At 39.6% G+C, this 57286-nt stretch carries 66 protein-coding genes (2 of these 66 only partly in view); 22 read left to right on the top strand and 44 right to left on the bottom strand.

From position 1 onward, the window contains the following. A protein-coding gene (locus tag MHB40_RS09900) for an MFS transporter (protein ID WP_205442951.1) crosses the window boundary here: on the top strand, positions 1–380 show its 3' end. The gene continues 826 nt to the left of window position 1, outside the view; 380 of the gene's 1206 nt are visible here — the last part of the coding sequence; the start codon falls outside the window, past its left edge; it ends in the stop codon at positions 378–380. A gap of 256 nt (positions 381–636) precedes the next feature. On the opposite strand, the gene MHB40_RS09895 is transcribed toward MHB40_RS09900, so the two are convergent. The 4 genes from MHB40_RS09895 to nagZ form a co-directional block, all read right to left on the bottom strand. Beyond that, positions 637–1818, bottom strand: a complete 1182-nt coding sequence (locus tag MHB40_RS09895) for a NupC/NupG family nucleoside CNT transporter (protein ID WP_342534450.1) — start codon at positions 1816–1818, stop codon at positions 637–639. A gap of 52 nt (positions 1819–1870) precedes the next feature. Then, the gene (gene deoD, locus MHB40_RS09890) at positions 1871–2578 is read right to left on the bottom strand and encodes a purine-nucleoside phosphorylase (RefSeq protein ID WP_342443337.1); all 708 of its coding nucleotides are present in this window, start codon (positions 2576–2578) and stop codon (positions 1871–1873) included. 203 nt (positions 2579–2781) lie between these two features. Beyond that, the gene (locus MHB40_RS09885) at positions 2782–4218 is read right to left on the bottom strand and encodes a helix-turn-helix domain-containing protein (RefSeq protein ID WP_342534449.1); all 1437 of its coding nucleotides are present in this window, start codon (positions 4216–4218) and stop codon (positions 2782–2784) included. A 67-nt stretch (positions 4219–4285) separates the two neighbouring features. Next, entirely contained in the window at positions 4286–5974 is a 1689-nt protein-coding gene (gene nagZ / locus MHB40_RS09880; RefSeq protein WP_342534448.1) for a beta-N-acetylhexosaminidase, read from the bottom strand. 191 nt (positions 5975–6165) lie between these two features. Between nagZ and MHB40_RS09875 the strand changes: the two genes are divergently transcribed. Both MHB40_RS09875 and MHB40_RS09870 read left to right on the top strand, forming a co-directional pair. Next, positions 6166–6561 carry a glucosamine 6-phosphate synthetase gene (locus MHB40_RS09875; RefSeq protein ID WP_342443334.1) on the top strand — a complete coding sequence of 132 codons (396 nt, stop codon included), beginning with the start codon at positions 6166–6168 and terminating at the stop codon, positions 6559–6561. Between the two features lie 136 nt (positions 6562–6697). Continuing rightward, positions 6698–7240: a hypothetical protein gene (locus MHB40_RS09870; protein WP_342534447.1), complete on the top strand. Its 543-nt coding sequence runs from the start codon at positions 6698–6700 to the stop codon at positions 7238–7240. 72 nt (positions 7241–7312) lie between these two features. Here MHB40_RS09870 and MHB40_RS09865 read toward each other — a convergent pair whose 3' ends face one another. The 3 genes from MHB40_RS09865 to MHB40_RS09855 all read right to left on the bottom strand — a co-directional run bounded on the left by MHB40_RS09865 (position 7313) and on the right by MHB40_RS09855 (position 9164). Further along, a complete protein-coding gene (locus MHB40_RS09865; RefSeq protein ID WP_205442941.1) occupies positions 7313–7528 on the bottom strand; it encodes a hypothetical protein in 216 nt (71 codons plus the stop codon). Between the two features lie 160 nt (positions 7529–7688). Beyond that, positions 7689–8222, bottom strand: a complete 534-nt coding sequence (locus MHB40_RS09860; protein WP_342443332.1) for a GNAT family protein — start codon at positions 8220–8222, stop codon at positions 7689–7691. Positions 8223–8312: 90 nt separating this feature from the next. Then, entirely contained in the window at positions 8313–9164 is an 852-nt protein-coding gene (locus MHB40_RS09855) for a GNAT family N-acetyltransferase (RefSeq protein ID WP_342443331.1), read from the bottom strand. Positions 9165–9462: 298 nt separating this feature from the next. Between MHB40_RS09855 and MHB40_RS09850 the strand changes: the two genes are divergently transcribed. Continuing rightward, a complete protein-coding gene (locus MHB40_RS09850) occupies positions 9463–10635 on the top strand; it encodes a multidrug effflux MFS transporter (RefSeq protein ID WP_342534762.1) in 1173 nt (390 codons plus the stop codon). Positions 10636–10702: 67 nt separating this feature from the next. Here the strand turns inward: MHB40_RS09850 and MHB40_RS09845 are convergent, their stop codons facing one another. Then, complete coding sequence (locus MHB40_RS09845) at positions 10703–11203, bottom strand: hypothetical protein (protein ID WP_243456428.1); 501 nt, start codon at positions 11201–11203, stop codon at positions 10703–10705. A gap of 95 nt (positions 11204–11298) precedes the next feature. Here MHB40_RS09845 and MHB40_RS09840 point away from each other — a divergent pair, with 95 nt between their 5' ends. After that, positions 11299–11751 (top strand): NUDIX domain-containing protein, encoded by a 453-nt coding sequence (locus MHB40_RS09840; RefSeq protein WP_205442934.1) that lies wholly within the window; start codon positions 11299–11301, stop codon positions 11749–11751. A 33-nt stretch (positions 11752–11784) separates the two neighbouring features. On the opposite strand, the gene MHB40_RS09835 is transcribed toward MHB40_RS09840, so the two are convergent. Together MHB40_RS09835 and MHB40_RS09830 are read right to left on the bottom strand one after the other, a co-directional pair. Further along, positions 11785–12228: a GNAT family N-acetyltransferase gene (locus MHB40_RS09835; RefSeq protein WP_342534446.1), complete on the bottom strand. Its 444-nt coding sequence runs from the start codon at positions 12226–12228 to the stop codon at positions 11785–11787. 10 nt (positions 12229–12238) lie between these two features. Beyond that, complete coding sequence (locus MHB40_RS09830; protein ID WP_205447417.1) at positions 12239–12556, bottom strand: MazG-like family protein; 318 nt, start codon at positions 12554–12556, stop codon at positions 12239–12241. Positions 12557–12635: 79 nt separating this feature from the next. On the opposite strand from MHB40_RS09830, the gene MHB40_RS09825 reads away from it, so the two are divergent. After that, positions 12636–13211 (top strand): TIGR00730 family Rossman fold protein, encoded by a 576-nt coding sequence (locus MHB40_RS09825; RefSeq protein WP_205442932.1) that lies wholly within the window; start codon positions 12636–12638, stop codon positions 13209–13211. Between the two features lie 85 nt (positions 13212–13296). Further along, complete coding sequence (locus MHB40_RS09820) at positions 13297–13659, top strand: hypothetical protein (protein WP_342443328.1); 363 nt, start codon at positions 13297–13299, stop codon at positions 13657–13659. 129 nt (positions 13660–13788) lie between these two features. Here the strand turns inward: MHB40_RS09820 and MHB40_RS09815 are convergent, their stop codons facing one another. After that, on the bottom strand, positions 13789–13986 hold the full coding sequence (locus MHB40_RS09815; protein WP_342534445.1) for a transmembrane Fragile-X-F protein: 198 nt from the start codon (positions 13984–13986) through the stop codon (positions 13789–13791). Between the two features lie 118 nt (positions 13987–14104). Here MHB40_RS09815 and MHB40_RS09810 point away from each other — a divergent pair, with 118 nt between their 5' ends. The 4 genes from MHB40_RS09810 (at position 14105) to MHB40_RS09795 (ending at position 17161) form a co-directional block, all read left to right on the top strand. Then, the gene (locus MHB40_RS09810) at positions 14105–15082 is read left to right on the top strand and encodes an arginine deiminase family protein (protein ID WP_342534444.1); all 978 of its coding nucleotides are present in this window, start codon (positions 14105–14107) and stop codon (positions 15080–15082) included. An 82-nt stretch (positions 15083–15164) separates the two neighbouring features. Beyond that, positions 15165–15410, top strand: a complete 246-nt coding sequence (locus MHB40_RS09805) for a YkuS family protein (RefSeq protein ID WP_342534443.1) — start codon at positions 15165–15167, stop codon at positions 15408–15410. Between the two features lie 132 nt (positions 15411–15542). Next, positions 15543–16709 carry a Ger(x)C family spore germination protein gene (locus MHB40_RS09800; RefSeq protein WP_342534442.1) on the top strand — a complete coding sequence of 389 codons (1167 nt, stop codon included), beginning with the start codon at positions 15543–15545 and terminating at the stop codon, positions 16707–16709. 104 nt (positions 16710–16813) lie between these two features. Beyond that, positions 16814–17161: a VOC family protein gene (locus MHB40_RS09795; protein WP_205442917.1), complete on the top strand. Its 348-nt coding sequence runs from the start codon at positions 16814–16816 to the stop codon at positions 17159–17161. A gap of 95 nt (positions 17162–17256) precedes the next feature. Here MHB40_RS09795 and MHB40_RS09790 read toward each other — a convergent pair whose 3' ends face one another. The 4 genes from MHB40_RS09790 to MHB40_RS09775 form a co-directional block, all read right to left on the bottom strand. Beyond that, a complete protein-coding gene (locus tag MHB40_RS09790) occupies positions 17257–18024 on the bottom strand; it encodes a hypothetical protein (RefSeq protein ID WP_342534441.1) in 768 nt (255 codons plus the stop codon). Positions 18025–18278: 254 nt separating this feature from the next. Continuing rightward, positions 18279–19439, bottom strand: coding sequence for an MFS transporter (locus MHB40_RS09785; RefSeq protein WP_342534440.1), 1161 nt, complete (start codon positions 19437–19439; stop codon positions 18279–18281). A 181-nt stretch (positions 19440–19620) separates the two neighbouring features. Further along, positions 19621–19773, bottom strand: coding sequence for a hypothetical protein (locus MHB40_RS09780; protein WP_205442913.1), 153 nt, complete (start codon positions 19771–19773; stop codon positions 19621–19623). 126 nt (positions 19774–19899) lie between these two features. After that, complete coding sequence (locus MHB40_RS09775) at positions 19900–20553, bottom strand: hypothetical protein (protein WP_342534439.1); 654 nt, start codon at positions 20551–20553, stop codon at positions 19900–19902. Positions 20554–20772: 219 nt separating this feature from the next. On the opposite strand from MHB40_RS09775, the gene MHB40_RS09770 reads away from it, so the two are divergent. Next, positions 20773–20994 (top strand): DUF3923 family protein, encoded by a 222-nt coding sequence (locus tag MHB40_RS09770; RefSeq protein WP_342534438.1) that lies wholly within the window; start codon positions 20773–20775, stop codon positions 20992–20994. A gap of 52 nt (positions 20995–21046) precedes the next feature. Here the strand turns inward: MHB40_RS09770 and MHB40_RS09765 are convergent, their stop codons facing one another. Together MHB40_RS09765 and MHB40_RS09760 are read right to left on the bottom strand one after the other, a co-directional pair. Further along, positions 21047–21991: a PD-(D/E)XK nuclease family protein gene (locus tag MHB40_RS09765; protein WP_342534437.1), complete on the bottom strand. Its 945-nt coding sequence runs from the start codon at positions 21989–21991 to the stop codon at positions 21047–21049. Between the two features lie 3 nt (positions 21992–21994). Continuing rightward, positions 21995–22735 (bottom strand): sulfite exporter TauE/SafE family protein, encoded by a 741-nt coding sequence (locus tag MHB40_RS09760; protein WP_342534436.1) that lies wholly within the window; start codon positions 22733–22735, stop codon positions 21995–21997. 93 nt (positions 22736–22828) lie between these two features. On the opposite strand from MHB40_RS09760, the gene MHB40_RS09755 reads away from it, so the two are divergent. Next, entirely contained in the window at positions 22829–23326 is a 498-nt protein-coding gene (locus MHB40_RS09755) for a DUF1648 domain-containing protein (RefSeq protein WP_342534435.1), read from the top strand. Positions 23327–23380: 54 nt separating this feature from the next. Here MHB40_RS09755 and MHB40_RS09750 read toward each other — a convergent pair whose 3' ends face one another. From MHB40_RS09750 to MHB40_RS09725, 6 genes are all read right to left on the bottom strand, one after another. Then, positions 23381–24010 (bottom strand): type 1 glutamine amidotransferase family protein, encoded by a 630-nt coding sequence (locus tag MHB40_RS09750; protein WP_342534434.1) that lies wholly within the window; start codon positions 24008–24010, stop codon positions 23381–23383. A 605-nt stretch (positions 24011–24615) separates the two neighbouring features. Then, positions 24616–25590 (bottom strand): YafY family protein, encoded by a 975-nt coding sequence (locus MHB40_RS09745; RefSeq protein WP_342534433.1) that lies wholly within the window; start codon positions 25588–25590, stop codon positions 24616–24618. Between the two features lie 88 nt (positions 25591–25678). Further along, a complete protein-coding gene (locus MHB40_RS09740) occupies positions 25679–26311 on the bottom strand; it encodes a hypothetical protein (protein WP_342534432.1) in 633 nt (210 codons plus the stop codon). 8 nt (positions 26312–26319) lie between these two features. Continuing rightward, a complete protein-coding gene (locus MHB40_RS09735; protein WP_342443317.1) occupies positions 26320–26487 on the bottom strand; it encodes a hypothetical protein in 168 nt (55 codons plus the stop codon). Continuing rightward, a complete protein-coding gene (locus MHB40_RS09730) occupies positions 26480–26665 on the bottom strand; it encodes a hypothetical protein (RefSeq protein WP_342443316.1) in 186 nt (61 codons plus the stop codon). The genes MHB40_RS09735 and MHB40_RS09730 overlap by 8 nt, the downstream gene beginning before the upstream one ends. A 72-nt stretch (positions 26666–26737) precedes the next feature. Continuing rightward, positions 26738–27340, bottom strand: coding sequence for a CPBP family intramembrane glutamic endopeptidase (locus MHB40_RS09725; protein ID WP_342443315.1), 603 nt, complete (start codon positions 27338–27340; stop codon positions 26738–26740). A 231-nt stretch (positions 27341–27571) separates the two neighbouring features. Here MHB40_RS09725 and MHB40_RS09720 point away from each other — a divergent pair, with 231 nt between their 5' ends. After that, on the top strand, positions 27572–28264 hold the full coding sequence (locus MHB40_RS09720; RefSeq protein WP_342534431.1) for a class I SAM-dependent methyltransferase: 693 nt from the start codon (positions 27572–27574) through the stop codon (positions 28262–28264). A gap of 453 nt (positions 28265–28717) precedes the next feature. On the opposite strand, the gene MHB40_RS09715 is transcribed toward MHB40_RS09720, so the two are convergent. After that, positions 28718–29158: a GNAT family N-acetyltransferase gene (locus tag MHB40_RS09715; protein ID WP_342443313.1), complete on the bottom strand. Its 441-nt coding sequence runs from the start codon at positions 29156–29158 to the stop codon at positions 28718–28720. 111 nt (positions 29159–29269) lie between these two features. Between MHB40_RS09715 and MHB40_RS09710 the strand changes: the two genes are divergently transcribed. Continuing rightward, the gene (locus tag MHB40_RS09710) at positions 29270–30652 is read left to right on the top strand and encodes a PLP-dependent aminotransferase family protein (RefSeq protein WP_342443312.1); all 1383 of its coding nucleotides are present in this window, start codon (positions 29270–29272) and stop codon (positions 30650–30652) included. 28 nt (positions 30653–30680) lie between these two features. On the opposite strand, the gene MHB40_RS09705 is transcribed toward MHB40_RS09710, so the two are convergent. From MHB40_RS09705 to MHB40_RS09690, 4 genes are all read right to left on the bottom strand, one after another. Continuing rightward, positions 30681–31904, bottom strand: coding sequence for a GNAT family N-acetyltransferase (locus MHB40_RS09705; protein ID WP_342534430.1), 1224 nt, complete (start codon positions 31902–31904; stop codon positions 30681–30683). Beyond that, positions 31901–32632, bottom strand: coding sequence for an AAA family ATPase (locus tag MHB40_RS09700; RefSeq protein ID WP_342443310.1), 732 nt, complete (start codon positions 32630–32632; stop codon positions 31901–31903). Before MHB40_RS09700 ends, MHB40_RS09705 begins: the two co-directional genes overlap by 4 nt. 344 nt (positions 32633–32976) lie before the next feature. After that, on the bottom strand, positions 32977–33129 hold the full coding sequence (locus tag MHB40_RS09695) for a hypothetical protein (RefSeq protein WP_342534429.1): 153 nt from the start codon (positions 33127–33129) through the stop codon (positions 32977–32979). A 332-nt stretch (positions 33130–33461) separates the two neighbouring features. After that, positions 33462–34019, bottom strand: a complete 558-nt coding sequence (locus tag MHB40_RS09690) for a hypothetical protein (protein ID WP_342443309.1) — start codon at positions 34017–34019, stop codon at positions 33462–33464. A gap of 666 nt (positions 34020–34685) precedes the next feature. Here MHB40_RS09690 and MHB40_RS09685 point away from each other — a divergent pair. Further along, positions 34686–34901, top strand: coding sequence for a hypothetical protein (locus tag MHB40_RS09685; RefSeq protein WP_205442891.1), 216 nt, complete (start codon positions 34686–34688; stop codon positions 34899–34901). Positions 34902–35182: 281 nt separating this feature from the next. Continuing rightward, complete coding sequence (gene fumC, locus MHB40_RS09680; RefSeq protein ID WP_342534428.1) at positions 35183–36574, top strand: class II fumarate hydratase; 1392 nt, start codon at positions 35183–35185, stop codon at positions 36572–36574. A gap of 290 nt (positions 36575–36864) precedes the next feature. Here the strand turns inward: fumC and MHB40_RS09675 are convergent, their stop codons facing one another. Continuing rightward, positions 36865–37848, bottom strand: a complete 984-nt coding sequence (locus MHB40_RS09675) for a hypothetical protein (protein WP_342534427.1) — start codon at positions 37846–37848, stop codon at positions 36865–36867. Positions 37849–37908: 60 nt separating this feature from the next. Further along, complete coding sequence (locus MHB40_RS09670; protein WP_342443305.1) at positions 37909–38466, bottom strand: GNAT family protein; 558 nt, start codon at positions 38464–38466, stop codon at positions 37909–37911. 237 nt (positions 38467–38703) lie between these two features. Here MHB40_RS09670 and MHB40_RS09665 point away from each other — a divergent pair, with 237 nt between their 5' ends. Beyond that, positions 38704–39186, top strand: coding sequence for a sigma-70 family RNA polymerase sigma factor (locus MHB40_RS09665; RefSeq protein ID WP_342443718.1), 483 nt, complete (start codon positions 38704–38706; stop codon positions 39184–39186). Continuing rightward, on the top strand, positions 39179–40285 hold the full coding sequence (locus MHB40_RS09660; protein WP_342443304.1) for a hypothetical protein: 1107 nt from the start codon (positions 39179–39181) through the stop codon (positions 40283–40285). Before MHB40_RS09665 ends, MHB40_RS09660 begins: the two co-directional genes overlap by 8 nt. A gap of 130 nt (positions 40286–40415) precedes the next feature. On the opposite strand, the gene MHB40_RS09655 is transcribed toward MHB40_RS09660, so the two are convergent. Beyond that, positions 40416–41989, bottom strand: a protein-coding gene (locus MHB40_RS09655; RefSeq protein ID WP_342443303.1) for an IS3 family transposase whose coding sequence is annotated in 2 segments (ribosomal slippage) — positions 40416–41347 and positions 41347–41989 — 1575 coding nt in all. Because the reading frame shifts where the segments join, the coding sequence is not laid out codon by codon here. Between the two features lie 90 nt (positions 41990–42079). On the opposite strand from MHB40_RS09655, the gene MHB40_RS09650 reads away from it, so the two are divergent. Together MHB40_RS09650 and MHB40_RS09645 are read left to right on the top strand one after the other, a co-directional pair. Further along, positions 42080–42586 (top strand): helix-turn-helix domain-containing protein, encoded by a 507-nt coding sequence (locus MHB40_RS09650; RefSeq protein WP_342443302.1) that lies wholly within the window; start codon positions 42080–42082, stop codon positions 42584–42586. Further along, a complete protein-coding gene (locus tag MHB40_RS09645) occupies positions 42583–43425 on the top strand; it encodes an IS3 family transposase (protein WP_342534426.1) in 843 nt (280 codons plus the stop codon). The genes MHB40_RS09650 and MHB40_RS09645 overlap by 4 nt, the downstream gene beginning before the upstream one ends. A gap of 450 nt (positions 43426–43875) precedes the next feature. On the opposite strand, the gene MHB40_RS09640 is transcribed toward MHB40_RS09645, so the two are convergent. The 6 genes from MHB40_RS09640 to MHB40_RS09615 form a co-directional block, all read right to left on the bottom strand. Then, positions 43876–44298 carry a hypothetical protein gene (locus tag MHB40_RS09640; RefSeq protein WP_342443300.1) on the bottom strand — a complete coding sequence of 141 codons (423 nt, stop codon included), beginning with the start codon at positions 44296–44298 and terminating at the stop codon, positions 43876–43878. Positions 44299–44935: 637 nt separating this feature from the next. Then, a complete protein-coding gene (locus tag MHB40_RS09635) occupies positions 44936–45805 on the bottom strand; it encodes a DMT family transporter (protein WP_342443299.1) in 870 nt (289 codons plus the stop codon). Between the two features lie 25 nt (positions 45806–45830). Further along, on the bottom strand, positions 45831–46376 hold the full coding sequence (locus MHB40_RS09630; protein ID WP_342443298.1) for a GNAT family N-acetyltransferase: 546 nt from the start codon (positions 46374–46376) through the stop codon (positions 45831–45833). Then, positions 46366–46899: a cysteine hydrolase family protein gene (locus MHB40_RS09625; protein WP_342443297.1), complete on the bottom strand. Its 534-nt coding sequence runs from the start codon at positions 46897–46899 to the stop codon at positions 46366–46368. The genes MHB40_RS09630 and MHB40_RS09625 overlap by 11 nt, the downstream gene beginning before the upstream one ends. A 107-nt stretch (positions 46900–47006) precedes the next feature. Further along, a complete protein-coding gene (locus tag MHB40_RS09620; RefSeq protein ID WP_342443296.1) occupies positions 47007–47957 on the bottom strand; it encodes a stalk domain-containing protein in 951 nt (316 codons plus the stop codon). Between the two features lie 269 nt (positions 47958–48226). Then, entirely contained in the window at positions 48227–49996 is a 1770-nt protein-coding gene (locus MHB40_RS09615) for a glycerophosphodiester phosphodiesterase (RefSeq protein WP_342534425.1), read from the bottom strand. Positions 49997–50208: 212 nt separating this feature from the next. Here MHB40_RS09615 and MHB40_RS09610 point away from each other — a divergent pair, with 212 nt between their 5' ends. After that, positions 50209–50418: a hypothetical protein gene (locus MHB40_RS09610; protein ID WP_342534424.1), complete on the top strand. Its 210-nt coding sequence runs from the start codon at positions 50209–50211 to the stop codon at positions 50416–50418. Positions 50419–50453: 35 nt separating this feature from the next. Here the strand turns inward: MHB40_RS09610 and MHB40_RS09605 are convergent, their stop codons facing one another. From MHB40_RS09605 to MHB40_RS09575, 7 genes are all read right to left on the bottom strand, one after another. Beyond that, complete coding sequence (locus MHB40_RS09605) at positions 50454–52019, bottom strand: amidohydrolase (protein ID WP_342534423.1); 1566 nt, start codon at positions 52017–52019, stop codon at positions 50454–50456. A gap of 18 nt (positions 52020–52037) precedes the next feature. Further along, positions 52038–52589, bottom strand: coding sequence for a biotin transporter BioY (locus MHB40_RS09600; RefSeq protein ID WP_205442841.1), 552 nt, complete (start codon positions 52587–52589; stop codon positions 52038–52040). A 141-nt stretch (positions 52590–52730) separates the two neighbouring features. Beyond that, positions 52731–53393: a TIGR04104 family putative zinc finger protein gene (locus MHB40_RS09595; RefSeq protein ID WP_342534422.1), complete on the bottom strand. Its 663-nt coding sequence runs from the start codon at positions 53391–53393 to the stop codon at positions 52731–52733. Continuing rightward, entirely contained in the window at positions 53380–53898 is a 519-nt protein-coding gene (locus tag MHB40_RS09590) for a sigma-70 family RNA polymerase sigma factor (protein WP_342534421.1), read from the bottom strand. Before MHB40_RS09590 ends, MHB40_RS09595 begins: the two co-directional genes overlap by 14 nt. 104 nt (positions 53899–54002) lie before the next feature. After that, positions 54003–54758, bottom strand: coding sequence for an ABC transporter ATP-binding protein (locus MHB40_RS09585; protein WP_342534420.1), 756 nt, complete (start codon positions 54756–54758; stop codon positions 54003–54005). Between the two features lie 5 nt (positions 54759–54763). After that, on the bottom strand, positions 54764–57082 hold the full coding sequence (locus tag MHB40_RS09580) for an ABC transporter permease (protein WP_342534419.1): 2319 nt from the start codon (positions 57080–57082) through the stop codon (positions 54764–54766). Positions 57083–57138: 56 nt separating this feature from the next. After that, positions 57139–57286, bottom strand: the end of a protein-coding gene (locus tag MHB40_RS09575; RefSeq protein ID WP_342534418.1) for a TetR/AcrR family transcriptional regulator. Its footprint extends 503 nt past the window's final position; only the last 148 of its 651 coding nucleotides appear in the window; its start codon lies beyond the right edge, outside the window; it ends in the stop codon at positions 57139–57141.

The following is a 57286-nucleotide window of genomic DNA, read 5'->3' as shown; positions in this document are numbered from 1 at the left end:
TCATTGAGCGTAGACTACGTACTTTAGTTTTAATGAGTCTGGTCGGATTTGGATTAGCATCATTCGCATTAGGTATCGGAATTAGTCATCCTATTATCATTTATAGTGCTGTAACTGTATGGGGCTTAACCTTTGGTGGAGCAGCAACACTGACGCAAACAGCCATAGCAGATAATGCTAAAAAAGGTGCGGATATTGCCCAATCTATGTTAGTTACTGTTTGGAATCTCGCTATTGGTGGCGGGAGTGCAATTGGAGCAGTTCTGATCGAATCATTTGATGTGAGTTCTTTTCCATGGGTAATGTTTATCCTCATTCTTCTTGGATTCCTAGTAGCATTTCGTGCAAATGTTTATGGGTTTCCTCAAAAAAATCAATAATTAATTTCTTGTAAAGAATGTAGTCATCCTCCTTTAAAAAGAATATCTAAAAGGGTACTTGATATTCCTATACCATGTCACTGTAGGTAGAAGTTGATCTTTATCGGATTATTTCTAAAACATGGCCCGATTGCGCTGTAGATTAAACTAATACCGTTCTCCAAAAATCGTAAGCTACTTACTTTCCATAAAATAAAAGAGGCTACCAAAATAATATGGTAGTCTCTTTCTTTTTTTAATCACGTGTCGGTTCTATTTAAAACACAATCCCAATAATAATCGCTGATAGAACACTTACAAGGGAGGCACCGTATAGCAGTTTTAATCCAAAGCGTGCTACCACATTGCCTTGCTTTTCATTTAACCCTTTTACTGCACCTACGATGGTACCAATCGAGCCAAAGTTAGCAAAGGATATGAGGAAAACAGAGACAATGGCTGCTGTACGCTCACTGAAGCTATCTTGGATTTTAACGAAGTCCAGCATGGCAACGAATTCATTTGCCACAAGCTTTGTTGCCATGATACTACCAGCATTCACAGCTTCATGCCAAGGTACATCCATGACAAAGGCAATTGGGGCAAAGACATACCCTAGGAAGCCTTGGAACGAGATGCCGAAAATGCCATTAAACACACCATTAATGAGGGCAATTAACCCAACAAAGCCTACTAACATTACCCCGACAATGATGGCTACTTTAAAACCATCCATAATGTATTCGCCTAGCATTTCAAAAAATGTTTGCTTTTCGCCTTCCTGCACTTCAATTATATCTTCCTCCGCTTTCACTTCATACGGATTAATGATCGAGGCTACGATAAAACCACCAAACAAGTTTAATATTAAGGCTGCCACTACATACTTAGGCTCTAGCATCGTCATATAGGAGCCCACAATGGACATAGATACCGTTGACATCGCAGAAGCACATAAGGTATAGAGTCGATGCTTTGGTAAAAAGCCAATTTGGTTTTTCACTGAAATAAATACTTCATTTTGCCCCACTATTGCCGCTGCAACCGCATTATAGGATTCTAATTTACCCATCCCATTGATTTTACTTAATACTAAACCTATATATTTAATAATAAACGGCAGAATTTTATAATGTTGCAATATGCCGATGATGGCTGACATAAAAACGATTGGCATTAAAACATACAGGAAAAATGTATGTGCGCCCTCATTCGCCATCCCACCAAATACAAAATTCGTACCCTCGTTGGCATATTCAAGTAGTTTTGCAAAGCTATCAGCAAAACCTTTAATTAAAAATTCCCCGATACCTGTTTTCAGTAGAAGAAACCCTAAAACAAGCTGGATAACAATCATCACAATGATTGGGCGGTATTTAATTTTTTTCTTATTATTGCTTGCAAGCCATGCTAAAAATAGCACGAGTAGTAGACCTACTATCGAAATAATATAATGCATTTTGTCCCCTCCGTAACGAACAATGTTTTCAAATGCTTTCTCTTTCCATCCCTTACTCCTCGATAATTGTGTGAAGAGCAATGTCCACCATATCAAAAAAGGACTTTTCACTTTCCTCGTGCGTTAAGCTTTCATTTGTTAATAATTGACTACCTACCGTCAAAATAGATAATGCCTTTACCCCGTATTTTGCGGCTAACGTATAGAGGGCTGTGCTTTCCATTTCTACCCCTAGCACACCGAATTCCATAAACTTATGAAGCCTGTCTAATGTTTCACGATAAAATTCATCTGAATTATAAATATTGCCAACAAAAACATTTCCCTTTTTCCCTTGCGCTAGTTGAAACGCTTTCATTAATAAGGAAAAATCCGCAATTGGTGCGTAATTATTGCCGTAGAAAATTTTCTCCGTCAAATTGCTGTCTGAAGACACGGCTTGGGCTAGAATGATATCGCGGATTTGAATGTCCTTTTGCATCGCGCCACATGTGCCAATACGAATCAATTTTTTCACGCCATAATCGTTGACCAATTCAGTCCCGTATATACTCATCGATGGATTCCCCATGCCTGTCCCCTGCACTGAAATCGGTACACCTTTGAACGTTCCTGTGTAACCATACATTCCTCTTACTTCGTTATAGCAATAGACATTCTCTAAAAAATGCTCTGCTACAAATCTTGCACGTAAAGGGTCTCCAGGTAATAAAACACGCTCAGCTATTTCTCCCTTTTTTGCTCCTAAATGTCTACTCATTTTCATTCCTCCAAAAACTTGTTATTTATCTCAAATTCATTAGGTAACCGTTTTCATTTACCAATAAAAAAATACTCACAGCCATTTCCAAACCCATTTCTTCTACAAGAAATCCGTTCAGAAACTACTATGAGTATAAGATTTAATGATCATGACAAACTAGACCAGATTGTTACGTAGTGTACGGGAAATAATTGACCAAATTACCGAAGCAATTCTTGACGAATATTATCTAAATCTCTTTTGGAGGGAATCGTGGATATAATAACAACCGGCACTGTCGTTAAAGCAACTGGAAAATTACTTATAACAAAATCAATGTCATGCTGCTGCACCATTTCATCCGTTAGCCCCTTCATAATAGAGGTATTAATAATCAACTGGTCCCCTATTTCATTTTTGATCAAATTGGCTATATAATGGCGGATTGAAAACTCCTCACCAATGACCAAGAAGGCTCGTTTACTTTTATAACGTAGCCCTGAACGAACAAGCAAGGTAAGCTTGGTTAAATGAAAGTCATTATACAGGACAGAAGGGTACGCATTTTGCCACGTTTGCATACAGGTCTGCATATCTTGGTAAATTTGCTGACATTCGATTTGAACATAGTTTGTTAAATTACTTTGTGAAATCATCAGCCATTCAGGGATGGCATTATCGATGAAAAGCTTGTCCAGGAACTCATATACCTCCAAGCTAAACCGCTCATTCATATCTAGATTGGGGTAAGCCTTTGCTAATAAGATAAACAGCTGCTGCGCCATTTGATCGATTTCTTTATTCTTATATAATTCGATTTCCTTCATTGGCGTCATGTCTGACCCTTCATAATAATGATATTGGCTTAGACTAAATAGAGATTGCATAAAAAACCGTTCACTCTTTGGTAATTCAATCGAGAATCTTTCTTCCAGTGCCTGTGCAAAGTCTTTTACTGGCAAATAGAACAGCCCACTTTCCCAAGCGTAATCACCCTCCGTAATTTTGACATAGTTGCCCTTTCTTACTCTTTCCAAGACAATGGCCACTAAAAAGGATAATTTCCTTTTGGAATTGATAAAATAAACAATGCTTTGCTCATGCTCTATATGCGTGATGTATTGATTGATAAAATCAAAGTCACTATTGGTAAATGGCCATCCTGTAAACTCATAGGCATCACCATATAATTTCCAATAAAAGTAACGGATATTCAATTCATTTCCCTTTACGGCTGGCGTCGAGTATGTGATGCGTAGCTTATACGGCTTCAAATCATGATTATTTAGTTGCATAATCAGCTTCTTCATCGAGGAGGTGCTCATAAACATGGCTTCTGCCAGCTCCTCCATTGACAATTGTTTCCTATTTGTAAACAATACATGCATTAGTCGATAGAAGATGGTTTGCCTGAACATGCTAGAAAGCACTTCACTAACGGTTGTACTTCGCCCATCGCGTTGTAGAAAAATTCCCTTTCCTCTAGATACTTCAATAGTCATCGCTGCTGGTAATTGCTGATTAATCTCCTCAACGAGCTTACGTATGGTCTTATCTGAAATATGTAAACTTTTTTCAACCTCTGCTAAGGTAAACCATCTTTGTTCAGAATCTAGCAGCGTTAATAATTGACTAGCTAATTTGAATTCCTTATCCACGTTCTCACCCTTATCCATCATTCACAAAAAGGAACATACATCACTTGCTGTATGTCCCTTTTCGCCTTTATTTCATATACGTATTCAATACTTTTGCGATGTCTGTATTAAGCTTGTTGATATCGACCGCTGTCACGGGTTGATTGACAAGCTGATATTTTTCTTTTAGTTTTATTATTCTTCGGACGCTATCATTTATGCGCTCCTCTGTTATTTCCCCATTGCTGACGGCTGTTTTCACCGCTTCTATAGCTGCTGTGATATTGGCAAACTCATGGGCAATTAAAATAATATCACTACCAGCCTTGATCGAATCGACAGCTGCTTGCCCGATCGCATAATGATTCGTGATGGCTTTCATCGTCATATCATCTGTCATGATAACGCCATCAAAGCCTAGTTGCTTTCTTAGCATACCCGTAATAATTTCCTTCGACATCGAGGAAGGATACTGTGGGTCAATCTTTGGCAATAAAATATGAGCGACCATAACGACATCTGCACCATTGTTAATGGCGTCTTTAAATGGGTCAAGCTCTAGCTGATTCAAGTCGTTCAAGCTTTTTGCCACCTTTGGCAATTCTAAATGGGAATCCACTGACGTGTCACCATGCCCAGGGAAATGCTTGACGACAGGAATAACCTGCTCGGACTCCAGACCCTTCATTGTCTGAATGCCTAATTTGCTGACGATAGCAGGATCATTGGAAAACGAGCGATCCCCGATAATCGGATTATTCGGATTGCTATTGACATCTAATACAGGCGCAAAGTCCAAATTGAAGCCAAATGCCTTTAATTGCTCCCCTAATAATTGGCCTACTTCAAATGAAAACTTGGATTGGTTAATATCTCCAATTTTTTTATTCGTTGGGAAATTTTTTAAAGCGCCTGGTAATCTGACCACTTTGCCACCCTCTTGGTCAGTGCCAAGGAAAAGGGGTAGCTGATTATTCGCATTGGCAGCCATTAAGTCATTCATCAATGTGACCGTTTGCTGGGGTGTTTCAAGATTATTGCCATAAAGAATCAAACCACCTACTTTAGCCTTTTGAATGAGGCTTGCTGTCTCCTGCTGGAGCGTCGTACCTGACACACCAGCAAACATCATTTGACCGATTTTCTCGTCCAATGTCATCTGTTCCACCGTATCAGGTGCTTGTGATTTAAGTTCCGTATAAACCGAAATATGATGAACGGCAGGATTGGCATCGCTGTCAGTCGGCTTCGGTAAGATCCACTTTAATTGATAGCTGGCATTTACTTGGTAGACAAGAATAATTTGATTGGTCGTCGGATCCTGATAGTAACGAACTTCATCAGGTTCACCCAACTTATTTTTAATATCTGCTAAACGAATGCTTTTAATATTTTCTTTCGATGAACGGATATCGAAGGCCTGTGAACCTCGATAACCAATCGTCACATCCTCATAATCTTCAAATTGTCCATTGACTGATTCAGTGACTTGCTGAGGTTCTCCCCATTGCTCATGAACCATTTGTTGTTCAGTATCTCCTACTGTAAATGGCACATCTGGTATTTTTCCTTCTTGCGCGAATTGAGCAATGTCCTGTATGAGGACCTCCATATTTTCTGAATCACTTTCCTGTTCGGACGCATCCTCTTGAACGGGCGTTGTCTCAGGATTTCTAGTCGGTTGTGTGACTGGCCTCATTTTCATGCCGAGAAAAAAGACCAGACCCATTAACATCAGCACTAGAACTAGCAGCAAACCCCGTCTTTTTTTATGCATGCAAAAACCTCCTTCACCAAGCAATATGGCGACTTCGAACAAATCTATCAACTAACGTTATCATAACTGCCACCTGAATTCAAAGCTCACGCTATGAACAGAATCACGGCCTTCTATAGAAAATATTATCGTAAGCTAGCAAAAATGCAAAAGAAGATGTTAAAATATTCACATAAAGGGGGATGTAACGCATGGGGAAATTAAGTAAAAGAAATATATTGTGGATTGTGCCAATCGGTATCTTAGGGGTATTTTGGTACTTTTATGGCCCACAAAAGGATATTACGGACAACGAATACATTACATATGTAAAAAACTATTCCTATGAAAATAGTACAAAAACATTAGAGAGTGCCTTTGCCTCTACCTGCGAAAATCCATATTGGGTTTATTTTGAAACACAAAAGGGACAGGACGTAGTAGAGTTCGAGGGCGATTGTACAGTTAACAATGAAGTAGCCAAGATCAATGTACAATTTCTTGTAGACAACGACATCACAAGTGTCCAATCAGGTGCAATGCTTGTCGATAGTAAAATGCAGGAAGAAGCAGACCGCGATCAATTTTTACTAGCACTTGCTCAATAATGAATGGTATGTAGACCCTTATAGTGATGCTATGAGGGTTTTTTTGTGGAAGAAGGATGGAAGCGGATAGCATGAGGAATGTGGTGGATAGGAATTCTAAAGTGATGGATAGAACGCGGCATTGAAGGATAGCCCTTTGAAAGTGGATAAATCAAGCTATGTGGTGGATAGGAATTCTAAAGTAGCGGATAGCCCTTTGAATGTAGCTGATAGATCGTGGAGATTGATGGATAGCCTTGTGAAAGCGGATAAATCAAGCTATGTGGTGGATAGGAATTCTAAAGTAGCGGATAGCCCTTTGAATGTAGCTGATAGATCGTGGAGATTGATGGATAGCCTTGTGAAAGCGGATAAATCAAGCTATGTGGTGGATAAGACTCCTAAAGTAGCGGATAGCCCTTTGAATGTAGCGGATAGATCACGTAAATTGAAGGATAGCCCTGTGAAAGTGGATAAATCAAGCAAAATGGTGGATTGCAATCCTAAAGTAGCGGATAGCCCTTTGAATGTAGCGGATAGATCGCGGAGATTGAAGGATAGCCCTGTGAAAGTGGATAAAGCAAGCTATGTGGTGGATAGCAATCCTAAAGCAGCGGATAGCACTTTGAATGTAGCGGATAGATCGAGTAAATTGAAGGATAGCTCTGTGTTGCTAACGTATCCTCCTATCTATTTTTAGTGTAAAGGAAGCTTTAAGTTTTACTAATCAATATAAAAACCCATGCATATCTCCGCATGGGTTTAGCTACTATTAACCATTTCTAGTAGAATGGGAGGACTTTAGTATGGTCCGTTCAATGATTCTAATTTCGTTATTTAGTTTTGTAATCGCCGCTTCAATTTGTTGATAGCGCTCCATTCGCTTGACCTTCTCTGTTGGAATGGAACCCTTTAGAGCAGCCTGTCCCGCGTATAAGCTTGACAGTAAATCTAGCTTTTGAAAATAAGCTGTGCTATATTGCTCCATAACACCCAGCCCCTCATCTGTTACTTTTTTGCACGAACTTATGAATTGTTGTTCATATAAGAACTATAACCGAAAAAAGTAACCTCAAAACTCCATCTAAATTATTATTTATTATCCATTTCCAAGTAAATTATTATTCTATAAAAGCGCTAAAGCTACGTTATTCATCTTTTTTTAATAAAGAATAGATAAATGTATCATGTGCTTGTCCCTTTTGATACATATAGTCCCTCAATATGCCTTCCTGTTGGAACCCAAGTTTAATCAATAGCTGAGTGGATGACTCATTTTCTAAAAAAACTACGGCTCCGATACGATTTAACTTCATATCCTCAAAACCATAGGCAATCACTTTCTGCACAGCTTCTTTTGTAAAACCTTGTCGCCAGTAATCGGGATGAATTTCATAGCCAATTTCTGCTCGCTGATGTGCAGCCGACCATAAATGAAAGCCAACTGTACCAATCACTTCATTCGAATCTTTTCGTTCGATTCCCCAACGAATCCCACGCTTTTCCTCAAAGTTTTTGGCAAATTGCTTAATTAATTGTTCGGCCTGCTGTGTGTCGACAAAGGGTTCCTGCCCATAATAGCGTGTTAAAGCCTCATTGGAAAAACAACGAAAAATCGCAGGAACATCCTCCTCTGTGAGTTCTCTTAACCTAAGTCTTGCTGTTTCTAACACTGGAAACATCCTGTTCCCCTCCTCTACCATCCATAACATTCTCTACTCTTCCTTCAAAATCCTTTTTTTGACAACATAAAAGTAGGCTCGCACGTTTGCTTAGCCGAAAGCTTGTGCTGCTAGAGCAAATAATGTTTGATTTCGAGTAGGCATTTTTTTGGCATTGCGGATCATGACAGGCGGTGTGGCAGCCAGCGTAAAACCACTTTGTTGTAAAATTGGACTCAGCTCCTTGTGGACAGACGGACAATCGATACGTAATTTCCCCTGATAGCCCTTAGCCAATTCATTGATAATATAATGCGCTATTTCCTTATCTGGCGCTACGATTGGTCCTAAAAGAAGATAAATTGGCCCTGCGATTGTTAAGCCATAGCCAATCATTTGGTTGTGTTGATTTTTCACGACAACACAGCGCTGTGACTGCTGAATTCTTTTACGCAAAAAGACGCTTCTACTATCCCCAAAGGCTACTGCATCCAGTTTAACAAGCTGTTCAAAATCCTGTTCTTGCAATTCATTGATGGTGCCAAAACAATTTGCTTCCCTTGTCGTCTCTACAAATTTGTCCGCCAAATATTTATGTACATGCTCAACAGTCGTGAAGCCCATTTTTTGATATAATGGTTCTCCTTCTTTCGTAGCTACGAGCATAATGGTTGTGTCCTCTGAAACACTATCGATACAGGCTTGTGTAACGATTCTACCTAAGCCAAAACCTCTGCATTGTTCATGCACAATCACCATGCCAATGGAAGCTACATTTGTATCATAGGGAATAATGGCTGCACTGGAAACAATTTTTCCTTCCCTATTTTTATGTCCAACTATTCGACCTGCTGCCATGATCGTTTCAATTTCATGGGCATCGTAATCCCATCCAACTGAAGCTGATAGCTCAACTAATCCCTGAATATCGGTAGAAGTAAATAATGTTAGCTCAAAATTCAATTAGGTTCACCCTCTATCATTCAAATTAAAAAGAACGTTTGTTCCATTTTACAAAATTCACCTTCTATGTACAAGCAATTTCTCTTAATAATTGATAGGTTTAGCAATTATTACTATATAAATATTGTAAAATAGCCTATAATAGCTACTAGACTATGCACTCCTACTTCAAGCATATAAAGGTGATTTCAACATGACTTCTTATGAACGTATTCTTATAATGGTCCCGCCGTTTCCCTAGCTACGCAATCTACTTGTAACTGACAAAGTAGAATTTTGCTTGTAGGAGGGCAATATGTTGAAAAAACAGGCAGTACCATCTCTATTATTAATGATTGTTCTTGTGGCTTTTCCACAAATTAGTGAAACGATATACACACCATCTCTACCGGATATTGCAGCTGCACTTGATGTAGACTTTAGCTCAGTCCAATTAACCTTGAGCATCTATTTTATTGGCTTTGCATTCGGCGTTTTCTGCTGGGGATGGATTTCTGATTTTATTGGCCGTCGACCTGCCATGCTAGCCGGTTTAATTTTTTATGGAATAGGTAGCCTACTCTGTTTTTACGCAGAGACAATCCCTTTTCTGCTAGCTAGTCGGTTGATCCAAGCGTTCGGTGCCGCAACTGGCTCCATTATTACGCAGACCATTTTGCGTGAAAGCATGACGGGGAATCAACGCCACGCCATGTTTGCTCAAATTTCAGCCGTCATTGCCTTTACCCCAGCGGTAGGGCCGTTGATTGGTGGTTGGGTGGATCAAGCGTTTGGCTTTCGAGCTGTGTTTTTTGTCCTTGTCATCATGAGTCTCTTGTTGTTTATTTATGCTTATTGCAGACTTCCAGAAACAACCGATCCTGCAACAAGACAAAGAACGGCGATTTGGCCTGTCGTCAAACGCATTTTTGCTTCACCCATCGTGCTTGTCTATGGATTGCTAATTGGAGGCATCAATGGTATCCTATTTAGCTACTATGCCGAAGCACCCTTTATTTTCATCGAGCATTTTCAGCTGTCACCAGGTCTGTACGGCTTTCTTGGTATCATTGTTGCCCTTGCTTCCATTATAGGGGCCATGATTTCAAAACGGCTCGTCATCATCCAGCCACCACAAAAAATCATTCATGTTGGTTGTTTAGTGATGCTTGGTGGCACACTACTTTTGACCATCGTCTGTACGCTGCCATTGCACGCGAACATGATGGCCATCGGTATGATGATTACTGTTTTTATCATGCTGTTAGGCTCAGGGATTGCACTTCCGAACTGTCTAAGTCTAGCATTAGTAGACTTTCAGGATGTCATTGGTACAGCAGGCGCTATCTTTAGTCTCGGCTATTACTTACTTGTCAGTGCCATCACATCTGGTATGAGCTTGCTACACAACGGTTCTTTACTAACAATGCCACTTTATTTCTTAGGTCTATCCTTCATGATGTGGCTTTTTGGGAGAAAGTTTATTCGATAATGGAAGAAAGCGGGCTTCCAGTCCTATAAAATAGATGAGCCACCCAAAAATTTCAGGGTGGCTTCTCCTATCCTTGAAAATAATAATCCAAAACTTCCTGAGCGGAATGGAAAACTTTATTGCTTTGTGTTTTATAAAGAAATTTGGGATTCGTACAAGCTTTCTCCAGACTTTTTGCTTGCTTAAGCTTATCCGTCATTTGCTCGATAATATCTGTATAGCCATCAAGCTGATTTGAAATTTTCGGTAGCATCGTTGGTGAGATATCGAGTACAATAGAGACTTGATCCTCAGCATAACTATTTAAATTGATAAAAAAGCATTCTTCCAAATGCTTTGAATGTTTATCTACATTAATGACAGCCTCTTGATAATTGGCGATTAACCCCGTTGAGGTATTCGTAATCGTAAAGCCTTGTTGTGTCAAATGCTGTTCAACTAGCTTTAAAAACTGCTCCACCTCTGCATCTAGTTTCGGTGTAACATTGGATTGAATTAAATCATTACAATTCTGATAAATGGTATCAATTTCAGTCTGTTTGTCTACAAGTAATTTAAAATTGGACATTGAATACACGCTTCATCTCCCCTTTTTACTAAGGTAGACATTCATGAAGCGTTTTAGTCATGATCACAAAAAATAACAATTAAAAGGAGAAGTCGATGATTAGAAATTCTGTCAAAGCAATTATCATCACGGATGGGAAGCTATTGTTAACAAAAAATCAAGATGACGAGGGCTACTTTTATCTTTGCCCAGGTGGCGGACAGGAGCATGGAGAGACCTTCCACAAAACGCTACAAAGAGAATGCCTTGAAGAAATTGGCTCCTCCGTTCAGATTGGAGAGCTACAATTTATCCGAGAATACATCGGACAAAATCATGAGCATGCCGCCTTTGACGCAGATGTACATCAAGTAGAATATTATTTCCTATGTCAGGTACAGGAGCAAACCAGTCAGCCAACAAATCCAGATAGTCATCAAGTTGGGACACAATGGATTCCCATTGAAAAGCTTCATACTTATAGACTTTACCCTAAAGCCCTTATCCAACCACTACAACAATTTATTCAAGGACAACAAACAGCTATTTATTTGGGCGATGTCAATTAAAACAGGCTGTCTATCTCCATAGACAGCCAATTCTTAAGCTAACACTTTCACCATCGTATAGTAGCTACTGCCTGGTGGGTAATCTTTAATTTCTCCCACTACTTGATAGCCATGTGCCTCGTAAAATGTACGCGCTTGAAACGCGTAGGTTGTCAGCAAGGCTTTTGTTGCCCCCATGTCCTTCGCTACCAACTCTGCTTGTGCTAAGAGCTTTTTGCCAATACCCTTTCCACGATATTCTTCACTGAACCAAAATTTATGTATTTCCACCCATCCCCAGTAGATCTCAGCCGTTATACCACCTATCCATTGCTGCTGTTGATCTGTGACAATCAACTGTAAAGGACGAACCGCCCCCTTCTGTCTACTTTCACGATGATAAGAGGAATGCTCATTATTGTAGGCACGAATTTTTTCGCTTAAAAAATTCGTAAAATCCTCATGCTGTTCACGTACAACCTCTACTTGATACTCCATCTTGCTCCTCCTACTCCTGGTAGCGTTTTATAAGCTTGTCTTGATGAGCCGCAAATATCTCCTCTAGTGGAATATCATATTGATTGGCAATGACAATAAGATTCCCTAGGACATCCCCTAGCTCTTCAATCAGCTCCTGTTTATTTTCCTCAAAGGATTGTGTTTTTTCATCTGGTCGATCTCTACCAATCTCGATTGCTCGAATCGCCCTCGCTACCTCACCTGTTTCTTCTGCCAAAAAGCCAATACGTGTAAAAATATTGAGCTCTGACCAGCCACGTGCTTCATAATAATCCTTTACCCAGCGTTGAAATTCATTTAGTTGCAATTCCGTTTCCTCCATTTCCTTCCTCTTCAAAATAAATTATACTATAAAAGAATTTGATCAGATATGGAGGAAATCAACTATGAAAAGTATTGCCGTATTTTGCGGTTCCAGTCTAGGCGCTTCTGACGCTTATCGTCAAGGAGCCATTTTACTAGGAAAAGAATTAGCCAAAAGACAAATTACCCTTATTTATGGTGGTGCTTCTGTAGGCATCATGGCAACAGTAGCGAATACAGTGCTAGAAGAAGGCGGCAAGGTCATTGGGGTGATTCCGACATTATTAGAAGAACGTGAAATTGCGCATCAACAGCTGACAGAGCTAATCGTTGTGAACACGATGCATGAACGTAAAAGTAAAATGATGGAATTAGCAGATGGCTTTATCGCCCTTCCTGGTGGACCTGGAACATTAGAGGAATTTTTTGAAGTATTTACGTGGAATCAAATCGGTCTGCTTCAAAAACCTTGTGCTATTTTCAATATGGAACGCTATTTTGATTTATTAATTTCATTCTTTGATCATATGCAAAATGAACAATTTTTAAAAGCCCAATATCGTGAGGCACTTATTGTCGATGAGGACGCAGCAGCCCTATTAGATAAATGCGAAAGCTTTGTTCCTCCAGCTGTGAAAACCTATGAATTAAGCAAATAATCAAGTGGTGAGGTTGGACCTAGTTGGACTAACCTCACCTTTTTCAATATCCAAAATTTGGTTGAAGAGCTAGGAGGCGATGACTATGCGAAACAAAAGATGGATCTGGTCGTTCGGATTACTAGCGATCATTTTGCTACTCGTGTTTTTTCGCAAACCGCTCATTTCCTTTCATGATGCTGTACCTGAATTAAATACAGCTAATATCCAACTTGTTTTGATTTCAGATACGAGAGAAAAATCGTATTATCTGGACGCTGAGGAAACAGAGCAACTGATCTCGATACTAGATAATCTAGTGATGAAAAAGAAATTCATACCGAATATATCCGCATTTAATACGGATGCTTATATGATTTTCAATTCTGCCAATGCAGAAGAATCGTATACAATTCAAGTGGATTATGACAGAAATATCATCGGTATTAACGTGCATCCTAAAATATGAAGCAATACATTCTTGCGGACAATGCTGATTTATTTTTATTTGTTCAAAGTTTCTTAAACTAATCAGGAGGGATTTGAATTTGCTCGATCCTCTCCTGATTTTTATGTAGGAAATCATACACTTCATTTTTCAATCGATTTCATCATCCCGCCTCCTTTTCACCGCTACCACAGCAATCAATACCAGCCCGAGCTTCACCAGCCCAATCATGGCATACAGACTAAAGGAAAGAATCGCTGGTAATAATACCAGCCACCACGACCATGTAATGACATCTGTTAGCTTTAATACGACAAAGAAAATGGTCAACACTTCTGCAATGCCCATCTTTTCACCACCTTACAACCCATTCTTGACTATATAGTAACTATATACCTTACGATAAGGAACATCGATGGAAAAATTTTCACTATTTTTTCTAAATCATACAACAGGAGGAAGTACGATGACGAATATTTTTGTAAAAAGTGAGTTTGCTCCTTTAAAACGAGTTGTCATGGCGCAATCGGAATTTGCTTTTCCAGCGAAGGATGATCTAACAGATGATGCATTTTTAACAGAAGAAACATTAGCACTTTACGCAAACGCAGATACACTCGGTAAAAATTTCAAAGACGTCTTTCCAGAAAGACAGCAGCAATGGGAATTGGAAAGAGCCAATTTAAAGAAGGTATTAGAAAAATACGATGTAGAAGTACAAGTACCAAGACGTTTAACAGACTATGAAAAAGAGGCAGGAAAAGAAGATGGCTATAGCAATTTCTTCGTTCGCGATCCCTTTTTCACCATCGGCCATTTCTTAATCGAGGGTTCCCTTCGATTCCCACATAGACGCAACGAAGTTTTGCCCGTGCGCAATCTTTTAGCACAGGAAGCAAACGAAAATCAATGTTTCTATGTCTCCATTCCAAAGCCTGATATGGCAGATGGTCTGGATTCTGAGGCTGGCCCATTTTTAGAGGGTGGCGATGTATTAGTGTTGGATAAAACGATTTTCGTCGGAAATTCAGGATTAGCCTCCAATAAAAACGGAGTGCAATGGCTGCGTAATCTGGCAAGTAACGTTGATTATAAGGTGGTCGAAGTGCCGCTTCATCCAACTATTCTCCACCTCGACTGTGCGCTAAGCTTGGTTAGAGAGGGTCTGATGATTGTTTGTGAGGAAGCGCTCGTAAATGGCATTCCCGAACAGCTACAGGATTGGGATAAAATTCACGTTTCTCTAGAGGATGCCGCAAGACTGGCTACTAACGGTTTACCAATTAATGAAGAAGTCTATATTACAGATAAAGAATTTACATGGATCGGCGAGCAACTAGCACAGAGAGGTATCACAGTAGAATATGTTGATTTTACAATCTCTCGAAGCTTTGGCGGTTCTTTTAGATGTAGTACACAACCACTATTACGGACAGATTTCTAAAAATTATCCATCTCCTCTAAAAAAATAATATGAATAATGAGCTACCTGAAATGGCACATTATTTGTAGGAGGTGGACAAGAAATGTCTAGAATTATTGGTGTTGAACAATCATTATCAAATATCGAGGATGCTTTAAAGGCACAAGGCTATGAAGTCATCCAGCTTCGCAATGAAGAGGATGCGAAAAAATGTGATGCTTGTATCATTACAGGTCAGGACCGCGATGTTATGGGAATTAGTGATCCAAACATGGCAGGTCCTGTCATTGATGCAGATGGACTTTCGGCAAACGAGGTCGTTCAACGCGTCCAAAAATATTTCCACTAAAACCACTAGTGCTGTCTCCATGTCATTTTTGACAAGAGCAGCACTTTTCTACATACTAAATGGTCTCTACTTATAATACCTTGCGTTCTTGTACAAACTAATATACACGAACTTTAAAAAGTAGGGAGACATATGAGCCAAAAAAAGATTACGATTATTATTGTCATGCTTACGACTACACTACTGATGTCAGGCTGTTGGGATGTCACAGAGCCACAACGAGTGTATTACGTACAAGGTGTAGGGGTTGACTATAAGGATAATGAATATACAGCATACTTACAAATTATCAACTTTGCTAATGTAGCGAAAACAGAATCCGCTAATCCAGAAGCGGCACCTACCGAAATTGGCCAAGCGAAGGGAAAAACAATAGAAGAAGCCATTTACAAATTGTATCGTTCAATGGACCAAGAAGTATTTTGGGGACATATGACCTTTCTTCTCTTCTCCGAGAGTGCTATGAAAGATGAACGTGCTATTGCGGTTATTGATACTTTTTTACGCTTTCGCGAGACCAGATATCATATTTGGGTTTACTGTACCCAGGATCCTATTAAGGATGTTTTATTAGTTTCTCCATTGTTAGAAAAATCACCAACTGCCGCCAAATTAAGTAATCCTAAAAATACAGCTAAGCAGGAGTCATTTGTAGAGCCTGTTAATTTAAGACAGCTAGTCATTGGCTTAAATGAACCAAACCACGAAATGAAAATTCCTTACGTAACCGTCAACGAAAACTGGGAAACAACAGATGGATCCAAAACAGAAACCGTTTTTGCTGGTGTTGGTATTCTGTCAAAGGATAGTTTTAAAGGCTATATTAAAGGCAAAACGGCTCGTGGAATCGAGTGGATGAATGATGAAACAAAGCAAGGTGAAATCACCGTTGAATTAGAAAATAATGAAAAAAGTGATTACTTAACCGTTGATATTAAAAAGCTAGATGTTAAGGTCAAACCAATTGTCAAAGGGAATGATGTAACATTTGAGGTCTATTTAAAATTCGATACGATTTTAAATGGATTTAAAGGGAAGCTCACACCCAATCAGGTAAGAAAAAAAGTAGAAAAAGCAGGCAGAGAAGAAATCATGACTACCTTTGAGGAAGGGTTGAAGCTGGATGCAGATGTCTTCCGCCTATCCGAATATCTTTATCGTGGTAATGTAAAAACGTGGAAAAAATTAGAGAAGGATGGCAAAATTCCATTAAGCAAAGACTCCATTAGTAAAATCGATATTCATATTAATAAAGTAAGCCCTGGCCGTAAAACATTTGCAGAGACGGTTACCGAATAATAGGTAGAGACCATTCAAATTGGCATGGTCTCTTTCTTATGCCCAACTTGTCATGCTATATTGGTAAAGATGAGGAAACTTTAAATAGACAGGAGTTCGAGACGATGATAAAAGGTTTTGGCGGCATTTTTTGGCGAACAAAGAATCTAGATGCTATAAAAAAATGGTACAGCGAAGTCTTGATGTTGGAAATAGACGATTGGAATGGGACAATCATGAAACCCCAAGAAGGCAATGAAACGATCTTTTCTTTCTTCACTGAACAGGACAGTTATTTTCCCATCGAACAACAAGTAATGTTGAATTTCCAAGTACATGATTTAAACGAGATGATAAAGCATCTTGAACATCTTGCTGTTCCCCTTGCAAAGCCTCTAGAGAGTAGCGAATTCGGAAAGTTTATTTGGATTAAAGATCCAGAAGGTCGACTGATCGAGCTTTGGGAGAAATAGTTTTTAATCTTTACTAAATACGCCCACAATAAGTAAGGGCATGTTTTGAAAACATATAATCAAAACATGCTCTTTAGGTTTTAAAAGCTGCACGGCTAAACCCTTTGCTTTTTCTCTTGGAGCGAGGGGAATCCAGCTCGAGACCACAACCATAATGGCGTATGGATATCGATTGGGGCTATTCCTGTGCCTTTGAGTGCTTGCTCCCAGGCATTCGCTACAACTTTACGATCATTCGCTCCCCCATCTAACACCTCTTCCATACATAACCCCAATTTAACAGTTGCTTTCATTATATGTGTATCTGGAGCGATTGTTATAAGCTCGCGAGAACGCCACTTAATAGATGCGTAGCTCTCCAAAACATATAGCCAGTAATTGAAAATTTTAGGTCCAGATAAATAGGGGAATTCCGCTTTGCGAGTATGTTGCATCAGCTCTTTTAAGATAGCAATATCAAAGTGAGTAGATGCTATCAGCCCCTGTACATCTCCATTTGCAGAGGAATTTACAATACCTTTCGCTACCCGTTGCCAAATCTCAGGATGTCGATTAGGTTGTAAAGCAACACGATGAAGCAATAATGCCTCGCGTAAATCATGAATATCACAATTTGAGACGATTTCAGGCTGAAAAATCCATGCTGTTTTTTCATCTTGATAAGCCTTGACAACAGATTCCCACAACGCATAAGAATTTCGTTGATAATTCAAAGCCATTGCTAGCGTTAGCACCTGAAGTAAATCTGCATCTTCTACAACACCCTTTAACACATCTTCAGCCATTACTTCCCCACCAAGGTCTCCTTCTTCATACATCTCCAATAAGGTTCTAACATGCTTTAATAATTGTTCATTTCCCATTTAAAATCCTCCAAAGCTTGCCTACTCCCTATCATACCTCAAACCTAAATAGTTTGGATTGAATTTTCCAACTATTTGTTATCACGCAAGTGGCTGCCAATCCTATCTAAGTGCTATTGATGGTACTTTCTTGGTTGTACTGAGTGAAGAAGTCTAATGATGTTGTTCATATAAAAATCCCCTTTAAATAAGACGTGTAAAATTAAGGTCCTTCTTTAAGGGGCAATTAACGGAGACTGGTCCTTCTTACTGGATTAATGGTTCGTTTTCTTATTAACAATATAGTCTCGGTAAACTAACAAGGTGACAAGAAGAAAGCTTAGGCTAACAAGTCGGAAAATCATTTCTATACTTATCCATTCAGCTAACATCCCCAAGATGAATGCGCTCATACCGACCCCAACGTCAAAACTGGAAAGGAAAGTAGCATTGGCTGCACCACTTTTGGCTTCACTTACTTTTTGAACAGCCCATGTTTGTAAGCACGGCATAACGGTGTCATAGCCTGCACCGAATAAAATCGCTGCGATAATCAGTGTGAGACTATTTGTCGTATAGGACAACACGATTAATGATAGGAAACCGAAGATGGCTGACACAATGATGATCGACCATGGTCCATGCTGATCAAACCATTTCCCTGTAAATGGACGTATTAAAGTGGAAACAATTGCGTTGATCAGAAAGAATAGAAAAATATGTGCTAATCCCTTTTGTTCACCAAAAAGAACTAAGAATGTAATGATGGCGCCAAAACCAAGCGTCGTCACGACTGTCAATAATGCCTGAAATCTTACCTCTTTTTCAAATAACGCTTCCATAAATCGAAATGGCTGCTTGTCATTTTGAGTAGGTGCCGTAGAATGCACAAATGAAAGCATTAGGATCGCAAATAAACTGAGTAAGGCAGATGACCAAATCAAAGTATGAAAAGAAAAGGAACTATAAATAAGGATCCCGAGACTTGGTGCAACAATCGCTCCGACTGTTGTTGACACCGAGAAATAGCCCATTCCCTCTCCTAATCGAGCTTTAGGAATACTATCTACAGCCATTGTACTATTGGCTGTCGTCGATACCCCCCACGCTGTTCCATGGAAAAGTCGCAACAACAGGAAAATCCAAATCGTATTAAGCAATGGATACAGCATTGTAATGATTAGTAACATGATACTTGCAACAATGGCTAGTTTTTTTCGCTTATGATCGATTAAATAGTATCCTATAAAAGGTCTTATCGTAATGGCACCTAGTGTAAATACCGTCGTCACCAAGCCTACTTGCATCGGATTGGCGTTTATGCTTAATAAATAGGCTGGTAAAATAGGCAGTAGCATTTCAAATCCTATAAAAATAAAAAAATTACTTATAAATAGAAAAAGAAATGATGAAGTAAAAATTGGTTGTTTTTTCATCGTATAATTCCTCGCTTCTAATTGTTTTTTTAAATTAGAAGCGCTAGGAACACTGCAACATTCCTTAATTGTCTTAGTTTTTTTAGCAATTAGCTCACCCTCTCTCAGTTGAATCACAACAAAAAAAGACGCCATAAAACCGGCGTCTAGAAATTACTTTGTATCGTTAAAAAGTCATTTTTCACACATGACTGACAAAGGCAAAAAGCTTCCGGTTACTAATCTCAATATGCTGTTTTCTTAAAAAACCACAGACTGGTCCCTTTGAGCATAAATCATCTAATTGTAAAAATGTCTTTACCTCAATCGCCGTTCTTCTGAAAATCGTTTCCATAACTTTTTGCCTCCTCTCTCAAAATCAATTCATAGCTTATTATAATTTAATACAAGTCTCCCATAAAAGCAAATCCAACGTTGAAACGATGTAGGAGACGCAAAATGTTTTCCCCTCATCGCCTATCTATAAGGTTCTTTCATTGTCTCCGTCCCTTAATTGAACATGCACCTTGGAGGAGCCCCCACTATATATATGATTAGGAACATTTGTTACATCGAGTAATTCCTTTAGATGAATAGATTTTTCACGATTGGCCTCGATTGTCACATGATATGGCCCTGCAATATTCATAAGCGAATTCATACGCTCATCATCTTTAAAAAAACTCGTATCGATAAATTGTAAATCAAAGGACACTGCTTCATTGCTTCGATTATGTAATACAAGGGTACATTCCCCATTCATTAAGTCTTTTCTCACCATATCAAAATGACAGTTACCGTCTCCTTTATATGAAATGGCCATAATGCCACTAGCAAAGGTTTCTTGATATGCCATAATGAGCAAATGGGGTAAAAATGAATAGAGTAATACTACGATGACAAATGTTCGAAAAAGATATTTGTTTATGCTCCTAAGTAGTATAATCATGGCGATTATAAATAAAATCGAGCAAAAAATGCCGAGTAACACGTATCCATCCTGTGTTTCGATGGGAATTGACATGAATGTAGTATGTGCAATCATCGCTTCATTGTAGGGATACGGAAAAAATAGACACATACATATACCCAAAATAACGATTGACCCAATAAACGCCTTTTTATTGTTAATCATATGCTGCCTCCTTTCTAGAAAATGGCTAGGTGACATACAAAAATATGTACATACCAAATTTACCATATATCCCCTGAAGAAGGAATGAAGCCTGTGAAAAACATCTATTTTATCGTCAATCCGTCTGAAGGATGTGGAAAATTTCCGAAATTAAGGTAAATTGATATAATAAAGAAATAAGAGGGAATTACAAGAAGAAAGAGGATGTTTATGTTGGGTATGAAAATAATTTGGTGGGCTGTAAATATTGTATGGTTATTGATTTTTTCTGGCATCGCCGTATTTATTGGGGCAATAAATGTTGATGGTGCAGGGATTGCGCAAACACCTGAAAGTAAAATGGTTTCATTCGTTATTTTGGGCCTCATGTTTCTAATAGTTGTACTTGTGCAATTAATTTTTCTTTACTTTATTAAAAAAGCACAAAGCTCATTTAACTAAAATCACTTAAAAAGAAGCGAGTGGCTATTTTAGCAATCGCTTCTTTTCTCACTCACGTTGGCGCGCATAACTCCCTGAAATTACAGCCGCGACAATGCCATTTTTCCTGTGTTTGTTCAAAATCCTCGATGTCTACGGGCTCGTTGGAGAAAATATCAGCCTGATACTTTTTCATTTCTAAGACACTGCGCTGAAATGTATACAAAATATTCTCCATATCGAAGTCAGTAAAACTATATTTCTTGCGTTTTCCTGTTAATAAATATTCATTATAAACCTCGATTTGTGCAAGGGACACACGGTATTTCTGCTGAACATAGTAAGCGTAGAGCGCTAATTGCTGACGGTCATCATCAGACTCCCCGCCCGTTTTCCAGTCAACAATAATCCATTTATCCGCAACTTCATCATAATAATGAAAGTCCATAACGACAAATACCTGGACATCATCCACTTTCATGGAGCGGAATTGCTCTGGTTCCCCTATACGGAGAGAGCCTTTTTGTGAGGTGATTTGCTGGAATGTTTCGCTCATCAAAAAATGGCTAAAAACAAGTCGTAAACGTTCTTTATAGTCTTGCACAAGCTCAGGAGAAAGTGTGCCTTGATAATAAATTTCCTGCATCATATAGTATTTATTCGGTTTTTGTCTCCAAAATTCAAGACGACGAGTGGAGTCGATAAAGGCTGCATTAAGCTGCCCGCGTGCCAATTGAATCAACTCCTCTACAGTAGGGGCTTTACCTGTTTGTAGATAATCATTAATGGCCTGCTCAATGTATCGATGGACAATTTGCCCAAATAAAATAGGCATCGATTGCAGCTTTTTTAAGCGATACACCTGTTGATGATAGGGCTCCACATTGTAGCTGAGCCATCCGTTATGTGAAAAGTAATATTCAAAGCCATATTTGCGGGCGCAGCTTGTCAATGTTTTATGACGCGAGAGCGACCACGAAAAGGTTGGATAGGGTGAAATTTCAAACAGGACAATCACCTCCTAAAGCTGATGGATGAAATCATAAACCAGCTGTACGATCAGCACAATCGTTACAATACGCAGTAAAAGCTTTACCTGATTTGCTTTCACTTTTCTCGCGAGCACGAGCCCAATTTGTGCGCCAATCGTCGAGCCAATCATTAAAATAAGCGTTAATGGCCATTCGATTTTCCCCGTAGCAATATAGGTAATCGCTGCTCCTGAGCACATTGCAAATACCCCTACCCGTGATAGCCCCACTGCTTTAATATAGGAAATCTTCTCATGTGCATATGTATAAAGCGCCAATGTACTACTGCCAGGGCCAAACATGCCGTCATAAAAGCCTACCCCAAGAAGGATAGGACCGTTTTTTCGATTCATTGTAAAGCGTTCCTGGTCGCCAAAATCAGCCCCACCCATAAAGGACATGACAAGCGCAAAGCCAAGTAAAATAATCGCAATGAACGTCAATGTTTGACTGCTCATGAATGAAGCGAAAAGTCCCCCCAATGTACCACCAATCAAAGAGACAAGTAACACCGAACGCATTTCGGTCCAGGCTAATTCCTTACGTTGATAAATCGTATAAAAGCTTGAAAAAGCACTTACCATATTGGACACTTTATTCGCGCCAATAGCCGAATGGACGGGTACACCCATAAGCATCATCGTTGGCAAGGTAATTAAACCACCGCCCCCAACTAACGTGCCAATGACATTCCCTATGATGCCAATTAGTAAAAACAACAAGTATTCCATAATATCCTTCTTTCTCTAACACAAAAAGCAATCATTCTATGATACAGTATAACAGATTGTTATTATCAATGATGATGGAAATGAGGAGCAAGGATGCATATACAACAAAAAACACCCACACCACGCTTTTGTCACCAGCTAACTGTTATCGTGTCTACTATTTTTCTAGCTGGTATTACAGCAACACTCATTCAATATGGCAAGCTCCCTGCCACGATTCCTGTCTTACAAAGCTTCACGAGTGACCAAGCCCAGTTCGGACCAAAAATCGCTATTTTTTATTTACCCTTTGTCGCACTCATGCTCTTTTTACTTTTACACTATTTAGAGATAAAAGCCGCTTATCCTGTGATGCGCAAAAATAAAGCCCAACTGTCCCATAGACAACGACAAAATGGCATCCTTACCTTTTGTCTCATCAAAAATAGTATTCTATTGTATTTTACCTACTCCCTATTCAATGATCTTACGGTAGCTCTAGGACGTGAACGTATTTTACAGCAATGGCATGCTTACCTATTTTTGCTGCTGTTATGTGGCATCTTCATGATGGGGATTGTGCGAGGCATTTTGTTGAATAAAAAAAGTTAATGTAAAAAAAGAGAGCATGTTTTAACAATGAACATGCTCTTCTTAGACTAATTATTATTCAATAGATGACATTAATTCATAAAAGTATTTTTTCTCCTGCGTTTCATAAAGCTTAAACCAAGCATGTAATGTTTCTGGTGTAAAAACATCGAGTAGCCTCAAAACATGGTAGGCAAATCCCAACGGTGCAATGCCAGATGCCGTTACTAAATTCCTTTCAGTTACGGCTGGCTTCTGTTTAAAATGTTCATCCCCAATATAATGTGGACAAAGCATCTTCAAGTATTCGAGATCGTTGCTCGTATGTTGTCTTGTATCAAGCAAACCAACCTTTGCGAGACCAAACGTTGCACCACAAATTGCAGCTACGAAAACTTCTTCGTTCAACGCTTTTGAGACTTTATTCAATACAGGCTCATGAATAGACTCTAGCCATGTGTTGCCTCCAGGAAGAATCAAGACATCCATGCTATTCAAGTGACATTCAGCAACGGCCATCGTCGGAAGTATGGTGATGCCGCCCATTGTCGTAACAGGACTTCTATCAATCCCTACAGTCATCACCTCTAAAGGCTCTAACCCCTTTTTAAAATATCTACCTGTATTTAATTCGGCCATTAAATACCCTATCTCCCAATCTGCCATCGTATCAAATACATAAAGATATACTTTTCTTGTCTGCATAATAAACACTCCTTTAAATGAAACTATCCTTAGTATAAAAAAACTTTACTGACATTCTCCGTCAGTAAAGTTTTCATGTTGTTGAAAAAAGATGATGTCAACGGCAGAAAAAGCAACTTTGCAAGGTGAGGGGTTGATTTCCGTTCCGCCAGCGTCCTTTCCAGGGGGCGTCCGATGAGCCGCTTCACTCACTTACGTTCGCTCCAGGGTCTCCTCTGTGACGCTCAATCCCCTAGGAGTGACGCTGGCTCCACTCCAATCAACCATTCTGCAAAGTGTCTTTACTTTTTCATAGCAGCATAGCGATTAAATCACCCATTATCTGTATTCTTAGAGGGGATAAGCTCTTATTTTCAATGTGGAGAAGTGATGCGTGACAACACTTCTTCATAAAAAGTAGTGAACACCTTCACTTTATTTGAAAACCTTTGCTAAAAAGGTAACACTTTTGTGGATTGGAGTGGAAGGCTACTTGACTCCCGTGGGATAGCGAGACAGGCGAAACCCTGCACGGAGCGGTAGCGGAGGAAGCGGCTCGGCGCTCGCCCACAGGAAAGCAAGTAGCCTGCAACGGAAATTCATTTTCACTTTTCACAAAAATTCTATTAATTGTTTTGTTTTTCAACACTATAAAAATGTATGAGCTCATATAGAACATCAATTATTTTTTGCTTTAGACTTATGGGTTCTACTACTTGGATTGCTTTTCCATAGGGAAAAAGTAAATAAGGTACATATGTATGTAATGCTTCCTCATCTAATAAAAATATTGCGTTCTTATTGGTGCGTTCTTTGAGGTGATACTTTAAAAACCAATGCTGACTGATCGCCTCCACAGCACTTGTCTTTCCACAAATGATGAAGGGCACAAGGTTCTGTTTATCTTCGGCTTGGGGAAAAAGGCTTTTCATAAAAAAATCACTGGCAGAGAAAGTTTGTGGTCGTTGGAAGGGAATGACTGTTTGATGCAGACTGCTAATTCGGCCTACTTTAAAAGTACGGATTTCATTTCTTACATGACAAAATGCAACGACATACCAGTTTTGATTCCAATAAACCAAACCATATGGATTAATCACCCTAGACTTAGCTTGCTCTTCATTATTAGTATGGTATTCCATTTCTATAGATGTTTCCTTTACTATACTCTCTTCTAATTTTTTTAATAGTGGCTCCAATGAGGATTCAACAGGTCCGATTATCTCGAAACCTTGTAAATGCTGTTGAATCATTTTTTCTTGCTCTTGATTTGAATACATTGTAAGCTTTGCTGTTGCACTGTTTAATGCCTCATCTAAAAAATAACCAGCTTCTTTTGCAAAAATAGAAGCATGGAGTAATGCCGCTTTCTCGTCAACATCAAAAATAAGAGGACTTTTAATAAAATTATTCAACAGGGTATATCCTCCATGATGACCGGTTTCAGCTATAATTGGCACACCACTGGCAGAAAGGGAGTTAATATAGCGGTAAACGGATCTGATATTAATCTCTAATTTTTCAGCAATTTCTTTCGCAGTAATTTTCCTACCTGAATTCAACATCCATAAAATCTGCATCATATGATCCATTTTAGACAAACATTTTCACCTCATCGAATTAATTTACAATTTATGGTTTCTGACACAAAATCAGGCTACCTGATACTGTTATCAAGTAGCCCTTCGATTATGCCTTTTCCAATTCATCTTCCATTTGCTTAAAATTATGTATTAAACCGTACTTCTGTATGCCACGTGCTTGTTGGATACTGGCATCTGCGAATTGGCGGAACTTTGCTTGATCCTTTATTGTACAGGCATGGACCGCTTCGATTGCAGGTTGCATCCACGGCTGTGTTAGTTTATCACTTCTCATATCGGCGGATCGACCTTCAAGCGCAGCAATATAGCATCGTGCATAGCTAGTTAAAGGCTCCTTTTCGATTTGTCTTGCAGCTACTTTAGCAGCACCAAGATTCTCCTCCATAATCGCCTTAATAAAGAGATAATTGTACTTAATGGCTGGTTGCTTGTAGTGATGAATGATGACATCGATTGCCCGAATCTGTTCCTCTTTTGTCCCGTAAGCTGATGCATAAAGAGCAGCAAATATAGGCTCTTTTCGATGATTTTTCACCCATTTATCTACCTGCTCCATATTGTTTGTGCGATATAAAATATGTATATGGCGATAAATCATCGCAATCGCAATCAATGCAAATATCCCGAGTGAAATGGATAGACGAACACCCGCTAAGGACAGCGTCAGTGCCAATGAAATAATAGCTAAATAAAAGAATGTTAATTTAACAATTTTCATATTACCTCCTACTGTAATTTTCTACGCATTTTACGCGAAAAAATATAACCTGCCCCTATAAAAAAGATCAGCGCCATCACTTTCATAATGGGAATAATAAACAGCTTGCTAATAACGACTACAACGAGGATATAATAGACAATCATTGCCAGTAAAAATAATGTCAGCTTATTCACGAGGTTCCCTACTTTCCTTCAGTGCCGCCTCAATCGCTGCTAAAGCTTTTGGCCCCATTCCATGAAGATGAGCTAATGTAGAAAGCTCCACTTTGTCTAGCTGCTTCAATTCTGTATAGCCCACTGCATGTAATGCGCGAATTGCTGGTTTTGCTACTCCCTTAGGCCACTCTGTCATGCTTGCACGTCCCTTCACGAAAAAATCTTCTCTGCCCTATTATGCAAGTGACAGCAAAGAAATGCAAATAAGTCAAAATTTAAACATATACATGCACGCCGCTATGAAATTCACAATACTATGGATACACCAGCTAGTGACAATGGAAACCCCTGCAACTCGTTCATTCATCCACCCCATCAAATAGCCAGCAAGCGCTGTAGTAAGCACGACTAACAAGATCACGTGAAGCGAAAGCACCGACCATAGCATGGCCCCATGAACACAGCCAAAAACAATACTTTGCACGAGATTACCTACTTGAAAACCAAAAGATTTCGCCAACCTCTTCAATAAAAAGCCGCGAAACAATAGTTCCTCTGCTAAACCTGTTTGAATAATGGCGTACATAAGTGCTGGAATGATCGCCGTGGCACCAAGGCCCGCAAATTGATTCGCCGCTAGTAAGGAGCGATCAATATAGAAAAAGATTAGCGCAAAGCTCGGTACTACAAGCACAACAATGGAAAGCACAAAGAACATGGCATACCTTCCCTTATGCACAATAATGGGCTTTTGCAAGCCTATCCACGTTAAAAAGGGCTGTTTTTTTCTCGCTGTGCAAAGCCACCAAATAAACGGAATCACTGAAAATAATATCACTTGCAAAACGGCACTGATTAAACTATTCATCATTCTATTTCCCCTCCTGTTTACTACAAGCATAGAAGAAAGTGCCATTTTTTTCAACAGTTATTTAATGATAATCATTAAATTATTTATCTTTATTATTAATTTTTTAATGCTTTACAATGAAATGCGCTGACTACAGCCTTCTTCTTTGTCTTTTCAGTTATTTTCATTTATACTCTATTACAGACATTAAAGGTCTGTAATAGAGACAATAAAACACTGGAGGCTATCACAATGGGGAAATTATCTACACATTTATTAGAAAAGGCACGAACTTATGAGCAAAGCACGCGGATTTCAGTGCCTGCCTATGACACATTATTTGCTGTGACACAAGCCTATTTCCGTATGCATTTAGGGGAACAAGAAGCATCCTTACTTGTAGTAGGAGCTGGCGGGGGCAATGAACTTTCTGCATGGGGACCAACAAACCCTAAATGGACGTTCACTGGGGTTGATCCAGCTGAAGAAATGCTCCAAATCTCTCAACATAAAGCCGTACAACTCGGTATTGAAAGTCGTGTTCAGCTATTACAAGGAACGATTGAGCATTTGCCACAAACGACACCGAAATTCGATGCGGCAAGCTGTATCCTCGTTCTTCATTTTATTGAAGATCGACAGGAGAAACGCCGTCTACTACAAAACATTCGCAAGCAATTAAAACCCGGAAAGCCTTTTGTCCTCGCCTGTGCCTACGGAGAACGAGAAAGTGACGAACTACAAGATCGCATCAAAATATGGCAAAGCTACTTTTTAGATGCTGGCTACACAAAAGAAAAGGTAGAAAACATGGGCAAAGTCATCATGAATATTTCTTTCCTATCCGATCAAGAAATCCAACAGCTTTTAAGTGAAGCTGGCTTCCAAAACATTACCCGCTTTTTCTCCTCGGGCCTCTTCGCAGGATGGATGAGCCACGCCTAAACACAAAGCCCCCACCAGTTATAGTGACAATGGCGGGGGCTAGTGTTTATTTTTGAAGGGTTAATTGATCGAGTTCTACACTTGGTGGAGCGAATTCAACTCAGTTGGAGCGCTTTCGTTCCTTTTATGAGCGGGGTTTCCTTCTGTTTGAGCACTTTTGCCTTATTTAGGAGCGGCGTCTCCCTCAGTTGGATCACTTTCTACTCATTTAGGAGCGGGCTCTCCTTCAGATGGATCACTTTCTACTCATTTAGGAGCGGGCTCCTCCTCAGTTGGATCACTTTCACCTCATTTACGAGCGGGCTCCCCTTCAGTTGGATCACTCTCTCCTCATTTATGAGCGGTTACCCCTTCAGATGGATCACTCTCTCCTCATTTAGGAGCGGATTCCCCTCGAATGTAAGCACCTCAGACACTTTATCAGTAGCTCCCCACCCACCACATAGAAAAAATTCACCAATAAATACTATAATAATAAACCTTTTCATCAATCGTCATGCCCATTTTTTCATAGAGTTTCTGTGCTTGGACATTATCGGTGGCGGTTTCGAGCATCATGTAACGAGCCTCCTCCTGCTGACAATAGGTGTAGCATTGCTCCATTAAAGCCTGTGCCACGCCTTGTTTTCTGGCTTGTTTCGCCACAAATAAATCATTTAAGAGAAATGCTCTTTTCATAGCTACGGATGAAAAGACTGGAAACAATTGTGCAAATCCGACTGGCTCCTCCTCCAGATACGCGAGAAAAATAATAGACTCTGCTCTCTCCACTCGCTCCCGTATAAACTGTTCAGCTTGCTGTAAATCAGACGGTTGACCATAAAATTCACGATAGGCATCAAATAATGGGACTACTTCCCCTATCGTTGCCTGTGTCACTGTAGATATTTTCATGCTATGACTCTCCATTTCTTTTTTATTGTCTTTCTAGTATGATGATAGTAAGTAATCTGACATTTCAAAAGAAACAATTTCAAACATTTTAACATGTCAAGGTGGTGCCCTATGGACGATTTTATCTTTCTATTAACAGAAAAAGAGGCAAAATATAAGCAAGTGTACCAGCAAATTAAAGTACTGATTACGCAAGGTACACTGCAAACGGATGATTCCCTGCCCTCCATTCGAAAACTAGCAGAAACTTTACAGGTCAGTCGTAATACTACATTAACTGCCTACGAACAGCTTGTGGCAGAAGGATACATACGTGGTGAAGGTCGAAAAGGCTATTTCGTTAATGCACTGGAGCAGGTTTTCCTACAGGAGCAGGAACAGCCTCTTATGTCACAGTCAAAAAGTAACGCTACATCATACCTCGTCGATTTTCGCGCAGGGGCTGTGGATCAGCAGCATTTTCCTATGAAAGCATGGCGCCAAATCGCCAATCAAGTATTACAGGAATCCAGCTGTTACGAATACGGAGAACTGTTTGGAGAATCAATGCTAAAGGAGCAGCTTGTGCCGTATTTATTGCAAGCAAGAGGGGTTTGTACAACGAGCGAAAATATCATCATTGGCAGTAGCACACAGCAAATGCTACTGTATCTTGGCTTTTTATTAAAAGACCATTTCCCAAGCATTCTTTTGGAAGACCCTGGCTATAACGGTGCACGTGAAGCCTTCCAGTTACACCATTTCGAAATAGAGGCATTGCCCGTAATGGAAACAGGAGCACAACTTGATGTACTCCAACACTGTCAATCTCGCTTGTTGTATGTCACCCCATCACATCATTTCCCATACGGTGTGTCCATGACCATTCAGCAAAGACAAACTTTAATACAATGGGCTCAACAAGTCGGCGGGTATATTCTGGAGGATGATTATGATGGAGAATTTCGCTATGCACAACAGCCATTTCCTGCCCTTGCCTCCATCGACCCTTCACGAGTAATCTATCTTGGCACCTTCTCCAAATCGTTTTTACCAGGTGTACGTTTGAGCTATATGGTGCTACCCAATGCACTGGTTCAGCCATTTAAAGAGCGATTTGCTCAATTTGAACAAAATGCTTCGTCCCTCCATCAACGCACAATGGCCCAATTTATGGCTCAGGGGGAATGGACACGCCATATTAAACGAATGCGTTTGGCATATAAACAAAAAATGCAGCACCTTGTGCAGGAGCTACAACGCCAATTTGGTCAGCAAATTTTTGTTTTGGGCGAGCAATCAGGACTGTATGTACTAGTGAAGATGAAGTCTCTACTTTCAGAGCAGCAGCTCATTCAACGTGCGGCGTCTTACGGCGTGAAGGTTTATCCGACAAGCCCGTTTTTTATCCATCAAACAAGAGATGAACCTATGCTGCAATTAGGTTTTAGCAAATTAACGATGGAAGAAATCAAGCGAGGCATCGAGCTGTTAAAAGAGGCGTGGCAGCCATAACCGTCAACGTTATGGCTCTCCCCCTCGCTCAAAAATAATCAATAAATGTTGGGATACCTACTGGTAAAACCGCCTCCAGCAATGCAATTTCCTCTGCACGTCCCTGTAATCGTTCAATTCTTTCTAAATAGGTTGGACGTTTATAGCCTAACAGCATAGTAGCCAATGTTTGCACCGTTAAATGCACAGCATTCGCATTCAACGTCTCACTCACCTTTTGCACTGAAAGGTTGCCATCTTTCATTTTGATGATGTAGGTGCCATTATTCCACGCCACAGTACGATCACTGACAGCTAGCTGAAGCTCGAAATCCTGGCCGATAAATGGATAGCACAGTAAAAATTCTTTGACATCGACAATTCTTGCCATGAAATAAGGCGATACCTTTTGAATGATCTCACTGTCCTCTAATAGAAAGGCTACCGCTTCATTGCCCGTTGTTTTCCCGTAGACATTATAAACCATCGAGCTGTGAGCCGAGACGAAATTCCATAAACCTTTACGAGCCTCTTCCTGCAAATAAACGATTTCATCAATGTAATAATTTTCCTCCATAATGCGATAGAACATGTAGCCCTGTGCCACATCCTCTTCATCATAATAGACCGCCGCCTGAAGATTGACATCACTATCAATGAATTTCTCTTCCCAGAAATCCTCCTGAAATTTCTCGTTCCAGGCAATACTATTGCGCACCATTACCCCATGCGTTTTTTGTGCATAGCGTGCGTAGATTTCCACAACGTCCTCATGTTTCGGATCAACACGACGAATTTTCCCGTTTAGCCCAGCATAATGAGGCAGCTGTGTATCCTTCACTTGAAACTCCACAATATCACTCATAATTTCCCATCCCTTTTTGCGGTAATAAGGAATAGAATATGGAAATAAATAGGATATAAACTGTCCTTCATTTCGCATACTTTGCAGGCTTTCAATGATCAAGCTCTCCATTAAGCCATGTCCCGAATACTCAGGGTATGTCCCAACTGCTGTGATGCCACCCATTTCATAAATCTTGCCATGTACATTAACCTCAAAAGGCAAACTTAAAATTTGCGATACAAGCTGTGAACCATCAAACCACCCGATAGCATGCCCTTCATTAAATTGCCGGCTCTTAGCATTCACAAAACGACGATCCTTGTGAATGGACATTGACATTTGAAAGACATAATTCAGTAAATCAATGGACTGTGCCATTTCATCTAATCGAATTTCTCGCATGATTAAGCCTTTTCGTTGATTCATGATTCCCTCTCCTCATCAAATAACTCTCTTAATATGGTCTGTGGCGCATCTAAAAAACGTTTCGTAACGATGTAATGAATCGTATCCTCATAGCGAATGGATTCAATTTCTCCTTGATCAAAACTATAAATCGTTGCATTCGGATAGCCAAGCAAAATGGGTGAGTGTGTGGCAATAATAAATTGTGCCTCATGCTCTAGGTCCTTGATAATTTTCAGCAAGCTCAGCTGCCTCGTTGGAGACAATGCCGCCTCAGGCTCATCCAATAAATAAATGGCTTTACCCTTAAAGCGATTCATAAATAACGCCAGAAAGGATTCACCATGGGATTGATGGTGCAGAGATTTTCCTCCAAAAGCAGCATATTTGTTTGGATGGCGATCTAACAAATCAATATGACTGGCAAATTGATAAAATGTTTCCGATCGAAGAAAAAAACCATTCGATATTTTCGGTAGCCACGACAAACGAATATATTCCCCCAACGAAGATTCCGCCTTATGTACTTCATATAAATTTTGACGACCACCACCCGCCGTATTGAAATCGCAGCGATCTGCAATCGCCTCCAGTAATGTTGATTTCCCCGAACCATTCTCCCCAACAAAGAACGTCACATTCGTCGGGAACTCCAGCTCTTGCAAATCCTGCAAACTTGGAATATTAAAAGGATACACCTGCTTATTCGGAATTGTATCCTGTAACACCTTACATGATTTTAAATACATTTCATTTCCTCCTTACTCTTATTATAGCGAACATCCCCCTAGCTGAAACGTAATCCACCCATCTGTTTGATTGAAATTACATTTTATTTGTATCCACCCGAACCAACCACCACATATATTGCCTAAACTAGCTGACGAAGTCCCTACCATTTTCACAAATTGCTATGAGATATTTCCCGAGAAATAAATAAAAAACATGTCGAAAGTTGCAATTTCCACACGTAAAATCATGTCATATTTTTGATTTTCTTATAAAACAAACGGAGGCAAACCTCATTCTGGAGAATTCCTTCCGAATAAGTAACCGCGATTTCCCTGCCATTCTGAGTGGTATTTTCTATTATTTAGCAGTGATTTGCTGATTGATCATCTTGAATAAGAGCGGGGGGCCTCGCTTTATGATCATTTGGTGTTCCTTTTTGAGCGGGGTGCATCGCTTTAGGATCACTTGGTGTTCCTTTTTGAGCGGGGGGCATCGTTTTATGATCACCTTCCATCCCTTTCTGAGCGGGGGGCCTTGCTTTAGGATCACCTCGCGTCCCTTTCTGAGCGGAGTGCATTGCTTTATGATCACTTTGCGTTCCTTTCTGAGCGGGTTATCTCGTTTTATGATCACTTTGCGTCCCTTTTTGAGCGGGGGCCTTGCTTTAGGATCATCTGGCGTTCCTTTCTGAGCGGAGTCCTCACTTTAGGATCACCTTGCGTTCCTTTTTGAGCGGGGGGCCTTGCTTTAGGATCACTTTGCGTCCCTTTCTGAGCGGGGTTCCTCACTTTAGGATCACCTAGAGTTCGTTTCTGGGCAAATCCATTCACCTTTAGATCACTTTAACTACCTAAATTGATCCGATTCAAAAAAAGGCTCAATACCTATTTCTTTTAATAAGAATTTCCGATGACTTCTTTTATCTATCAAATGTTGTTTAGGGATTAAAATTTCCTCCCTTAATCGCTTAAACAAATTCGGGTTATGTTCAGGAAACCATTCCTCATAACTGATCCCTTGATTCAGTTCAATCTTTATTAAAAATAAAACAATATCTTCAAACATAAAGGGAAATTCTTTCTCTATCTGCTCATGATGTGCTAACAGTGCATAAAGATAATCTTTAAAACGATAAAATCGCTTCTGGTCTAATGGATTCGAGCTCCATTTTTTATTTTCCTCCCTTTCCTGTATTGGCTGAAATACCTGAAGAGAACCTGTTTCCCAGGTACCTAGCATACAAGTAAATGCAGCGATAGCGTATTTTCTTGTTTCATAATCTGGATCTCCAAAATATTTATAGTATTCCTCTCGATACTTACTAAAATTTCCGCTAGTATGATAACCCCCAATAGCAAAACCTTCCAATCCCCGTTTTGCTTGTTCGATGATATTATTTGCCATCCTACTTTTTAGCCTCCTTTTCTTTACTATCTAGTCATGTTAATCTAACGTGATATTAACATAATTAACCAATAGGAAATGTAATTTACTTTCGAAATTTTATTTTCATTTATTAAATCTATTACATTCACCTACAATATGACTATTAAGCGTTGTATGGTATTCTACTCCTCTTTTTCCCTCACTAAGTTATAAACTTCTATAAGAAACTAATTACTAGTTTTCCTCTGTGCCTGGCTCTCTTAGTTTATGATCACTTTGCGTTCCTTTCTGAGCGGAGTGCCTCTCTTTATGATCACTTTGCGTTCCTTTCTGAGCGGGTTATCTCGTTTTATGATCACCTTGCGTTCCTTTCTGAGCGGTTTCCCTCCATTTATGATCACCTCGCGTTCCTTTTTGAGCGGGGGGCTTCACTTTATGATCACCTCGCGTTCCTTTGTGAGCGGTTTTCCTCGTTTTATGATCACTTTGAGCTACTTTCTAAGCGGGTTCCCTCGCTTTATGATCACCTTCAGCAACTTTCTGAGCGGTTTCCCTCCATTTATGATCACCTCTAACATCTTTTGGAGCGGTTCCACTCATTCTTTGATCACCACCTTCAAAGTTCTAACTACTATCTCCAGCTCATAAATTGAGTAACAATCAAAAGTTAGAAGGAGAATCGCGATGTTTGTGACTCATTATTATGAAAACAAGACGTCTGTTTTAAGTCAATTGCTCGTCAAACTGCCTGCTGTGGAAGAGGATATTCGCATTAAAGGGCGGAAAGCAAAGGTGTTGGAGGTACTTCAAGTGGATGACAACAATTTTCATGTGAAGATTTTGTTTGAAAAAATCCCTAAAAAGCAGCCTCTTAAAGAGCTTGGGAAGAAAAAGAGATAGTCGACTAAAACAGGTTTATTCCATTAAATTTCGGGAATAAAATAGGCAAGGATTGCGAAATATTCTCACCATTAAATTTCTTCAAGCAAAACCGTTGACTTTTTAATTGATAACAATTATCATTATCAATAGATTATTTCTTTTCTCCAAATTGCTTAATTCAGAATCCCCCTCTTTTTTGAATAAGCATGTATCAAACGGATATTCTTACATCAGACTAAGAGTATCCGTTTTTATCTGTACATGAGGAGAACTTTACATACTAAAGGAGCTGTTTTGACATGGATTATCGTATTGAAAAAGACACTATGGGTGAAATTAAAGTACCTGCTAATAAAATTTGGGGCGCACAAACACAGCGCAGTAAAGAAAATTTCCAAATTGGTACGGAACAAATGCCAATCGAGCTTGTGCAAGCTATGACGATCTTAAAGAAAAGTGCTGCGATTGCAAACAACAAACTAGGCAAACTTTCTGATATTAAAGCAAATGCCATCGTGCAGGCTGCAGATGAAATTTTAAATGGTCAATGGGACGATCAATTCCCTCTTGTGGTTTGGCAAACTGGTAGTGGTACACAATCCAATATGAATGTGAACGAAGTCATTGCTCACCGTGCGAATCAACTATTAAAGGATGCTGGCGAAGCTGACCGCATTCATCCAAATGATGATGTCAATAAATCACAAAGCTCAAATGATACATTCCCAACAGCATTGCATATTGCGGCTGTCTTAAAAGTAGAAGATTATTTACTTCCAAGATTACGTCTATTAAAAGCAACATTGGAAGATAAAGCAGCTCAATTCAAAGACATTATTAAAATTGGCCGTACACATTTACAGGACGCAACACCTCTTACATTAGGTCAAGAAATTAGCGGCTGGGCAGCGATGCTGGCAAAATCGGAACACATGATTATTCAAAATATTGACTATATGAAGGAGCTTGCAATTGGCGGAACAGCGGTTGGTACAGGGATCAATGCGCACCCTGAATTTGGTGACCGTGTAGCTGTAGAAATTAGTGAGCTTACAGGCAAACAATTTACATCGGCTGCAAATAAATTCCATGCTCTAACAAGTCATGATGAAGCGGTTGTGGCGCATGGTGCATTAAAAGCTTTAGCGGCTGATTTAATGAAAATTGCCAATGATGTTCGCTGGCTTGCAAGTGGCCCTCGCTCAGGTATCGGTGAAATTACGATTCCAGAAAACGAGCCAGGCTCTTCGATTATGCCAGGTAAAGTAAACCCTACACAAAGTGAAGCAATGACAATGGTTGTCACACAAGTAGTTGGGAATGACGCGACGATTGCCTTCGCCGCTTCTCAAGGTAACTTTGAACTAAACGTCTTTAAACCAGTCATCATTTACAACTTCTTACAATCAACGCGCCTATTAGCGGATACAATGAAATCATTTAACGACCATTGTGCAGTAGGCATTGAGCCAAACAAAGAAGTACTTGATCACAATTTACAAAATTCCTTAATGCTTGTAACAGCATTAAACCCATATATCGGTTATGAAAACGCAGCAAAAATCGCGAAACAGGCCCACAAAGAAGGCACGACTTTAAAAGCAGCAGCCATTGCAAGTGGCCTACTAACAGAAGAACAGTTCGATGAGTATGTAGACCCAGCAACAATGATTTATCCGAACGTCAAATAATAAAAGCGAAAATAAAAAGATTGAGGCTAATATGCTTCAATCTTTTTTGTTTATAGAAAATATCTTGAGAAAAGCAAAATTAAAAGCATGAATCCCAATAGAAACCGAATTCATGCCAAACCACATCCTTGTATCTACTCTATTTAGTCACTCTATTAAGGAGTTGTTTATTCTTCCTCCTGCTTAACATCTTCATAGCCTTTATGTATTGTTGAAGGGCTCCCATTAGGTATAAGACTCCTATGTAATCCATCCTCCATTACAAATGCTTTTAACAAGTTAAAATTCTCTCAGCTTATCTTATCCAGCTTTAAATTAAACGACAATTCATCGTCAATTAGACTAAATGAATCCGTTTTTTCTTGTTTAAATAATTTTACAATATAATGATAGTAGCTTGTTTCTACTTCAAGTTCATAATTTAAATGATCTCGTATGAATTGGTCATCTTGACATCTTGAAACATCCCCTATTAACAAATCATGTTTTATTAACTCTTTCGTGTTGTTAGTAAAATCAGAGACTACGTATGAAAGAACATTGTTCTCATATCGTAAGTTTTCAGAAGCACCTGAGTAATTTAATAAAGATAGTAATGTCGCATTATTAAAATTTTGTTGGTCAATTAAAGTTGAAACCTCCATTAAGTAAATCGATTCAAGGTGGTCATGATAAGGATTTTCAATATCTACTCTTTTATACATTGCTTGTTTCTCAAAGGGTCTAATTCTCCCCGTTTTTACTAGTAAAAAATGATGATGATTGCTTAGATAGATGTTTTTGGACGTATCTAATCTAAGTAAATTATCTCCGTTTGGAAGGAAAGGATTTAATTGTTTTATCTCTCCTGTTGACGTGTTTACTAAAAAAATACATTGATAAAAAGGATGTCCATAGTTAATTGCTCTTTTCGTAATCCAATACAACAAATATTGATGATTAAGGTAGATTAACTTGGAATAATAGCTTTCATCCTTAAGTTCTTCAGAAGAAAAATAATTGTTTAAATGTAACGTGATAGCATTTATTTGACTAAATGTTTGAAGATTCATTCTATAAAAGTTTATGTTATTTTTATCTTTTAGACTAAAACAGAATTCATTATTCACCGTATCTAAAGCAAACTCGTCATAGCTGGTGTCTAATTGATGTATGTTTTTGATAGTCCCGTTTTTTAAATTAATCTCACAATGCGCAATACTATCATGTTCTAATAAAATAGCCTCAAACTCTTCTTTAATTTCATTTGTAGGAATTAGTTGATTGTTGTTCAAAAAATACTCCTCCCAACATTTTGTCTGTTAAAAGCCACTACTCATTATAAGCGTGACTTCCTAGTAATCACTTTTCAATAATGAAAAAATAGCGAGATCGATGTACTTCCCTTTTTCAAATTCATGTTGCCTTAAAAGACCTTCTTGAGAAAAATTTAATTTTTCCAATAGTTTGATCGATGCTGTATTCTCTGGTTCTATTTTTGCCTCGATTTTATTTATCCCCATTGATGTAAAGGCAAAATGGATGATCGCGCTTAAAGCCTCTTGCATCACACCCTTCCCCCAATAGTCAGGGTTTAAATCATAGCCAATTTCTATACGATTATGCTCTTTTTCATAATTCAAATAGCCACATGTGCCAATCACTTTGTTGGTCTGAATTTCTTCGATTACCCATCTTAAGCCTGTCTGTTCTTTGAAAATTTTCTCATACCAATTGATTTCATCGATAGCATCTTCCACTGAAGCGAACAATGGTAATGGCAGATACTTCACTACAATTTCATTAGAATAAAGTCTCAAAATATCTTGGCCATCATCCATTCTTCCTTTTCGTAGGATGAAGCGTTTTGTTTCTAATTGAGGAAAAACCGTAAATTCGAATTGTGTATTCATACTAACTCCCCTTTTTCACCATCTATTGGCACTTTACTATTGAATAATAACACAAGAATCTCTCATTCCTCTCTTTTACCTCTATTACAAATCCTTCGTTATTATAGTAAATTAATTACAACCAAATAGCACCAACTCCGTCTAATAATTGAAAGGGTGTGGATGATGCTTGAACATGTGAGAACATCAATAGAAGTTAGCAGGGATTGTAGTAAGGAGGAGAGGCTTGAATGGTTGATGAAGGCGTATGGAGATGATATAACACGTCTAGCCTATACGTATATGAAGCACAAGCAGCTTTCGGAAGATATTGCGCAGGAAGTGTTTATAAAGTGCTATGAGCATTTAGATAATTTCAGGAATGAATCTTCCTATAAAACATGGTTATATCGAATTACTGTCAATCTATGTAAAGATAAATTAAAAAGCTGGTCTTATCGAAATATCGTTCTGACAGAATTTTTCTCAAAAATTAAGAGTACTAGTCAATCCCCTGAGTTGGAATTAGTTGGACAGGAGGATAAACGATTGCTTTCTGAGAAGATTCTTGCTCTACCTGTACGGTATCGAGAACTCATTATTTTATATTATTATGAAGAGCTGTCCTATAACCAAATAGCTGATTTGTTAGATTTACGTTTACAAACCATTAAGTCTCGTCTTCATAGGGCTCGCCTTTTGCTAAAAAAGTCAATGGAAGGGTGCAAGATGAATGAATGATATATTTAAAAATATCGGGAAAGCGTTGGATGACACGGCATTAAAGGACATTCATTTTAATGAGAAACATAAAGAAAAAGTGCGACAGAGGCTTCAAAAAGGCCATAAGAAACCGTACCCATTTCAATCCATTTTCAAACAATTGTTACCTATAGCTGTCATTGGTTTTTTTCTTATAGGCGTTAGCTATTTTGTGGCCTCGGAGCTGACAGAACAACCAGTTGCTAAGGGAGACCGTTCACAAGAACCTACATTGGAAACGAATCTTTATATCCCCCCGATCCAAGAAGAATTTTATGGTGAGATGACAAAAGAGGATGTCGTGAGTAAATTATTAAATTCAATTGATTATTTTCACTCAGCAGCTGGAAAATTTGAAGAACATAAAATTTTTCAAGACGGTTCCACTAGAACATTGGGTGTTACTTATAAAGTAAGTACCAAAAACGAAATTGGTGGCTATGAAAAACTGATCGCTTTAGATGATAACACGACGGGGATTAAGAACGATACACAGGAGTACTTTTATAACAACAAAAAGAGCTGGTTAAAATATACAGCGCTTAATGGTCAAAAAATTTATACAGTTAGTGAATCGAAACAGAAACCAAAACGAGACATAGTTACGCCCGAGCAAGCTTTTAGTATTGACTTGCAATATCCGCCTATTTCATTTAATAAATTGAGGGAAAGACCTTCATTTGGAAGTTCAAGTATGTCGTTGTTCGCTTATGAGAAAGCTGCTAGTTATTTAAGACATATAGAGCATTGGGAGATTGAAAAACAAAATGAAGCGTTATTAGGTCATAACACAATCGTATTAGCAGGGAAAATGGATGAAGAGGTGACAAATAGTGCTAACTTAAAAGGCACGACAGAAGCGTTTCGTTTTTGGGTGGATAAAGATACTGGCATTCTCGTTAAAAGTGAAACATATGACCAAAACGGTGAGCTGACAAGCTATGTTCATCCAGAAAGGCTTGAAGTGAATGTGCCGATTGACCCACAAGAATTTATTCCAGACTTAGATGGCTATCAGCTTCCTAGCAAACATAAAAAAGATGATGTCAACGGCAGAAAAAGCAATTTTGCAAGGTGAGGGGTTGATTTCCGTTCCGCCAGCGTCCTTTCCAGGGGGCGTCCGATGAGTGAACTGCACCCAAAATATTGGACTTGAAAAATTTTGAAGTGCTCCCCGTCAAGTAGACAGTGGAAATAATAAAAATACTTTATGCGGCTTGATCCCTGAATTCCAAGGGGCTCAAGCCGTTTAATTTTTCTTGATAGCGCTCTGAATTATAAAACGAAATGTATCCTACAATTGCTTTTTTAAGCGCTTCATATGTATCATATTTATTTAAATAGTATTTTTCGCATTTGAGCGTACCCCAAAAAGCCTCAATTGGTCCATTATCGATACAACGTCCCACTCTAGACATACTATGTACCATCTCGGCATCATCTATCATCCGTTTGAAAAATTTTGAAGTATATTGATAACCACGATCGCTATGAATAAGTGGATGCTCATCCTCTTTTAATTTTTGTATAGCTGGTATCATCGTTTGAAAAACAAGTTTGTTGTTATTCGAATGTCCTAATACATAACTTACAATCGAATTATCGTATAAATCAATAATGGCGCTTAAATAAGCCTTTTTGCCATTTCCATATTTAAGCTCCGTGACATCTGTACACCATTTTTGATTAGGTTGATCTGCTTTGAACTCGCGACTGAGTATGTTTTCTGCTACATAATCTAGATTCGATTTACGATATTTTTTCCGTTTTCTACGGATCACCGATTTTAATCGACACATTTTCATTAAACGATAAATACGTTTTTTATTTACCATCGGTAAATCTACTTTTTCCCGATGGCGATTGATTGTAAGTGTGATGCGTCGATATCCATAAATCCCATCTACTTGTGCATAAAGGTACTGAATTGATTCTAGAAGCTGTTCATTCTCGATTTCTCGTGCTGATGGATGACGGTTCAACCACTTATAATAAGCAGCACGTGTAACACCGGCAATTTCACATAATAAAATGATTGGCAATGCTTCCTTCGCCGCTAGTTCTTTAATGACAATATAACGGTTATGTATACGACTTTTACTTAACGTCGCCTCCTTTCGATTTCCTCTAACTTTTTTAAGAAGAGATTTTCTGCACGTAATCGTTCATTTTCGCGTTCCATACGTTGGATTTCTAAACGAAACTTGTCTTCAGTGCTTAACTCTTCTTCTAACTTTGTACGGCCACGGCGATCTTGTAAACCTAATTCCCCGGATTTTTCGAATTTTTTTACCCATTGATATACTTGTTGGTAAGAAATCGCATATTGTTCAGCTGTTACTTGATAATTCTTTTCGTTGGCAATACAAGCTTGTACTATTTCAATGCGCTCCTGTACTGTTGTTTTTCTTCCTTTAGTCATAGTTTGGCTCATTCCTTTACTCGAATCTTTTAATTCACTATGACTAGTATACTTTTTAATCCAATTTCGCAAAACGGATGTGCCAGAAAGTCTATATTTTCTAACAGTTTCTCTTAATGAATAACTTCCTGAAATATAGTCTTGAACAGCTGCTAGCTTTATTTCTTTCGGATATGTATTATGATTTTCACTTCTATTAAGACTTTCCTCACCAAAAAACAAGTAATTATTTTGCCAATCTTTGATTGTTCTAGAATCAACTTTATACAACTCGGCCACCTCATTAAGAGTGAAATGGCTATTTTCATAGAAATTTAGAATTTCTAATTTTTCTTCTTTTGAAAAGCTGTATTTTCTCATAAAAAAATCTCCCCAATAGGCAAACAGATTTTATTTTTTAATCTGTCTACTTATTGGGGAGCATATCATTTAATATAGGGGGTGCAGTTAGTGATTTCTGATGAACAAAAGTTAGCCGCAGTTCTAGCTTACATTGAAGAAAAGGAAAGTACGTATCAGATTGCCAATAGATTAAAGAGGGATCGACAGTACATTCGATTATGGATTGAATTATATCGATATCATGGCATTGAAGGAATTATTCGTCCTCAAGGGTTCACGAATTACGAAGATTCTTTTAAAATAAAAGTAATTCAACACTTGATAGAGACAGGCGATTCGCTCCTTCAGACTGCTGCGAAGTTTAATATTCCTTCTCGTGAAACCATTCGGAGATGGAAAAAACAGTGGATGTCCAAGGCTGGAGAGGTGCTCTATCAAATAGAAAAGGAGCACCAATCAATGCCAAAAAAACAACCACCTTCGTCCGATTTAAATGAAAAAACAACGGAAGAGTTAAAAGCGGAAATTGAGTATTTACGGATGGAAAATGCCTATTTAAAAAAGTTGAAAGCCTTAGTTCAAGAAAAGGAAGCCTTCAAACCAAAGAAAAAGTGAGAGCTGTGTATGAGCTAAGGCTGGAATTTCCACTTCAAGCTCTATTAAAAGTCGCGAAACTTAAGAAAAGTACGTATTATTATCATCTTCAAAAATGGGTAAAACCAGATAAATATCAGGCGATTAAAGAACGAATCCAGATACTTTTTCATCACCATAAGGGGCGTTATGGCTATCGTCGTATTTGTCTTGCCCTCCGAAATGAAGGGATTTTCATCAACCATAAAACGGTCCAACGATTGATGCAAGAATTGGGCTTAAAAGGGACAGTACGCCCTAAAAAATATCGTTCGTATAAAGGAACGGTGGGCTATGTCGCAGAGAATGTCTTCCAACGTGATTTTGAAGCCACTGCACCCAATCAGAAATGGGTAACCGATGTCACAGAGTTTAAAATAAACGGTCAAAAAATCTATGTATCCGCTGTATTAGATTTATTCAATCGAGAGATCGTTGGATATGAGGTATCAAAATCACCTAATTTTGAGTTAGTTCAACAGTCTTTTAAGAAGGCGTTTACGTATACAAAGTTATCGAAAAAGAGTGGCTTAATCATCCATTCTGATCAAGGATGGATATATCAAATACCACGTTTTAAAGCGTTATTGGCAACACATGAAATCAAGCAAAGTATGTCACGGAAAGGAAATTGTTTAGACAATGCCGTGATAGAAAGCTTTTTTGGTATTCTGAAATCAGAATTTCTGTACACAACTACGTTTAAAAACTATGTAGAATTTACAAAAGCATTAGCAGAGTATATTTACTATTACAATCATGAGCGGATTAAAAGAAAACTCAACGGAAAAAGTCCCGTTGAGTATCGAAAAGCTTCGTAAAAAAGTTTATATTTTTGGGGTCAGATCACTCAATCCCCTAGGAGTGACGCTGGCTCCACTCCAATCAACCATTCTGCAAAAGTGTCTTTTCCTCATTTTTCATACTAGCGGTAGCGATCAAAATAGCCCATGATTTGTATGATTAGAAAAAGGATAGGTTTTTATTTTCAATGTAGAAAAGTGATGAATGACAACACCCCTCCATAAAATGAGTAGTGAAGACCTTCACTTTATTTGAAAACCTTTGCTAAAAAGTTAACATTTTGTAGGTTGGAGTGGAGGGCAACTTGACTCCCGTGGGATAGCGAGACAGGCGAGCCCCTGCACGGAGCGGGAGCGGAGGAAGCGGCTCGGCGCTCGCCCACAGGAAAGCAAGTAGCCTGCAACGGAAACCATTTTCACCTTTCACAAAAATTCTATTGATGGTTTTGTTTTTCCTTTATGAAGGCTTTAGTTTTTCAATGTCATCAAACATTTTTCATCTATTTCTACCTCATCTACCGACAGTGGGTCTAACAGAAGTTCGAATTTTTTCTCATGGTCCTCCCCTTCTTCTCCTATCCAGCAAATATAGATTTCGCAATAATCTCCTTGGGGAAGGAAACTTCTTAAGAAGTCACATACATGGAGAAAAGTTCTTTTGGCTTTTTCATAGTTATGTGGGGAATACACTTTATTTTCGTTATGCATTTGCCAAATGGGCTCTCCCTTTGTTTCGATTTCATATACATAGGGTGTTGTAAAATGCTTTGCCTGTACAATTTGGCGATTTTCTTTATCTGAGAAAAAATAATTTATGTCCACTTCATTTTCTGTATACTCATCCTGTATTTCAACTGGGAAATTGAAGCCTATATAGGTTGCCATACTCATGTGCTTGCTCCTCCTATTAAAAAAACCCTGTAAATGTACAGGGTGTCAGCAACGTAGCTGTTGATAGTGTAAATAGACACGCTTTTGTGTTCGTGCCTCTCCGAAACTTTCTGGCATCACCATTTCCTGGGCCAAGCTTTGAAGAAATGGCTTGAAGGAAATAGGCTTCAAACGACGGGTTGTCCGCTTCTTTTTGTGAGGCTTGCTACCGTAGTTGGTTCACCGTAATGGCTGTTGCTTTGATCGTTTGGTGTTGCGGCGGTGTTTTGGGTTCAATATAGAGCGTTGTGTAATACGCATCCGCAATGACAATCACGTAAATAATGAATAGTAATCGTTTTGTTCAATGGTTCAAAAAATCATTTCTCCCTTTTTTATAGCTGACAATTTAAAACTTGTCTACTTATCATACGAGCCATCTATCAAAAGGTTTCAAAAATATTTTAAGGGAGACAAATTTCTGTCTCCCTTACGCCTCTAAGCTTCTGCCACCATCATTTTCCCAACGATCAATATCCCAATGATCTTCTTCTTTTTCTCTACTGATGCCCATCGCATTCAATGGAACGAATGACATTTTGCCCCTCACCCTTTTCAAGCGTTCTTCTCTAGTTTATGAAGGGAAGAGGGTTTTCGTTCATCGTAAAATAGGCTTAATTTTAAAGCCTAAGGCAATCGCAGCCCCGATGCAGCTAAAAAGACAGCCTAAGATTAAATAAATACTGAGTGTTGATTCCCCAATGACAACAGAAGCAAAACCGCCAATCACGGGAAATAACGCCACCATATAGCCACTTTTTGCCCCACCAATTCGTTCGACTAGTTTTAAGTAAAATAACCATGCAAGAAAAGATGCGATAATCGTTAAATACAATAGAGCCGATAAGTAGGTAAAGGATTTGGGTATCACGACTGTTTGTCCCTGTAGCCAAACAATGGCACACATGACTGCACTGCCCACTGCAAAACCAATGGCATTCGCATAAACCGGGTTTATTTGATGCTTGGCATTTCTGGCAGAGCTTGCATCCCCGATGGCTGTCAGGACAGTCCCTACAAAGGCAATCAAAACTCCTTTTAACTCCATATTATGTAAAGATGGGTAAATCAGCACCCCCACGCCGATGACACCTAAAATGCCGCCAATTAAAACACGACGATGCAATGGCTCCTTGAGAAATATCCGTAGAGCGATGGGTGTTAATATGACTTTTAATGAAAAAATTAATGTAACAATAGCAGCCGAGCTCCATATCGTCGCATAATACAGCGCTAAATAGCTGAATGCAAAATTACAAACGCCAAAAACGATGATAAAAGGTACATCGCGCTGTTGTGGTTTACCCTGTGGTTTCATGAACCAAGCAAGGATGAAAAATAAAAAGGCTGTCATCACTAAACGATAGGTTAAAGATAATTCTAAACTGACTGGCGTTCCTTGAATTTTGACTGCAATAAAATTAAGACCCCAGACAATTAAACAAAAGATATACATAAAATTTGTCATGCTGTTTCAAATTCCTTCTACGTAGCTATTCCTGCCATCTTCCCATAATGATCGTATGATAGAACATACCATCTGCAAGGCATTTATCATTTTTCACAATGCCTTCCACTAAAAAGCCCATTTTTTTATAGAGCTGTATGGCTTTCTCATTGGTTTCTAACACTTCTAGTGCTATTTTCCGTACACCATTGGCATCTGCCCAAGCAATGGATTGTTGCAGCAAGACTTTTCCTATGCCATAGCCCCAAAACGCTTTACTAACACCAACGCCAAATGTGACTTTATGGGCAAGCCTTTTGAGTGAAGAGCCCTCACATCTTGAGAACCCAACGATTCGATCACCGACAACCGCTACTAAACACAGATTTTTGGGGCTTTCGATGTCTTTTTGAATAAGTTGCTCAAAGCCTGCTCGATCAATCACTGCCTCGCCTTGTTCACGATCGAAGTTTTCCGTTTCACCGTCTAATTGCAAGCGCAAATCCGATAAGGCTTGGGCATCTTCGCATCGGGCACAGCGAATTGTATAGGATAGCTCTTTTATCTGAAGCTCTTTCTGGTCAATCAGCATGTTGAAGCCCCCCAATAGACTGAATTTGCACAAAACGATTATGCCAAATAGATTCATGATGTTGAATAATTTGCGGTGCTGCCAGTACATTACTATCTAAGGTGCTATGGGCATCTTCTATTAAAATATTATGCTGGTAGCCATGACTAAAAGCACTGCGGATTGTCGTATCAAGGCAGAACTCTGTTTGAGCGCCAGCGAAAATCAATTGGTCGATGTGCTGCGCTTGTAAATAAGCCGCTAGCTCCGTCTGATAAAAAGCGTCCCATGTTGTTTTTTGAATCACTTGATCTTCCGCTTCTCTTTGTAGTCCATGATACAGTTCCCACCCAGGCTGACCTATTGCAAAATCAACATCGTCTGCTTCTGTATGCTGAATAAAAATAATCGGTACTTCGTTGTGACGTGCCCATGTAATGGAGGCATTGATATTTTTGATAATGGCTTCACTGTTCCAAAGATTTTGTTGGCTATCTAGAAAGAAAGCCTCTTGTATATCGATAATGATGAGTGCTTGTTTCATAGCGTTCTCCTTTATCCTTCGACTTTTCTTTTCTATTGTACTGAATTTCCCATTGGAAGAAAATATAAAAAGAAGTACCTAGCTATTTGCTAGATACTTCAACTTAATTATTTCATTAATTCCTCTACAAATTCAACAGGCACATAAGTTTTGCCAGATTCTAATAAAGCAGGGGCTACTTTAAATTGGCGAAGTGCTTTATTATAACCATATTCTTTTTGACCTCGCGTAATTGTATACGAAAGGGCCCCTTTTGAAACGATGGCACCTTTTGGCGTTACTTCTACTTTAAAGCCTAGCTTTTCAGCGATTAAGCGTAGCGGCACCATTTTCGTTCCTTCTACTTCATAAAAGTCTTTATTAATAATTTCTTGAACCGCTGAATCAACTGGAGCTGGCTCTGGTGTTGGCACTGGGTCCACTTCAACAGGCTCTTCCTTCTCGATTGTATCTAACACAATCACCTTGGAAGGTGGTGTTTGAGCAGGGATGCTCATCGTTGCGATTGTGTAGAACACCACTAAATGCTGCTCTTTTAAATCGTCCACTTTCACATCTTTGCCAGTAGCACTTGCCAGCTTCGTGTCTTCCCCAACATTTAACTTTAAGTTATTTTCAGTATCCACTAAATCTTTATTGAAGAAATCCACTTCCACGCTACCCATTTCTTCCGTTTCCACAATAATTACTTCTGGGTTGTACTGTGGTGGATAAATTGCAAGCATCGGCTTCTTGGCATAAGAGTAAGCTGACACCTTATCTCCTTTTTGAAGCTTGACTTCTTTACCCATATTGTCGAAAACTAATGTGTCTTTATTCGCAATCATAATATTGGTATTGTCACCATCAACCACTGTATAGTATGTGGCGTTTTCACGTACTTCTACGCTGTCAATTGTACCTGTCACCTTAATAAAAACAGGCTGCACTTGTTGGACCGAAGTTTCTGCGTTAATCACAGTAGCCTCCCCTTCGTTCGCTGATGCAGTTGGAGCTCCAATCGCGCCCCCTAATAATAATGCTGACATAGCAAATGGTACGACTTTCGTCATTTTCATACAAAAAGCATCTCCTTCATTTTCACGAGTTCATAATAGTAGTCGTGTTCACATGAAAAAGGTTACAATTTGGCCCAAAATTTTTATGGCTCGAGCTTTTGCTTCCGCGGGTATTTTCATTTCTTTCGCGGGTATTTGCTTTCTCTCCGCGAGTATTTCCCCTTCGTTCGCGGGTATTCGCTTCCTCTCCGCGAGTATTTCCCCTTCGTTCGCGGGTATTCACTTCCTCTCCGCGAGTATTCTCTTCGTTCGCGGGTATTCACCCCCGATCAGAAGATAAATCGCAGTCGATTCAGGATGCGTTGTAAGAAGTATTGGTTTTCGCTTTGCTGCGTTCTTAGCTCGCGGGCGACGTCGGGGTGGTCGGTGATGACGCCGCTGACATTTTTTTCGATAAAGGTTTGCAGGGAGCGGTCGTCATTGAGTGTCCAGACAAATAAATCGGTCGGGTGCTGCTTCAATTCTTCGATAAGCTGCTCCGTTACCCAGGATTCCTCCAATGCGATAAAATCAACATTTTCCTCCATTGGACCAATATTGAGTGCATAGACAATGCCGACACGCAAATTTGGCACCAATTTTTTTAATTGTGTCATTTTCTGTACATCAGCGGATTGCACATAGTAGGAATCTAGCACCTTGTATTTTCGTAGCTTCTCTACTAATTTAGGTAAAACATCTTCTGTTTCTTGGCCATGCACCTTTAATTCGATTAATAGCGCCACATCTAGCGCTTTAGCAATTTCAATACACTCATCTAATGAAGCAATTTTATCGCTAAAGCCATTTTGATGAATGGTTAACGTTTTTAGTTCGCTCAGGGTCATATTCGCAATGACACCGTTTTTACCTGCTAGCCTTCGTAATGTTCGATCATGGAAGACGACGAATTCGCCATCCACGGTTTGCTGAATGTCGATTTCAATTAAATCTGCCCCCGCATTGGCTGCACTCACCAATCCACTAATCGTATTTTCTACATTGCCAGCGACATAGCCGCGGTGGGCAATAATTTTTGTGTCTGGAGCATAGACACTTTTCTCTAATGAATTGATATTCATCATACTTAATACGAGAAAAACAATGCCACTGATCAACAGCAATGGCTTATAGCGCCGCTTCCGATGTGTAGTAGCGCTGACTTTGCCCATCACCGGCGTATTATACGTAATGGCAACCATAACTTGTGAAAACATCGCCTGTAAGTAACTAAAAAGCACCACAAAGACCATTTCCAAAAAGGCCAGTGTCAGCCCAGCTGTAACCAATGCGGCACTTGGCATTAAACGTTCGATTAAATAGAGCGGAAACGTAGCGATCACTGTTATCCCAAGCATCATCAACAGATGTCCTGTTAAAAGCATCGCTAATAGCACTAGTAATTCAAATAAACCTCGCTTAGAAAAATGCCAGCTCTGCTTAAAGGAACGCAAAATAGAGATGTGCGGCTGGATTGTAAAAATAGGTAAGGTTAAAATACTTCGAATACCTATCAGCACCACGATGCTTGCCACCGCAGCATATGTTAGTCTACCCGCTCGACTGCTCATGATTTCTTCAGTTAGAAAATGTGGAAGGGAGATGGATTGGGTCAACGTAAGTGGTAGCATAAAGGAAGCTAGTGGCATTAATAGTGCTAGATAGACGATAAGAAACAGTATTTGCACACTAAAAAAATAAACAACCTTGCGATTTAATTGTTGCCATAAAGGAAGAAATCGATAGCGAATTCCCCGTTGCTGATGAAAGGCCATGAGAAATAAAAAGCCCATCTCATAATACACAAATAATAAAAACAGCAAAATTAATAGACAAATCATCATGATGACAAAGGGATGGGTCACAAAGCTTTGCCAATTTTGCTCGGTAATATGTGTAAACCCTGTTACTCGTAGCATGAGCTTCAAAACGATAGAGGTTACAGGGATCATCATTAAAAACTGAAAGATTCTAATTAATGCGAAAACCTGTACATAATCGAATCGATATACATAAATATTATGAACAGCCTGTCGCATTACTTGTCCTGCCTTGTGCACATACTCACCCCTATCATGCTGTTAAAATCGCTCTCTACTAACGTATGTTTTGACTGCTATGGCCCATTCCTCAAAGCCAATAAAATAGCATGCCTCTACATCAAAGTAGGAATCGATTTTTGTATTCATCGTGACATTCTCCATTTTTTTGAAACTTTTTAGCATGCCACCCTGTATATAACTAGATACCCACTACAGAAAGGAGCGCAAACATGAAATTCAATCTTGGCGATATCATTAGTACAACTGTTCTTTTATGTATGTTTCTAGCCATCTTTTTCGTGATGATTCATATGATTAAAAAAATGAAATCTACCGCCCCTGTGCCTCCTCCACCAACCATGCAACAGCAAGTAGAGGACTTAACAAAACGTGTATCGAACTTGGAACAACAAGTAACAAAACTAGCTGACAAACAATAGCCCCATGAAAAAAATCGCTGTGAAGGATAACCTTCTCAGCGATTTTCATAGACAATCTTACCATCCACAACCGTACATGCCACTTGTATGTGTGGTAGTTGCTCCGTCTCTACCGTAAATACATCCTCTTGCAAAATCGTAAAGTCTGCTGCATAGCCTTCTGCAATTTTGCCACGCCTAAATTGCTGCCCAATTATTTCAGCCGCCCCTACTGTGTACAAACGGACTGCCTCAAATCGTGAAATTTTCTCATGAGGATTGTAGCCATCATGTGTCTCCCCAAAATTTCTTCTAGTGACAGCCGCGTAGATACCGTGCAACGGATTTGGTACTTCAATCGGAGCGTCACTGCCACCTGCCACAATCAGCCCTCGGTCAAGAAGGGATTTTAAAGGATGTAAGCCCTGTGCGCGCTCCTCTCCAAGTCTCGATAGCTCTGCTTGATATTCTCCCTGTACAAATTGCGGCTGCATATCCACTGCCACTGGTAATGCAGCTAGCTTGGCTAATAGTTCCTCATCGACTAAGCTACAGTGGATGACCCGATCAAGCTGACCATCCTGAGGAGGATTGGCCGCAAAAACATCTAAAATCATGTCTATCGCTAAATCACCAATGGCATGCACAGCAACGGTTTGTCCATATCGGCGTGCTAGCTGAACATAGCTTGTTAATTGCTCTGTTGTATGAATAAGCATCCCCGCATTATCTGGATCATCACAATAAGGCTGACGTAGTGCAGCCGTGCGACCTCCAAAGGCTCCATCAATAAAAATTTTCATCGCACCAAACGCTAAAAATGGTGATGGGGTTAAATCCATCTTCGCAACCTCTTCAAAGACTGTATGATGCTGTAATAAATGCACCTTAAAGGATTGCTGTGCCTCTACGATTTTGCGATAAGCCTGAATCGGCTGGCTTGGTGGTCCATAATAGCTTAAATCCTCTGAATGTCCCCCTACTAAACCATAGGATTGCAATGAGGCCACCGCCTTTGTCAGTGCTTCCTCAATATACGCAGGTGTAATATGGGGCATATGGTTAACAATTAAATACAATGCTGCATCCTTTAACACACCTGTGAGCTGACCATCTACTTTGTCAATAACGCCGCCCTCTGGCGAAGGGGTAGCATTTGTAATTCCTGCAAATGCAAGTGCCTTGGAATTGGCTAAGATCAAATGGTGACAGCTCCGTTTAATAATTAAATGAGCATCTCCAAGGGCATCTAGCTCCGCTAAGGTAGGGAAAATGGGCTCCTCAAATTGGTTTTCATTTAGTCCAATCGCAATGACCCATTCATGTGCTGACGCCTCAGACATTCGCTCTTGAAGCTTCTCAAGTAGCGTCTCCTTACTGGTAACCGCCGATACATCAAGATGCTTGAGTTTTTCTCCGTAGCCAATAATATGTAAATGGCTGTCGACAAAGCCTGGATACATGATATTCCCCTCTAAATGTTGGATAGAAGCAGCTAGTGGCGACAAGCTCTCCACTGAGCCTGTCGCCACAATTTTTCCATCTTCAACAAGGACTGCATCCACTGTTTCACCAACCTGAGCCATCGTGTAAATCTTACCACCTGTCCATAATGTTGCCAAAACAATTCCTCCCATGTCCTATGCTATTGCTTCAATTAAGTGCGCTCTTTCTAAGCGACGACGAACAATGACACCAATCCATGCTGCAAGTACCGCCTTGACGATACCCACCACGATAAATGGTGCAACTCCACCCATAAAGGCAGCTGTCCATGTATAATCTGCTACAATTTTTAACCACACTGTCCCAAACGCTAATGTAATGATCATCCCAATGATATTCGCAATAATAGCTTGAGCAAATGTAATACCAAATTTATCTAAGTATAAGCCCATAATAATCGCTGTGGCAAGGAAACCGACAATATACCCACCTGTTGGACCAACTAAAATTCCTAGTCCACCTGACATACCACTAAATACAGGTAAACCTGCTGCCCCTAGTAAAATATATAATAGAACAGATAACGTGCCTAATCTTGTCCCTAAAATCGTCACAATGATTCCAACCGCTAAAGTTTGACCTGTAATCGGAATAAGTGGTAATGGAATTGTTACCTGTGCTAAAACCGCGATAATCGCTGCCCCAAATGCTGCTAAGACGTATTGATATGTACTTCCTTTTTTCAATGTAAAAAGCCTCCCCTTGTGCGTTAACTAATAATAAAAATAAGTTAACACAAAGATAAAGCAAATGAAAACCATTGTCAATCTATTTTAAAATAAAAAAAGAAATTGCTAGATTACAATAGCAATTTCCTATCATAATCATTACCATAAAGGTTCATTCATTGGATCTTTTTCTTGTAGCTTAAATACATATGGCGCAATTTGATAATGGTAATAGAACATCCCCACTAAAAAGAAAATAATACCGATGACAAAATGTTGGAAAACATGCTGCAGCATAATCAACAAAGGTACTGGCATCGTCATCACACCACTGATTTGCATAGATTTTTTTGTGCGATATTGCTTTTGTCCACAATGCGGGCACACAATTTCACTATTTTTGCGATATAATTTACGTGCATCCTTCTCAGACCAGCTTTCCCCACATTCAATACAAACAGGTAAACCAAAACCCTTTTTCACTAGATAACGTTTGACTATAAATGTCGCCCCTATAAAAATGCTCAGTAAAATAAAGCCTCTTACATAATCCGAATCAAAAAGTGACCACCAATGCCAAGTATCCGACTGTAGGCTAGCCGCTTGATGGCTTGAAGTCCGTTGTTCTTTCTGTTGTGTCAAGATATAGCTAAAACCGATGACAAAAATAGTAAAGGTTGCGAGCACGAAACGATACGTCCATTGACCACCTGCTTTGCGTTGAACCTTTCGTCGTGCTTTTTCCGCGATTACTTGTTTGCGCTGCTGTGAGAGCTTGACATCTTGTAGCTCCTTTAATACATCCTCTTTAAATTGATTCATGGCGTAGCACCTCCCAATCAAAGTCACCCATTGCTGTTGCCAGCTGTTTACGAGCTCGCTGTAATCTTGTGCGAATCGTTGCTTCCGGACAGTGTACAAGCTGTGCAATTTCCACTGTCGACATCTCCTCAAAATAATACAAAATCAAGACCTCACGATAGGCAACTGATAATGTAAACAATGCCTCCGTCAGCTCTTTTTTGACGGATTTCTCTAGCATCTCCTTTTCAGGTGTCATAGCTGTTGTGCGCCCCGTGATTTTTTCAAACAATGTCAGGCGTTTACTTTTCCAACTCCGTAAATAATCGTGACTTCGATTAACCGTCATTTTCACTAAATATGTACGCAAGGATGCTTCCTGACGAAACTGTCCCTGCTTTTGATAAAAGGCGATGAACACATCCTGCACGATGTCCTCCGCCGTTGCCTTATTTTTTACATATAGATAGGCGACCTTTAGTAAGTAATCACCGTGCTCCTCGATTATCTGTTCAATATCCATCATTGCCCTCACCTACTTTCTACACTACTGACGGACGCCATAACGATTGCGATTCATTTTTCACAAAAAAAATCCGTAATTTTTAAATCATTACGGATTCCTTCAAGCTAAATACCTATTTTTTGCATAGTAGAGACAACTTTGACCATTCGATCATCTAAATCATTGCCCGTGAAATCAGGCAACCGCAGTTCATTCACGATAGCGCCATCAGACATAAAAAGGATACGCTCTGTTCGTGCGGCAATTTTTGGATCATGTGTCACAAGCATAACCGTTGTGCCTTCTCGATTGATGGCGGCGAATAAATCCATGATTTCCTGAGCAGACGTTGAATTTAAAGCGCCTGTGGGTTCATCGCCAAAAATGATTTGTGGGTTGCTAATCAAAGCGCGACAGATGCCTGCTCGTTGCAGCTGCCCGCCAGAAACCTGTGTAATATCTCGCTCTGCCAAGTCTGCAATCCCCATTTTGTTCATGATTTGCAGCGCCCTTTCTGTCAAGGCCCTCACATTTTTTCGCTGATCACGCATGGCAGGTAACAGAATATTATCAAGGATATTTAGGCTTTTTAGAAAGGTCGGCTGCTGAAAGACAAAGCCCATTTTCGTTCTACGCAAATCAGCCAGTTCTTTGTCACTTAGTGCTGTTAAATCCATTCCATCAAAGGTAACCTGACCATGATCAATACTATCCATCCCACTAAGGGCATACAATAATGTCGATTTCCCACAGCCAGATGGCCCCATAATGGCGATAAACTCCCCTTGATTGATTGCCACTGAGACATCCATTAAAACCGGATGCTGGTCATTGCCTACTTGAAAAGACTTTGCAATTTGCTCACCACTCACTAGATTCATAGGTTCTACTCCTTTATATGCTCTATTATTTTTACCTGCCCTGCCCTTGACGTACCGAATAGCGTGGCTAGCAGTACGACGCTTGTGAGCGCTAGTGGGCAAAAAACATAGGCTGCTAGTGGATTAATCATAAAATCAAATGATGCCGCCCCAAATGATGCAATGACTGTACTTGTTAGAAATTCGCCTAGCGTGTTTGCGAGCAACGTCCCCATCGTAATGGCTAGCAGTAAAACAAAAACCGAACGCGCCGCATATTGTGTAGCAATATCGACATTCGTAAATCCTAACGCTTTCATAATAGCGATAGGCGCTTGATCCTTCGTAATCAGCATGTTCATAAATAATAATGTCACGAGCACACACAGCAATAGTGCTATGACAAGTGCTGCACGGGCTGCCTTGTCAATGGCATGAATCGTCGTACCAAATGTTTGATTGATATAATCATCAATCCCTGACACCTTGGCAAAAGAGAAGGTTTTTGCATATTCCGCCCTTTTATCTGTGACGAGTGATGGATCTGCCATCGTACTATAGATAACACTCCACATGCTTTCCGTGGAATGATCAGAGAAAGCTGCTTTAGCTGTCTTGCCGCCATTTGTAATATCTGAATAAATACCGCTGACCCTCAACTTTTTCTCCTCATCATTGATGACCACTGCTATCCGATCGCCAACCTTTTTTTGAAGTTCCTCCGCATTGAGCACCGAAAGCGCTACTTCATTAGGGGCAACCGGTGCCTTACCATGCGCATATTCTAAGGGGAAGATCGTATGGTTACCCAGCTCTATTTTTAGGTTTTGCGCTGTTCCGTCCTCGGCAATCGTTGTGAACTTTTTCGTTGTCAAAACAGTGTAATTCTTGATGGCTGTGTCATGCTCAAGCGTATCGATCACCGCTGCCACCTGGTGTGCATTTTGCTTGCCTTGTGGGATATCGATTCGGATGTCACTATTCCCAATGCCCATATACGTAATAAAGCTTTTAGCCGCAATCGTGTTGTGTAGATTTTGAGGGACGATGATAATAAATGTTGCTAATAATAGCACGGCAAGCATTGTCGCATAAAGACTTTTTCGCGCGAGCACATCCTTCATGCCAAGAAAAAGATTAATCGGAAGCCTTTTATTGGAGCTGAGGTTCAAAAATTTTGCATGTTGCACTTTACCTTGCGTTGTACCGAAGCGAATAGCCTGTGTGGCTGATAGCTTGCGAAACTGTTTCAATACTGATTGTACATAGCCCATTATCACCATAAATACGAGCAGCAACCCGAGACCAGTGAACAGCCAAATTTGTGAGCCATTGTCTGTTTCTCCCATGAACAAACGAATATTTTCTAATAGCATATCTCGAAGCAAGAAAGAGCAGGCAAAACCAAGCAGGCAGCCAATTACAGCGATCACGCCATACTTGGCTAGATACATTTTCTGAATATCCCCCACGCGTAAGCCAATCGCTTTCATCACACCGATTTCTCGAGTATCCTCTTCCATTTTAGTGAGCAGGGTAAAACGGATACACATAAAAGCAATAGCGACTACAAGGATGCTGATAAGTAGGATGACAGCAATCATGAGACCATCCGATATGGCATTCAGCATTTGAAAAAGCTGGTACGTAATGGTTGGTCCGTTTGCTTCGAGCCCTGCCCCCATATAGGCTTCTTCAAAACTCTTTAAATCCGCCAAATTTTTTAAGCGAAACTCGATTAAATATTCAACTGTGCCCGCTCCCTGGATTGCTGCATAATCTTGTTCACTGACCAGAAAGCGTTTAGAGGAAGCCAGCATAGAATTCATCTGTGAATCCCTTAGAAACCCAGCTATTGTAAAGGTTTGATCATGGACCATCACGGTATCACCCAAGTCGGCAATGCCGTCCTTCCAATAGCTTACAGGTACATAAATGTCACCATTGGACACTTCAATCACGTTTCCATCAAGGTCCAGTAAATAATCAAATTGCTCACTTTGCGTGCTAAAACCATTGTCCTGCACACTATGTGCCAATGTGGTACCCGCAATATGAATCTTCGAGCCTTCCACATTTAGAAATTCATTCATTTGAAATTCATTTACATATTCATTTTGCTCTGCAAATTCAGTGAGCCGCACTTGATCGATTTCCCCTGCATGCATTTGGAGAAAATGCGACGTTTCTGCTTGCTTCATCAGCGTATCAATCGCACTTGTCAAATGGACGATCAGTACTGCTGATAATGTGACAAGCAAAGCCGCTGCCGCCACAAATAATGTTGTCATACCTGTAATTAGCTTGCTATTTGCCATATCATTGCGCACAATTTTCCAATACATAGGTCACCTCTTTGTAAGTTGTTAACTGGCGTCAAACCTAACAAGACCTAAAAAAATTAGTTCGTACTGCCTTCCCCTTCATTCCCAAACATTTGCATCATATACAGTAAGCTACCACTTTCCACCCCTAGCATTCGTTCAATATTAAAAATTAATGCTGGGATACGGGCTGCTCGTTCCTCATCTGTCATCAAGACGAGATCA

This window comes from Lysinibacillus sp. FSL K6-0057, from assembly GCF_038630885.1.
Lineage (GTDB): Bacteria > Bacillota > Bacilli > Bacillales_A > Planococcaceae > Lysinibacillus > Lysinibacillus fusiformis_F.
The sequence above is the reverse complement of the archived record's forward strand: the minus strand, read 5'-3'. Positions and strand labels throughout refer to the sequence as shown.

Bases quoted from the DNA above. Each gene is read 5' to 3' on its own strand.
- MHB40_RS09590 (WP_342534421.1), bottom strand. From the start codon at position 53,898: ATGATGGATATTGAACAGATAATCGAGGAGCACGGTGATTACTTACTA.
- MHB40_RS09805 (WP_342534443.1), top strand. From the start codon at position 15,165: ATGTCTAGAATTATTGGTGTTGAACAATCATTATCAAATATCGAGGAT.
- MHB40_RS09695 (WP_342534429.1), bottom strand. From the start codon at position 33,129: ATGGAAGGTGATCATAAAACGATGCCCCCCGCTCAAAAAGGAACACCA.
- MHB40_RS09775 (WP_342534439.1), bottom strand. From the start codon at position 20,553: ATGATTAACAATAAAAAGGCGTTTATTGGGTCAATCGTTATTTTGGGT.
- MHB40_RS09620 (WP_342443296.1), bottom strand. From the start codon at position 47,957: ATGAAAATGACGAAAGTCGTACCATTTGCTATGTCAGCATTATTATTA.
- MHB40_RS09895 (WP_342534450.1), bottom strand. From the start codon at position 1,818: ATGCATTATATTATTTCGATAGTAGGTCTACTACTCGTGCTATTTTTA.
- MHB40_RS09815 (WP_342534445.1), bottom strand. From the start codon at position 13,986: ATGGGCATTGCAGAAGTGTTGACCATTTTCTTTGTCGTATTAAAGCTA.
- MHB40_RS09860 (WP_342443332.1), bottom strand. From the start codon at position 8,222: ATGTTTCCAGTGTTAGAAACAGCAAGACTTAGGTTAAGAGAACTCACA.
- MHB40_RS09865 (WP_205442941.1), bottom strand. From the start codon at position 7,528: ATGGAGCAATATAGCACAGCTTATTTTCAAAAGCTAGATTTACTGTCA.
- MHB40_RS09700 (WP_342443310.1), bottom strand. From the start codon at position 32,632: ATGTATTTAAAATCATGTAAGGTGTTACAGGATACAATTCCGAATAAG.
- fumC (WP_342534428.1), top strand. From the start codon at position 35,183: ATGGATTATCGTATTGAAAAAGACACTATGGGTGAAATTAAAGTACCT.
- MHB40_RS09875 (WP_342443334.1), top strand. From the start codon at position 6,166: ATGGGGAAATTAAGTAAAAGAAATATATTGTGGATTGTGCCAATCGGT.
- MHB40_RS09785 (WP_342534440.1), bottom strand. From the start codon at position 19,439: ATGAAAAAACAACCAATTTTTACTTCATCATTTCTTTTTCTATTTATA.
- MHB40_RS09825 (WP_205442932.1), top strand. From the start codon at position 12,636: ATGAAAAGTATTGCCGTATTTTGCGGTTCCAGTCTAGGCGCTTCTGAC.
- MHB40_RS09750 (WP_342534434.1), bottom strand. From the start codon at position 24,010: ATGCAGACAAGAAAAGTATATCTTTATGTATTTGATACGATGGCAGAT.
- MHB40_RS09625 (WP_342443297.1), bottom strand. From the start codon at position 46,899: ATGAAACAAGCACTCATCATTATCGATATACAAGAGGCTTTCTTTCTA.
- MHB40_RS09635 (WP_342443299.1), bottom strand. From the start codon at position 45,805: ATGACAAATTTTATGTATATCTTTTGTTTAATTGTCTGGGGTCTTAAT.
- MHB40_RS09585 (WP_342534420.1), bottom strand. From the start codon at position 54,758: ATGAATCTAGTGAGTGGTGAGCAAATTGCAAAGTCTTTTCAAGTAGGC.
- MHB40_RS09630 (WP_342443298.1), bottom strand. From the start codon at position 46,376: ATGCTGATTGACCAGAAAGAGCTTCAGATAAAAGAGCTATCCTATACA.
- MHB40_RS09720 (WP_342534431.1), top strand. From the start codon at position 27,572: ATGGGGAAATTATCTACACATTTATTAGAAAAGGCACGAACTTATGAG.
- nagZ (WP_342534448.1), bottom strand. From the start codon at position 5,974: ATGCATAAAAAAAGACGGGGTTTGCTGCTAGTTCTAGTGCTGATGTTA.
- MHB40_RS09705 (WP_342534430.1), bottom strand. From the start codon at position 31,904: ATGAATCAACGAAAAGGCTTAATCATGCGAGAAATTCGATTAGATGAA.
- MHB40_RS09770 (WP_342534438.1), top strand. From the start codon at position 20,773: ATGAAAATAATTTGGTGGGCTGTAAATATTGTATGGTTATTGATTTTT.
- deoD (WP_342443337.1), bottom strand. From the start codon at position 2,578: ATGAGTAGACATTTAGGAGCAAAAAAGGGAGAAATAGCTGAGCGTGTT.
- MHB40_RS09730 (WP_342443316.1), bottom strand. From the start codon at position 26,665: ATGACAGAGTGGCCTAAGGGAGTAGCAAAACCAGCAATTCGCGCATTA.
- MHB40_RS09690 (WP_342443309.1), bottom strand. From the start codon at position 34,019: ATGGCAAATAATATCATCGAACAAGCAAAACGGGGATTGGAAGGTTTT.
- MHB40_RS09780 (WP_205442913.1), bottom strand. From the start codon at position 19,773: ATGGAAACGATTTTCAGAAGAACGGCGATTGAGGTAAAGACATTTTTA.
- MHB40_RS09580 (WP_342534419.1), bottom strand. From the start codon at position 57,082: ATGTATTGGAAAATTGTGCGCAATGATATGGCAAATAGCAAGCTAATT.
- MHB40_RS09685 (WP_205442891.1), top strand. From the start codon at position 34,686: ATGTTTGTGACTCATTATTATGAAAACAAGACGTCTGTTTTAAGTCAA.
- MHB40_RS09760 (WP_342534436.1), bottom strand. From the start codon at position 22,735: ATGGAATACTTGTTGTTTTTACTAATTGGCATCATAGGGAATGTCATT.
- MHB40_RS09795 (WP_205442917.1), top strand. From the start codon at position 16,814: ATGATAAAAGGTTTTGGCGGCATTTTTTGGCGAACAAAGAATCTAGAT.
- MHB40_RS09755 (WP_342534435.1), top strand. From the start codon at position 22,829: ATGCATATACAACAAAAAACACCCACACCACGCTTTTGTCACCAGCTA.
- MHB40_RS09610 (WP_342534424.1), top strand. From the start codon at position 50,209: ATGAAATTCAATCTTGGCGATATCATTAGTACAACTGTTCTTTTATGT.
- MHB40_RS09800 (WP_342534442.1), top strand. From the start codon at position 15,543: ATGAGCCAAAAAAAGATTACGATTATTATTGTCATGCTTACGACTACA.
- MHB40_RS09725 (WP_342443315.1), bottom strand. From the start codon at position 27,340: ATGATGAATAGTTTAATCAGTGCCGTTTTGCAAGTGATATTATTTTCA.
- MHB40_RS09845 (WP_243456428.1), bottom strand. From the start codon at position 11,203: ATGTCCAATTTTAAATTACTTGTAGACAAACAGACTGAAATTGATACC.
- MHB40_RS09660 (WP_342443304.1), top strand. From the start codon at position 39,179: ATGAATGATATATTTAAAAATATCGGGAAAGCGTTGGATGACACGGCA.
- MHB40_RS09835 (WP_342534446.1), bottom strand. From the start codon at position 12,228: ATGGAGTATCAAGTAGAGGTTGTACGTGAACAGCATGAGGATTTTACG.
- MHB40_RS09715 (WP_342443313.1), bottom strand. From the start codon at position 29,158: ATGAAAATATCTACAGTGACACAGGCAACGATAGGGGAAGTAGTCCCA.
- MHB40_RS09840 (WP_205442934.1), top strand. From the start codon at position 11,299: ATGATTAGAAATTCTGTCAAAGCAATTATCATCACGGATGGGAAGCTA.
- MHB40_RS09820 (WP_342443328.1), top strand. From the start codon at position 13,297: ATGCGAAACAAAAGATGGATCTGGTCGTTCGGATTACTAGCGATCATT.
- MHB40_RS09595 (WP_342534422.1), bottom strand. From the start codon at position 53,393: ATGAATCAATTTAAAGAGGATGTATTAAAGGAGCTACAAGATGTCAAG.
- MHB40_RS09670 (WP_342443305.1), bottom strand. From the start codon at position 38,466: ATGAATACACAATTCGAATTTACGGTTTTTCCTCAATTAGAAACAAAA.
- MHB40_RS09790 (WP_342534441.1), bottom strand. From the start codon at position 18,024: ATGGGAAATGAACAATTATTAAAGCATGTTAGAACCTTATTGGAGATG.
- MHB40_RS09710 (WP_342443312.1), top strand. From the start codon at position 29,270: ATGGACGATTTTATCTTTCTATTAACAGAAAAAGAGGCAAAATATAAG.
- MHB40_RS09740 (WP_342534432.1), bottom strand. From the start codon at position 26,311: ATGAAAATTGTTAAATTAACATTCTTTTATTTAGCTATTATTTCATTG.
- MHB40_RS09665 (WP_342443718.1), top strand. From the start codon at position 38,704: ATGAAGGCGTATGGAGATGATATAACACGTCTAGCCTATACGTATATG.
- MHB40_RS09640 (WP_342443300.1), bottom strand. From the start codon at position 44,298: ATGAGTATGGCAACCTATATAGGCTTCAATTTCCCAGTTGAAATACAG.
- MHB40_RS09810 (WP_342534444.1), top strand. From the start codon at position 14,105: ATGACGAATATTTTTGTAAAAAGTGAGTTTGCTCCTTTAAAACGAGTT.